Source organism: Micrococcus sp. EYE_212 (assembly GCF_023147585.1).
GTDB lineage: Bacteria > Actinomycetota > Actinomycetes > Actinomycetales > Micrococcaceae > Micrococcus.
Genome location: NZ_JAHXOZ010000003.1, coordinates 1 through 57,175 on the forward strand (window position 1 = coordinate 1; position 57,175 = coordinate 57,175).

The 57,175-nt window shown below is 73.9% G+C and carries 50 protein-coding genes and 1 tRNA gene (1 of these 51 cut by a window edge); 34 read left to right on the forward strand and 17 right to left on the reverse strand.

Annotation, left to right across the window (positions count from 1 at the left end; translation table 11 throughout):
* Positions 1-123 (reverse strand): leucine zipper domain-containing protein (locus KZX60_RS02795; protein ID WP_248115683.1); only part of this gene is annotated, 123 nt, incomplete at its 3' end.
* Between the two features lie 119 nt (positions 124-242).
* On the opposite strand from KZX60_RS02795, the gene KZX60_RS02800 reads away from it, so the two are divergent.
* Positions 243-1,316 (forward strand): biotin/lipoate A/B protein ligase family protein, encoded by a 1,074-nt coding sequence (locus KZX60_RS02800; protein WP_248115515.1) that lies wholly within the window; start codon positions 243-245, stop codon positions 1,314-1,316.
* Positions 1,317-1,344: 28 nt separating this feature from the next.
* Here KZX60_RS02800 and pepN read toward each other — a convergent pair whose 3' ends face one another.
* Both pepN and glgC read right to left on the reverse strand, forming a co-directional pair.
* Positions 1,345-4,005 (reverse strand): aminopeptidase N, encoded by a 2,661-nt coding sequence (pepN, locus tag KZX60_RS02805; protein ID WP_248115516.1) that lies wholly within the window; start codon positions 4,003-4,005, stop codon positions 1,345-1,347.
* Positions 4,006-4,067: 62 nt separating this feature from the next.
* A complete protein-coding gene (gene glgC / locus KZX60_RS02810) occupies positions 4,068-5,312 on the reverse strand; it encodes a glucose-1-phosphate adenylyltransferase (protein ID WP_248115517.1) in 1,245 nt (414 codons plus the stop codon).
* Between the two features lie 114 nt (positions 5,313-5,426).
* Here glgC and glgA point away from each other — a divergent pair, with 114 nt between their 5' ends.
* Positions 5,427-6,623 carry a glycogen synthase gene (gene glgA / locus KZX60_RS02815; protein ID WP_248115518.1) on the forward strand — a complete coding sequence of 399 codons (1,197 nt, stop codon included), beginning with the start codon at positions 5,427-5,429 and terminating at the stop codon, positions 6,621-6,623.
* Positions 6,624-6,781: 158 nt separating this feature from the next.
* Here glgA and KZX60_RS02820 read toward each other — a convergent pair whose 3' ends face one another.
* The gene (locus KZX60_RS02820; protein WP_248115519.1) at positions 6,782-8,935 is read right to left on the reverse strand and encodes an acyl-CoA dehydrogenase; all 2,154 of its coding nucleotides are present in this window, start codon (positions 8,933-8,935) and stop codon (positions 6,782-6,784) included.
* Complete coding sequence (locus tag KZX60_RS02825) at positions 8,932-9,618, reverse strand: TetR/AcrR family transcriptional regulator (protein WP_248115520.1); 687 nt, start codon at positions 9,616-9,618, stop codon at positions 8,932-8,934. The genes KZX60_RS02820 and KZX60_RS02825 overlap by 4 nt, the downstream gene beginning before the upstream one ends.
* Before the next feature lie 163 nt (positions 9,619-9,781).
* Between KZX60_RS02825 and KZX60_RS02830 the strand changes: the two genes are divergently transcribed.
* The 3 genes from KZX60_RS02830 to KZX60_RS02840 all read left to right on the forward strand — a co-directional run bounded on the left by KZX60_RS02830 (position 9,782) and on the right by KZX60_RS02840 (position 13,488).
* Positions 9,782-11,116 carry an acetyl-CoA C-acetyltransferase gene (locus tag KZX60_RS02830; protein ID WP_248115521.1) on the forward strand — a complete coding sequence of 445 codons (1,335 nt, stop codon included), beginning with the start codon at positions 9,782-9,784 and terminating at the stop codon, positions 11,114-11,116.
* Positions 11,117-11,236: 120 nt separating this feature from the next.
* Positions 11,237-12,595 (forward strand): 3-oxoacyl-ACP reductase, encoded by a 1,359-nt coding sequence (locus KZX60_RS02835; RefSeq protein ID WP_248115522.1) that lies wholly within the window; start codon positions 11,237-11,239, stop codon positions 12,593-12,595.
* Between the two features lie 2 nt (positions 12,596-12,597).
* Positions 12,598-13,488 (forward strand): MaoC/PaaZ C-terminal domain-containing protein, encoded by an 891-nt coding sequence (locus tag KZX60_RS02840; protein ID WP_248115523.1) that lies wholly within the window; start codon positions 12,598-12,600, stop codon positions 13,486-13,488.
* Positions 13,489-13,558: 70 nt separating this feature from the next.
* On the opposite strand, the gene malQ is transcribed toward KZX60_RS02840, so the two are convergent.
* Positions 13,559-16,978, reverse strand: coding sequence for a 4-alpha-glucanotransferase (gene malQ, locus KZX60_RS02845; RefSeq protein ID WP_248115524.1), 3,420 nt, complete (start codon positions 16,976-16,978; stop codon positions 13,559-13,561).
* Between the two features lie 137 nt (positions 16,979-17,115).
* Positions 17,116-17,199: transfer RNA gene (locus tag KZX60_RS02850), tRNA-Leu, on the reverse strand.
* 118 nt (positions 17,200-17,317) lie between these two features.
* Here KZX60_RS02850 and KZX60_RS02855 point away from each other — a divergent pair.
* Positions 17,318-18,658 carry a M20/M25/M40 family metallo-hydrolase gene (locus tag KZX60_RS02855; RefSeq protein WP_248115525.1) on the forward strand — a complete coding sequence of 447 codons (1,341 nt, stop codon included), beginning with the start codon at positions 17,318-17,320 and terminating at the stop codon, positions 18,656-18,658.
* 28 nt (positions 18,659-18,686) lie between these two features.
* Here the strand turns inward: KZX60_RS02855 and KZX60_RS02860 are convergent, their stop codons facing one another.
* Positions 18,687-18,926, reverse strand: coding sequence for a DUF5703 family protein (locus tag KZX60_RS02860; RefSeq protein ID WP_248115526.1), 240 nt, complete (start codon positions 18,924-18,926; stop codon positions 18,687-18,689).
* Positions 18,927-19,014: 88 nt separating this feature from the next.
* Between KZX60_RS02860 and KZX60_RS02865 the strand changes: the two genes are divergently transcribed.
* From KZX60_RS02865 to mshC, 3 genes are all read left to right on the forward strand, one after another.
* On the forward strand, positions 19,015-19,239 hold the full coding sequence (locus tag KZX60_RS02865; protein ID WP_248115527.1) for a hypothetical protein: 225 nt from the start codon (positions 19,015-19,017) through the stop codon (positions 19,237-19,239).
* Between the two features lie 80 nt (positions 19,240-19,319).
* The gene (locus tag KZX60_RS02870) at positions 19,320-20,153 is read left to right on the forward strand and encodes an undecaprenyl-diphosphate phosphatase (protein WP_248115528.1); all 834 of its coding nucleotides are present in this window, start codon (positions 19,320-19,322) and stop codon (positions 20,151-20,153) included.
* Between the two features lie 53 nt (positions 20,154-20,206).
* A complete protein-coding gene (mshC, locus tag KZX60_RS02875; RefSeq protein ID WP_248115529.1) occupies positions 20,207-21,490 on the forward strand; it encodes a cysteine--1-D-myo-inosityl 2-amino-2-deoxy-alpha-D-glucopyranoside ligase in 1,284 nt (427 codons plus the stop codon).
* 10 nt (positions 21,491-21,500) lie between these two features.
* Here the strand turns inward: mshC and KZX60_RS02880 are convergent, their stop codons facing one another.
* The gene (locus KZX60_RS02880) at positions 21,501-22,460 is read right to left on the reverse strand and encodes a PAC2 family protein (RefSeq protein WP_248115530.1); all 960 of its coding nucleotides are present in this window, start codon (positions 22,458-22,460) and stop codon (positions 21,501-21,503) included.
* Between the two features lie 116 nt (positions 22,461-22,576).
* On the opposite strand from KZX60_RS02880, the gene KZX60_RS02885 reads away from it, so the two are divergent.
* The 6 genes from KZX60_RS02885 (at position 22,577) to KZX60_RS02910 (ending at position 29,933) form a co-directional block, all read left to right on the forward strand.
* Entirely contained in the window at positions 22,577-23,287 is a 711-nt protein-coding gene (locus tag KZX60_RS02885; RefSeq protein ID WP_248115531.1) for an HAD family phosphatase, read from the forward strand.
* A complete protein-coding gene (locus tag KZX60_RS02890; protein ID WP_248115532.1) occupies positions 23,284-24,444 on the forward strand; it encodes a site-2 protease family protein in 1,161 nt (386 codons plus the stop codon). The genes KZX60_RS02885 and KZX60_RS02890 overlap by 4 nt, the downstream gene beginning before the upstream one ends.
* Positions 24,441-25,556 (forward strand): tRNA (adenine-N1)-methyltransferase, encoded by a 1,116-nt coding sequence (locus tag KZX60_RS02895; protein WP_248115533.1) that lies wholly within the window; start codon positions 24,441-24,443, stop codon positions 25,554-25,556. Before KZX60_RS02890 ends, KZX60_RS02895 begins: the two co-directional genes overlap by 4 nt.
* The gene (arc, locus tag KZX60_RS02900) at positions 25,553-27,313 is read left to right on the forward strand and encodes a proteasome ATPase (RefSeq protein WP_248115534.1); all 1,761 of its coding nucleotides are present in this window, start codon (positions 25,553-25,555) and stop codon (positions 27,311-27,313) included. Before KZX60_RS02895 ends, arc begins: the two co-directional genes overlap by 4 nt.
* The gene (gene dop, locus KZX60_RS02905; protein ID WP_248115535.1) at positions 27,310-29,040 is read left to right on the forward strand and encodes a depupylase/deamidase Dop; all 1,731 of its coding nucleotides are present in this window, start codon (positions 27,310-27,312) and stop codon (positions 29,038-29,040) included. The genes arc and dop overlap by 4 nt, the downstream gene beginning before the upstream one ends.
* A 149-nt stretch (positions 29,041-29,189) precedes the next feature.
* Positions 29,190-29,933, forward strand: a complete 744-nt coding sequence (locus tag KZX60_RS02910; protein ID WP_248115536.1) for an MBL fold metallo-hydrolase — start codon at positions 29,190-29,192, stop codon at positions 29,931-29,933.
* A 12-nt stretch (positions 29,934-29,945) separates the two neighbouring features.
* On the opposite strand, the gene KZX60_RS02915 is transcribed toward KZX60_RS02910, so the two are convergent.
* Both KZX60_RS02915 and KZX60_RS02920 read right to left on the reverse strand, forming a co-directional pair.
* Positions 29,946-30,539 (reverse strand): cyclodeaminase/cyclohydrolase family protein, encoded by a 594-nt coding sequence (locus KZX60_RS02915; protein WP_248115537.1) that lies wholly within the window; start codon positions 30,537-30,539, stop codon positions 29,946-29,948.
* A gap of 27 nt (positions 30,540-30,566) precedes the next feature.
* Positions 30,567-31,007, reverse strand: coding sequence for a pyrimidine dimer DNA glycosylase/endonuclease V (locus KZX60_RS02920; RefSeq protein WP_248115538.1), 441 nt, complete (start codon positions 31,005-31,007; stop codon positions 30,567-30,569).
* 110 nt (positions 31,008-31,117) lie between these two features.
* Here KZX60_RS02920 and KZX60_RS02925 point away from each other — a divergent pair, with 110 nt between their 5' ends.
* The 10 genes from KZX60_RS02925 to KZX60_RS02970 all read left to right on the forward strand — a co-directional run bounded on the left by KZX60_RS02925 (position 31,118) and on the right by KZX60_RS02970 (position 42,677).
* The gene (locus tag KZX60_RS02925) at positions 31,118-31,318 is read left to right on the forward strand and encodes a ubiquitin-like protein Pup (RefSeq protein WP_248115539.1); all 201 of its coding nucleotides are present in this window, start codon (positions 31,118-31,120) and stop codon (positions 31,316-31,318) included.
* Positions 31,318-32,733 (forward strand): Pup--protein ligase, encoded by a 1,416-nt coding sequence (pafA, locus tag KZX60_RS02930; RefSeq protein ID WP_248115684.1) that lies wholly within the window; start codon positions 31,318-31,320, stop codon positions 32,731-32,733. Before KZX60_RS02925 ends, pafA begins: the two co-directional genes overlap by 1 nt.
* Before the next feature lie 36 nt (positions 32,734-32,769).
* A complete protein-coding gene (locus KZX60_RS02935; protein WP_248115540.1) occupies positions 32,770-33,888 on the forward strand; it encodes an FKBP-type peptidyl-prolyl cis-trans isomerase in 1,119 nt (372 codons plus the stop codon).
* Positions 33,889-33,920: 32 nt separating this feature from the next.
* Positions 33,921-34,316 (forward strand): FKBP-type peptidyl-prolyl cis-trans isomerase, encoded by a 396-nt coding sequence (locus KZX60_RS02940; RefSeq protein WP_248115541.1) that lies wholly within the window; start codon positions 33,921-33,923, stop codon positions 34,314-34,316.
* A gap of 15 nt (positions 34,317-34,331) precedes the next feature.
* A complete protein-coding gene (locus KZX60_RS02945; RefSeq protein ID WP_248115542.1) occupies positions 34,332-36,440 on the forward strand; it encodes a WYL domain-containing protein in 2,109 nt (702 codons plus the stop codon).
* A gap of 31 nt (positions 36,441-36,471) precedes the next feature.
* Positions 36,472-36,723: a twin-arginine translocase TatA/TatE family subunit gene (locus tag KZX60_RS02950; RefSeq protein ID WP_248115543.1), complete on the forward strand. Its 252-nt coding sequence runs from the start codon at positions 36,472-36,474 to the stop codon at positions 36,721-36,723.
* A gap of 21 nt (positions 36,724-36,744) precedes the next feature.
* Positions 36,745-37,608 (forward strand): twin-arginine translocase subunit TatC, encoded by an 864-nt coding sequence (gene tatC, locus KZX60_RS02955; RefSeq protein WP_248115544.1) that lies wholly within the window; start codon positions 36,745-36,747, stop codon positions 37,606-37,608.
* Positions 37,609-37,707: 99 nt separating this feature from the next.
* Complete coding sequence (locus tag KZX60_RS02960) at positions 37,708-40,716, forward strand: DEAD/DEAH box helicase (protein WP_248115545.1); 3,009 nt, start codon at positions 37,708-37,710, stop codon at positions 40,714-40,716.
* Positions 40,717-40,721: 5 nt separating this feature from the next.
* Complete coding sequence (locus KZX60_RS02965; protein ID WP_248115546.1) at positions 40,722-41,822, forward strand: hypothetical protein; 1,101 nt, start codon at positions 40,722-40,724, stop codon at positions 41,820-41,822.
* Between the two features lie 123 nt (positions 41,823-41,945).
* Positions 41,946-42,677 (forward strand): polyprenol monophosphomannose synthase, encoded by a 732-nt coding sequence (locus KZX60_RS02970; RefSeq protein WP_248115547.1) that lies wholly within the window; start codon positions 41,946-41,948, stop codon positions 42,675-42,677.
* 71 nt (positions 42,678-42,748) lie between these two features.
* On the opposite strand, the gene KZX60_RS02975 is transcribed toward KZX60_RS02970, so the two are convergent.
* From KZX60_RS02975 to KZX60_RS02985, 3 genes are all read right to left on the reverse strand, one after another.
* Positions 42,749-43,096, reverse strand: a complete 348-nt coding sequence (locus KZX60_RS02975) for an RNA polymerase-binding protein RbpA (protein WP_248115548.1) — start codon at positions 43,094-43,096, stop codon at positions 42,749-42,751.
* 154 nt (positions 43,097-43,250) lie between these two features.
* Positions 43,251-44,429 (reverse strand): SPFH domain-containing protein, encoded by a 1,179-nt coding sequence (locus KZX60_RS02980; protein ID WP_248115549.1) that lies wholly within the window; start codon positions 44,427-44,429, stop codon positions 43,251-43,253.
* A 67-nt stretch (positions 44,430-44,496) separates the two neighbouring features.
* Positions 44,497-44,973, reverse strand: a complete 477-nt coding sequence (locus KZX60_RS02985; RefSeq protein ID WP_248115550.1) for an NfeD family protein — start codon at positions 44,971-44,973, stop codon at positions 44,497-44,499.
* 204 nt (positions 44,974-45,177) lie between these two features.
* Between KZX60_RS02985 and KZX60_RS02990 the strand changes: the two genes are divergently transcribed.
* Together KZX60_RS02990 and KZX60_RS02995 are read left to right on the forward strand one after the other, a co-directional pair.
* On the forward strand, positions 45,178-47,307 hold the full coding sequence (locus KZX60_RS02990) for an NADPH-dependent 2,4-dienoyl-CoA reductase (protein WP_248115551.1): 2,130 nt from the start codon (positions 45,178-45,180) through the stop codon (positions 47,305-47,307).
* Positions 47,308-47,403: 96 nt separating this feature from the next.
* Positions 47,404-49,857 (forward strand): excinuclease ABC subunit UvrA, encoded by a 2,454-nt coding sequence (locus KZX60_RS02995; RefSeq protein ID WP_248115552.1) that lies wholly within the window; start codon positions 47,404-47,406, stop codon positions 49,855-49,857.
* Between the two features lie 72 nt (positions 49,858-49,929).
* On the opposite strand, the gene KZX60_RS03000 is transcribed toward KZX60_RS02995, so the two are convergent.
* The gene (locus KZX60_RS03000) at positions 49,930-50,169 is read right to left on the reverse strand and encodes a superinfection immunity protein (RefSeq protein ID WP_248115553.1); all 240 of its coding nucleotides are present in this window, start codon (positions 50,167-50,169) and stop codon (positions 49,930-49,932) included.
* A gap of 121 nt (positions 50,170-50,290) precedes the next feature.
* Here KZX60_RS03000 and KZX60_RS03005 point away from each other — a divergent pair, with 121 nt between their 5' ends.
* Positions 50,291-50,740 (forward strand): glutamate synthase-related protein, encoded by a 450-nt coding sequence (locus KZX60_RS03005; protein ID WP_282442546.1) that lies wholly within the window; start codon positions 50,291-50,293, stop codon positions 50,738-50,740.
* A gap of 100 nt (positions 50,741-50,840) precedes the next feature.
* Here KZX60_RS03005 and KZX60_RS03010 read toward each other — a convergent pair whose 3' ends face one another.
* The gene (locus tag KZX60_RS03010) at positions 50,841-51,485 is read right to left on the reverse strand and encodes a hypothetical protein (RefSeq protein ID WP_248115554.1); all 645 of its coding nucleotides are present in this window, start codon (positions 51,483-51,485) and stop codon (positions 50,841-50,843) included.
* Positions 51,486-51,565: 80 nt separating this feature from the next.
* On the opposite strand from KZX60_RS03010, the gene KZX60_RS03015 reads away from it, so the two are divergent.
* Both KZX60_RS03015 and KZX60_RS03020 read left to right on the forward strand, forming a co-directional pair.
* The gene (locus KZX60_RS03015) at positions 51,566-51,964 is read left to right on the forward strand and encodes a DUF3054 domain-containing protein (protein ID WP_248115555.1); all 399 of its coding nucleotides are present in this window, start codon (positions 51,566-51,568) and stop codon (positions 51,962-51,964) included.
* Positions 51,965-52,071: 107 nt separating this feature from the next.
* Entirely contained in the window at positions 52,072-52,353 is a 282-nt protein-coding gene (locus KZX60_RS03020; protein ID WP_248115556.1) for an Lrp/AsnC ligand binding domain-containing protein, read from the forward strand.
* A 173-nt stretch (positions 52,354-52,526) separates the two neighbouring features.
* Here KZX60_RS03020 and trpD read toward each other — a convergent pair whose 3' ends face one another.
* A complete protein-coding gene (gene trpD, locus KZX60_RS03025; protein ID WP_248115557.1) occupies positions 52,527-53,582 on the reverse strand; it encodes an anthranilate phosphoribosyltransferase in 1,056 nt (351 codons plus the stop codon).
* A 278-nt stretch (positions 53,583-53,860) separates the two neighbouring features.
* Here trpD and KZX60_RS03030 point away from each other — a divergent pair, with 278 nt between their 5' ends.
* From KZX60_RS03030 to KZX60_RS03045, 4 genes are all read left to right on the forward strand, one after another.
* Positions 53,861-54,439, forward strand: coding sequence for a heme-copper oxidase subunit III (locus tag KZX60_RS03030; protein ID WP_248115686.1), 579 nt, complete (start codon positions 53,861-53,863; stop codon positions 54,437-54,439).
* An 85-nt stretch (positions 54,440-54,524) separates the two neighbouring features.
* The gene (locus KZX60_RS03035) at positions 54,525-55,331 is read left to right on the forward strand and encodes a cytochrome c (protein ID WP_248115558.1); all 807 of its coding nucleotides are present in this window, start codon (positions 54,525-54,527) and stop codon (positions 55,329-55,331) included.
* A gap of 69 nt (positions 55,332-55,400) precedes the next feature.
* Positions 55,401-56,477: a Rieske 2Fe-2S domain-containing protein gene (locus tag KZX60_RS03040; RefSeq protein ID WP_248115559.1), complete on the forward strand. Its 1,077-nt coding sequence runs from the start codon at positions 55,401-55,403 to the stop codon at positions 56,475-56,477.
* A 5-nt stretch (positions 56,478-56,482) separates the two neighbouring features.
* Positions 56,483-57,175, forward strand: partial view of a cytochrome bc complex cytochrome b subunit gene (locus KZX60_RS03045; protein ID WP_248115560.1) — the 5' portion only. 1,005 nt of this gene lie beyond the right edge of the window; 693 of the gene's 1,698 nt are visible here — the first part of the coding sequence; its start codon is at positions 56,483-56,485; its stop codon lies beyond the right edge, outside the window.

The window sequence follows — 57,175 nt, forward strand, 5'->3', positions numbered from 1 at the left end:
CTTCACGCATTTTCGTGAGACCCCCATCGCGGCGGCGATGTGGGCTTGAGCCCATCCGGCTTGGTGGCGTTGGACGATGAGTCGACGACCGTGAACGGTCAGGCGGGCGCTACCGTGGGACATGAGAACCTCTGGGTTTGTGATGTGGGCCTTAGACAAGCCACATCCCACCCGGAGGTTCTCCTTTGTTCAAGCTCCCTCGTGCCACCAACGTCCTGACCGGGTACACCTAGGCTGGCGGCATGACCACGAACCAGGACAGCGCCCACCACGGGGAGTACAAGGTGATCGGCGGCAAGCTGGTGGCCGCAGACCTCACCCTCCACGACGGCCGCATCGCCACGGCCAGCATCAACGGCGACTTCTTCCTCGAGCCCGACGAGGCGCTCGAGGACCTCAACGCGGCCGTGGCCGGGCTCTCGGCCGACGTGGAGCACCGCGCCATCCGGGCGGCGGTGGAGCAGGGCCTGCGGCCCGAGGCCGAGCTGTTCGGCGTCGACGCCTTCGCGATCGCCTCCGCGGTGCGCCGCGCCCTCGGCAAGTCGACCACGTGGGAGGACCACCAGTGGGAGATCATCCCGCCGGAGCCGCTGCCGATCGCGCTGACGGTCGCCCTCGACGAGGTCCTCACCCGCCAGGTGGCCGAGGGACGGCGGAACCCGACCATGCGGCTGTGGCAGTGGAATGAGCCCGCCGTCGTGATCGGGGCCTTCCAGTCGCTCGCCAACGAGGTCGACCCGGAGGGCGTGGAGCGGCACGCGATCAACGTGGTGCGGCGGATCTCCGGCGGCGGCGCGATGTTCATGGAGGCGGACAACTGCGTCACGTACTCGCTGCACGTGCCGCAGTCCCTCGTGGACGGCCTCGAGACCGCTGAGACCTACCCGTTCCTCGACGAGTGGACCATGGACGCGCTCGGCCGCCTCGGCGTGGAGGCGTTCTACCAGCCGCTCAACGACATCGCCACGCCCCAGGGAAAGATCGGCGGGGCCGCCCAGAAGCGCGTGGGGGAGTCCGGCCTCCTGCACCACGTCACCATGAGCTACGACATCGACGCGGTCAAGATGCTCGAGGTCCTGCGGATCGGCCGCGAGAAGCTGCGCGGCAAGGGCGTCGCCTCGGCGAAGAAGCGGGTGGACCCGCTGCGCCGTCAGACCGGCGTCCCCCGCGTTGAGATCTGGGAGACCATGATGGCCACCTTCGAGGAGCGGTACGGGGCGCGGCGCGTCGACCTCGACGCCGAGACCCGCGCCGAGGCCGAGGAGCTGGCCCGCACGAAGTTCGCCACGCCGGAGTGGACCGCCCGCGTCCCGTGACCGGGCGGCTCACCCCTGCGCAGCCCGCCTACCCCTCGAGGTCGTGCTGGGCCGCCTGCACCCGCAGGGACCGGCGCAGCGCGTCCGTGTGCTCCACGACGAGGCGGCGCAGGGCGCCCGGGGCGTCCGGGTGGCCGTCGATCCAGCGCTGGGCGGCGGCGAGCGTGGGGTGGCGCTCCTGGTCCTCGGCACCGCCCGGCACCGCGTGCTGGTGCCCCGGGAACAGCCCGCCGATCGCGCGGCTGGCCAGCCCGTTCGACCGGCTCGCCCACACCAGCTCCAGCCGCGGCCAGAACCCGTCCTCGTGGGCGGCGAGCAGCTCCACGGAGCCCGCGGCGAAGCCGGCGGCCGTGGCGGAGAGCAGGTCGTTGGACAGCTCGACGCCGTCGGCGGTGCGCCCGGCCATGACGGCCTCCCACGCTGCGGCCTTCACGCCGGGCTCGGGGCGCGCGGCGAGGGCGAGGCGGTGCCACGTGACCGTCTGCGCGGTGCGCTTCGCCTCGAGCTCGGCGTCCAGGCGGGCCGCATCGGCCTGGCCGGTCGCGGCGAGGGCCTGGAGCACGAGCCAGCGCACCTCGGCGTCCACGGCGAGCCCGGGGGCCGCCGTGCCGGGCGAGACCAGCAGGGCCTCGGCCAGAGAGCCCGCCAGCGCCGCGTCGGCGCGCGCCACGAGCGCCCACGTGCGGGCCGCCGTGCGCTGGCGGTCGGAGCCGGCCTCGAGCGTGCGGGTCTGCTCGGCCAGCTCGGTGCCGAGCCGCGAGCGCAGGGCGGCGCGGTCCTCGGCCCGGGCGTACTGGGACACCGCGGCGGCGGCCTGGGCGAGCACCTGGGTGTGGACGCCGACGGTCTCGATCCCGGCGGAGAGCTGCCCCACCGCGGTCACGAAGCGCTCCACGGGCAGCGCGCCGTCGCGCGTCATCGACCACAGGGCTGCCCACACGGTGGCCTCGGCCAGCGGATCCGCGATCGGGTGAGCGAGCACCGCCTCGAGCGAGGCGTCGTCCACCTCCACGGCCGCGTACGTGAGGTCCTCGTCGTTGGGCAGCACGAGCCGGACGCCCTCCGGCACCTCGAGCCCGGCCAGCGGCACCGCGGCGCCCTCGGCACCGCCCGGCACGTCGACGGTGGCCTGGCCGGTGCGCACGAGCACACCGTCCTCGTCGGGCGTGAACACGCCCACCTTCACCACGTGGGGGCGCAGCACCTGGCGGCCCGTGACGGGATCCCGGCCCTCCTGGTGCAGGAGGACGGCGCCGTCGTCCCCCGCCTCCACCCGCAGGCGCGGCACGCCCGAGGTGTGCAGCCACGCGTCCGCCCACGCGCCCATGTCCCGCCCCGAGGCGGCCTCGAGGGCCGCCATGAAGTCGGCGAGCTCCGCGTTGCCCCACGCGTGGGCGCGGAAGTAGCGGCGTGCGGCGTCGAGGAACGCGTCCCGGCCGACGAACGCCACGAGCTGCTTGAGCACCGAGGCGCCCTTGGCGTACGTGATGCCGTCGAAGTTCTGCCGCGCGGCCTCGAGGTCCACGATGTCCGCGACGATCGGGTGTGTGGTCGGCAGCTGGTCCTGCACGTAGGCCCACGCCTTGCGGCGCGAGGCGAAGGTGACCCACGCGTCGGAGAACTCCGTGGCCTCCGCGGCGCCGAGCGAGCCCATGAAGTCCGCGAACGACTCCTTGAGCCACAGGTCGTCCCACCAGCGCATCGTCACGAGGTCGCCGAACCACATGTGCGCCATCTCGTGGAGGATCACGGTGGCCCTGCCCTCGTACTGCACGGCGGTGGCCCGCGAGGTGAACACGAAGTCCTCCGTGAAGGTCACCAGCCCCGGGTTCTCCATGGCTCCGAGGTTGTACTCGGGCACGAACGCCTGGTCGTACTTGCCCCACTCGTAGGGCACGCCGAAGAGCCCGTGGAAGAAGTCCAGCCCGCGCTTCGTCACCGCGAACACGGCCTCCGGGTCGAACGCGTCGGCCATCGTCTGCCGCGTGAACAGGCGCAGCGGCACGGGCGCGGCACCGGTGGCCGCATCGCCGTCCCAGCGGTCCTCCCAGCTCGCGTAGGGGCCGGCCAGCAGCGTCGTGATGTAGGTGGACTGGGCGAGCGTGGGCTCGAAGTCCACGCGCACGACGCCGTCGCCTGCCTCCGTGCGCGACGCCTCGGGCCGGTTGGAGGCCAGCACCCAGTCGGCCGGGCCGGTGAGGGCGAAGGTGAAGGCGCCCTTGAGGTCCGGCTGCTCGAAGTCCGGGAAGACGCGGCGCGCGTCCGCGGGCTCGTACTGCGTGTAGAGGTACACCTGGCCGTCGGCCGGGTCCGCGAAGCGGTGCAGCCCCTCGCCCGAGCGCGAGTAGCGCGAGGCGCCCTTCAGGACCACGTCGTTCTCGGCCGCCAGGCCGGGCAGCAGGACGCGGGCCTCGCCGACCACCTCGGCGAGGTCCAGGGCTGCGCCGTTGAGCTCCACCGCATCCACCCCGGCGTGGATCCAGTCCAGGTGCGTGCTCGCGCCGGGCTCCGCGCACGCGAAGCGGATCCGCGCCTCCACCGGGTAGGTGTCCTGCTCGAGGTCGCGGGCGGCCGAGAGGTCCACGTGGACGTCGTACGCGCTCACGGTGAGCAGCCGGGAGCGCTCGAAGGCCTCGGCACGGGTCACGTTGGTCTGGTCGAGGTCGGGCGCGGGCACGACGTCGGGCACGGGTGTTCTCCGGTCTGTGGGGTGGGAGCGGGCGGGGGAGCGAGACGGGGGACCGGTGCGGGTCAGCGCGGCGCCGGCACGGACTGGCCCTTCGAGAGCACGGTCAGGCCCGAGTCCGTCACGGTGTAGCCGTTGGCCTCGTCCTCCGCTCGGTCGAAGCCGATGCGCGCGCCGGGCGGGACCACCACGTTCTTGTCGAGGATGGCGTTGCGGACGTGGGCGCCCTCCCCCACGACGACGGAGTCCAGGAGCACGGACTGCTCGACCCACGCCTCGTTCGCGACGCGGACGTCCGTGGACAGCACGGACTGGGCCACCGTGCCGCCCGAGACGACGACGCCCTGCGAGAGGATCGAGTCGTTCGCGCTGCCGGGGCGGCGCGAGGCCGAGCGCACCAGCTTCGCCGGCGGGGAGACGGACTGCCGCGTGTACAGCGGCCACTCGCGGTTGTAGAGGTTGAACTCCGGCCACGGCTGCACGAGGTCCATGTGCGCGTCGTAGTAGGAGTCCAGCGTGCCCACGTCCCGCCAGTAGTGCTTGCCGGGGGTGCCGCCGGGGACCTCGTTGGCGGTGAAGTCGTAGACGCCGGCCTCGCCGCGGTCCACGAAGTAGGGGACGATGTCCCCGCCCATGTCGTTGTTGGAGTGCGGGTTGGCGTCGTCCGCGTTGAGCGCCTCCACGAGGGCGTCCGTGTCGAACACGTAGTTGCCCATGGAGGCCAGGAACTGGGACGGGTCGTCCGGCAGGCCCGGGGTGGTGGCGGGCTTCTCCACGAACGCCTTGATGCGCTCGGGGGAGGACGGGTCGGTCTCGATGACGCCGAACTGGTCCGCGAGGTCCAGCGGCTGGCGCACGGCGGCCACGGTGGCCTTCGCGCCGGAGGCGATGTGCTGGTCCACCATCTGCTGGAAGTCCATGTGGTAGACGTGGTCCGCGCCGATCACCACGACGATGTCCGGGCGCGCGTCAGCGATGAGGTTCATGGACTGGTAGATGGCGTTCGCCGAGCCCGTGAACCAGTCCTTGCCGCGGCGCTGCTGCGCCGGGACGGTGGCCACGTAGTTGTTGAGCATGGTGGACATGCGCCACGTCTCGGAGATGTGCCGGTCCAGCGAGTGCGACTTGTACTGCGTCAGCACCACGATCTCGCGGTAGCGCGAGTTCACCAGGTTGGAGAGCGCGAAGTCGATCAGCCGGTACGTGCCGCCGAAGGGGACGGCCGGCTTGGCCCGGTCGGCGGTGAGGGGCATGAGACGCTTGCCCTCGCCGCCCGCCAGCACCACGGACAGGACCTTCTTCTGCACCATCGGGGACCACTCCTCATTCCGGGGACGCGCCTCGTCGCCGAGCCCGCTCGGGCCCGGCCTCTGTCGGTCCCGTCAGGCTATCCGGCCCGAGGGGCGCTCGACTAGGTTGGAGGCGTGCGCATCGACATCGTGAGCAAAGAGTTCCCCCCGTCCATCTACGGCGGCGCCGGAGTCCACGTCGCGGAGCTGACGCGTGTGCTCGCGTCCCGCGCCGACCTCGTCGTCCACGCGTTCGGGGAGCCCCGCGAGCGGGACTACCACGGCGCCGCCGTGCACTCCTACCCGAATCCCCAGGGGTTCGAGGCGGAGAACGGCGCCGTCCAGACCCTGGCCACCGACCTCACCATGGTCGGCGCCTTCGAGGGCGCGGACGTGATCCACTCCCACACGTGGTACGCCAACATGGCCGGCCACCTCGGCAAGCTCATGCACGGCGTCCCGCACGTGCTCTCCGCCCACTCCCTCGAGCCCCTGCGCCCGTGGAAGGCCGAGCAGCTCGGCGGCGGCTACGCGATCTCCAGCTGGGCCGAGTCCACCGCGTACCACGGCGCCGACGCCGTCATCGCGGTCTCGGACGGCATGCGCCGGGACATCCTGGCCTGCTACCCGGACGTCGACCCCGCCAAGGTGCACACCGTGCACAACGGGATCGACACCCAGGTGTGGACCCCGCAGACCGGCACCGGCGCCCTCGAGAAGTACGGGATCGACCCGGGCAAGCCCTCGGTCGCGTTCGTCGGGCGCATCACCCGCCAGAAGGGCGTCCCGCACCTGCTGCGCGCCGCTCTGCAGCTGCCCCCGGAGGTCCAGCTCGTGCTGTGCGTCGGCGCCCCGGACACCCCGGAGCTCGCGTCGGAGGTCAACGGCCTCATCGCGCAGCTGCGCGGGCAGCGCGAGGGCGTCGTCGTGATCGAGGGCATGATCCCGCGCCACGAGGTCATGGAGATCCTCACCTCCGCCACCGTGTTCGCCTGCCCCTCCGTCTACGAGCCCCTGGGCATCGTCAACCTCGAGGCCATGGCGTGCGGCACCGCGGTCGTCGCCTCCGCCGTGGGCGGCATCCCCGAGGTCGTCGAGGACGGCGCCACCGGCCTGCTCGTGCACGTCGAGCAGGTGGCCGACGGCACCGGCACGCCGGTGGACGAGGACGGCTTCGCGGCCGACTTCGCCGCCGCCCTCACGCGCGTGCTGGAGGACCCGGAGCAGGCCCGCCGCATGGGCGAGGCCGGCCGGAGGCGCGCGGTCGAGCACTTCTCCTGGGACACCATCGCCGAGCGCACGCTCGAGGTGTACCGCTCCGTCCTCGACTGAGGCCGGCCAGCTCCGCGACGGCGCGGACAGGGCTGTGCCGCCCGGCCGAGGCGGAGCGCGCCGCCGTCCCCGAACGCCCGAGGGCCCGGAGACCCCCCTGGGGGATCTCCGGGCCCTCGGTCCGTCCGCGCCGGGCGACCGGCGCGGACGGGTGTGGGTCAGGACCGGCGCAGCCGGGAGGCCTTGGACTTGGCCTCCTTGCGCTGGCGCTCCCGGAGGACCTTCTCGTCCTCGGGGGCGGTGCCGGAGGCGCGCAGCTGCTCGAAGTAGCGGTGGGCCTCCTCCTGGCGCTCGGCCTCGACGTCGGTGGCGACCTCCATGCGCAGGTGCTTCTGCTCGAGGCCGTAGGCCTCCACGAGCTCCAGCGCGAAGGGGCGCAGGCGCTCGGCCAGGCGGTTGACGTAGCCGCGCAGGGCGCGGGCGCGCTGGCTGGAGACGCGGCCATGGGCCACGAACCAGCCCAGGTCGTCCTCGATGAGGCGCAGCGCGAAGAGGTCGCGCAGCCAGGTGAGCACGGTGGCGGTGGCCTCGTCCTCGATCGCGTCCACGGCCCGGGTGAACGCCTCCCACTGGAGGAGCTCGGCGTGGTTGCGCGCCGCCTCGACCAGCTCGTGCTGGCGCGTGTTGAACGCCTCGGCCTGGGCCTGCTGGCCCTTGCCTCGGGCGCCCGAGAGGGTGCCCGCGATGTCCGCCGTCTTGGCGCGCACGCGGTCCTCGAGCAGCTCCCGCTGGACCGCGGGATCCTTGAACCAGTTCGCGGAGCGGCGCTCGGAGCCCGCGTCCGCCACGGTCTGGACCACCTTGGGCAGGCCGGTGCGGTGCAGGGCGTCGGAGGCCTGGAGGACCACGTAGCGGGACACGGCGCCGACCTCGAGGCGGCCGAACTCCTTGGAGTAGTCGGTCAGGAGGCGCTTGCCGACGAGCTGGAGCAGGACGGTGTTGTCGCCCTCGAAGGTGACGTAGACGTCCAGGTCGGCGCGCAGCTGGGTGACGCGGTTCTTGGCCATGAACCCGGTGCCGCCGCAGGCCTCGCGGGCCTCCTGGAGGGTGTCCAGGGCGTTCCAGGTGGTCAGGGGCTTGACGGCGGCCGCGAGGGTCTCCAGCTCCTGGCGGTCCACGTCGGTGTCCGCGCGGCCCGAGAACACGTCGTCGAACTTGACGGCGAGCTCGTTGGAGGAGAACGCGTCCGCGTAGGCGCGGGCCAGGCGGTCGATGAGGCGGCGCTGATGGTTCTGGTAGTCCAGCAGCACCTCCTCGCGCTCCGGGCTGGAGGCGTTGAACTGGCGGCGCTGTTCGCCGTAGGCGATGGCGCCGTGCAGGCCGAGGAAGGAGGCCGTCGTCGCGGCGATGGACAGGGACACGCGGCCCTGCACGAGGGTGCCGAGCATGGTGAAGAAGCGGCGCCCGGGGGAGTCGATCGGCGAGGTGTAGGTGCCGTCCTCGGCGACGTCGCCGTAGCGGTTCAGCAGGTTCGTGCGGGGCACCCGGACGTGGGTGAAGTGCAGGCGGCCGTTGTCGATGCCGTTGAGGCCGCCCTTGAGGCCGTCGTCCTCGCCGCCGACGCCGGGCAGGAACGCCCCGGACTCGTCGCGGATCGGCACGTAGAAGCAGTGCACGCCGTGGTTGACGCCCTGGGTGATGAGCTGGGCGAAGACCGTGGCGGCCTTGCCGTGCAGGGCGGCGTTGCCGAGGTAGTCCTTCCACGCGCCCTTGAACGGCGTGTGGATGACGAACTCCTGGGTGGCCTCGTCGTAGGTGGCCGTGGTGGCGATCGAGGCGACGTCGGAGCCGTGGCCGATCTCCGTCATGGCGAAGGCGCCGGGGATGGACAGGTCCATCGCGCCCGGCAGCCACCGGCGGTGGTGATCGGCGGTGCCGAGGTGGAGGATCGCGGAGCTGAAGAGGCCCCACTGCACGCCGGCCTTGATCTGGAGCGAGGGGTCGGCCACCACGAGGTCGCCGAACGCGGAGATGTTGCCGCCGTGGTTGTCGTCGCCGCCGAACTCGGCCGGGAAGGCGCGGTGGACGGCGCGGCTGTCCACGAGGATGCCGAGCTGGCCGAACACGCGCTGGCGGTGCTCGTCCATGCCCAGCAGCGGGTCGCGGTGCAGGGCCGGGTCCTTGGCGAGTTCGCGGGACTCACGGCGCTCCGCGGCCCAGCGGCCCAGGAGCGCCTCCTGGATCACGGCCGAGTCGAGGGACCCCGGGCGCGGGTGCTCGGGGGCGATCTCGGCGACGTCGTGGGGCAGGTCGGTGGGGGACGGGGGGACGTCGGTGACGGCGTCGAGGCTGTGGTCGCGGGTGGTGGTCATCGGACCGCTCCTTCGTGGGCGTGGATCGGGACGGGGGATGTCGGGGCGCCGAGCAGGCCGTGGAGCAGCCAGCCGGTGATGGAGGCCGCCAGCTCGGCGGCGTCGGGGCGCGCGTCCTCGGGGGAGCGCAGCCAGGTCTCGGCCGTGGCCCGCACCAGTCCGACGGCGGCGCGCGGCCACAGGCCGAGGGGGGAGCCGACGGGCGGGACGCCGTCCGCCCCGAGGTGCTGGGCGAGCCCCTCCGCGAGGAGGGCGTGGACGCGGTCGAAGAAGGCGTCCAGGACGCCCGCCGCGGCGCCGGAGGAGTCCGGGGCGGACACGGCGAAGGCGTAGACGTTCGGGGACGTGGCGGCCACACTGAGGTAGACCTCGACCATCCGATGCAGGGTGGCGGCGGCGTCGGAGTGGTCGACCGCCGCCTCGAGCAGTCGCCGCTCCATGTGGGCGGTCACCCGCTCGGCGACGGCGACGCGCAGGCCGGCGCGGTCGCCGAAGTACCGGTAGTAGACCGACTTGGAGGTGCCGGCGTGCGTGGCGATGTCCTCCATGGAGGCCTCGGGCCCCAGCTCGTGGACCGCGGCCCGCGCGGCGCGGAGCAGCTCGCGGCGGCGGTCCAGCCGGTGCTGGTCCCACCGGGAGCTGCGACCGTCGCGGAGGACGGGGGGAGGCGTGAGTGACTTCACAGGACGGACTGTATCAGGTACCGTTCGTCTCAGTCACCCCGATCCCGGCCGCGCCGCTCCACCATCACCCCAGTTCCATCGACACCACCAGCGCCCGGATCACCCCCCGACCTCTCGCCGCGCACCCCGCGGGTGAGGCCACACCGTCCAGGAGGACCCCGACGTGACCACCCCCCCGAACACCCCCACCGCCCGCCCCGCCGTCGCGGGCGGCACCCTGCGCCCCGCCGTCGTCGTGGGCGGCAACCGCATCCCCTTCGCCCGCGCCAACACGGCCTACGCCACAGCCTCCAACCAGGAGATGCTCACCGCCGCGCTCGACGGCCTCGTGGCCCGCTTCGGCCTGCAGGGCGAGCGCATCGGCCAGGTCTCCGCTGGCGCCGTGCTCAAGCACCCCAAGAACTTCAACCTCACCCGCGAGTCCGTTCTCGGCTCCGCTCTGGCGTCCGACACCCCGGCCGCAGACATCCAGGTCGCCTGCGCCACCGGCATGGAGGCCCTGGGCACCCTCGCCTCCAAGATCCGCCTCGGTCAGATCGAGTCGGCCATCGGCGGCGGCGTGGACTCCATCTCCGACTCGCCCGTGAGCGTCTCCGACGGCGCCCGCCGCGTGCTGATGCAGCTCAACGCCGCGAAGACCCTGAAGGACCGCCTCAAGGCCGTCTCCCAGCTGCGCCCCAACCAGCTCGTCCCCGAGCCGGCCGGCGCCAGCGAGCCCCGCACCGGCATGTCCATGGGCGAGCACCAGGCCCTCACCACCCACCAGTGGGGCATCACCCGCGAGGCGCAGGACGAGCTGGCCGTGGCCAGCCACCGCAACCTCGCCGCCGCGTACGACTCCGGCTTCATGGACGACCTCGTGACCCCGTTCCGCGGCCTGACCCGCGACAACAACCTCCGCCCGGACTCCTCCATGGAGAAGCTGGCCAAGCTCAAGCCCGCCTTCGGCCGCCAGCTCGGCGACGAGGCGACCATGACCGCCGCCAACTCCACGCCCCTCACCGACGGCGCCTCCGCGGTGCTGCTCGCCTCCGAGGACTGGGCCGCCGAGCGCGGCCTGCCCATGCTCGCCGAGTTCGTGGACGCCGAGAACGGTGCCGTGGACTTCGTGGACGGCAAGGAGGGCCTGCTCATGGCCCCCGCGTACGCCGTGCCCCGCCTCCTGGCCCGCCACGGCCTGACCCTGGACGACCTGGACTTCATCGAGATCCACGAGGCCTTCGCCGGCACCGTGCTCGCCACGATGAAGGCCTGGGAGAGCGAGGAGTTCGGGCGCGAGCGCCTCGGCCTCGACGGCGCCTTCGGCACCGTGGACCGCTCCAAGCTCAACGTGCACGGCTCCTCGCTGGCCGCCGGCCACCCGTTCGCCGCCACCGGCGGCCGCATCGTGGCCCTGCTGGCCAAGGCGCTGCACCAGAAGGGCGAGGGCTCCCTCGGCCTCATCTCCGTGTGCGCCGCCGGCGGCCAGGGCATCGTCGCCCTCCTGCGCGGCCGCTGAGCCACCCGGCACCACCCGCAGCACCCGCCCCGCCGTCGGCCCGTCCGACGGCGGGGCGCCGGTCCCCGCCGCACCGACCCCGCCGCACTCCAGCACACCCCTGACCTGAGAGGTCCCCCCGTGAACGACCCGTACGGCTCCTTCGTCTCCTCCGCCCTGGGCAAGCGCGTCACCGGCGCCCTGGGCCTGCCCCAGCCCGTCGAGCTGCGCCGGTACGAGCCCGGCCAGCCGCTGATCACCGGCACCGTCCTGGTGCTCGGCGCCACCCCCGCCGCCGACGCGGCCCGCGGGCTGCTCACCGCCGCCGGCGTCCAGGTCGTCTCCGAGCGCGCCGAGGGCGCCCGCCTGGCCGGTGTCGTCGCGTGCTTCGACGGGGTGCGTGCCCCGTCCGAGCTCTCCGCCGTGGCCCTCGAGCTCGGCCCCGCCCTGCGCCAGTTCGGCTCCAGCGCCCGCGTGGTCACCGTGTTCGAGGATCCGGAGGACCCCTCCGTGGCCGCCGACCCCGCGGCGCGCGCCGCCCGCCAGGGCGTGGTGGGCCTGACCCGCTCGCTCGGCAAGGAGATGCGCCGCGGCGGCACCGCCAACGGCCTCATCCTGGGCTCCGGCGTCCCGCTCACCGCCCCCGGCGCGGCCGGCGCCCTGCGCTTCCTGCTCTCGGGCCGCTCCGCGTTCGTCTCCGGCCAGTTCCTGCCCGTCACCACCGCGGACGGCTCGACCCCCGCGGACCTGGCCCGCCCGCTCGAGGGCAAGGTCGCAGTCGTCACCGGTGCCGCCCGCGGCATCGGCGCGGCGATCATCGCCACCCTGGCCCGCGACGGCGCCCGCGTGGTGGGCGTGGACGTGCCCGCCGCCGGGGACGCCCTGGCCGGTGTAGTCAACAAGCTCGGGGGCACCGCCCTCGCGCTGGACATCACCGCCCCCGACGCCGGCGCCCGGATCCTCGAGCACTGCCGCACCCGCCACGGGCGCATGGACATCGTGGTGCACAACGCGGGCATCACGCGGGACAAGCTGCTCGCCAACATGGACGCGGCGCGCTGGGACTCGGTCCTCGCCGTGAACACGTCCTCGCAGCTGGCCATGAACGCGGCCTTCCTCGCCGAGGACGCCCGCGACGTCGCGGGCGAGGGCCTGCGCATCGTCGGCCTGGCTTCCACCTCCGGCATCGCCGGCAACCGCGGCCAGACCAACTACGCGGCGTCCAAGGCGGGCGTCATGGGCCTCACGTCGGCCACCGCGCCGATGCTGGCCGAGCGCGGGGGCACGATCAACGCCGTCGCCCCGGGCTTCATCGAGACCGAGATGACCGCCAAGATCCCGCTCGCGACCCGCGAGCTGGGCCGCCGCCTCAACTCGCTGCAGCAGGGCGGCCGTCCCCAGGACGTCGCCGAGGCCATCGCCTACCTCGTCTCGGACGGGGCCGGCGGCACCAACGGCGCCACCCTGCGGGTGTGCGGCCAGGCGATCATGGGGGCCTGAGCATGGAGACCCGGACGCTCACGCAGGCCCCCGCCCTCGGCTCCCTGTACGCCCGCGCCGCGGCGCAGGCCGCGCAGGACGCCCTCACCCGCCGACGCCGGCCGACGACCCTGCCCGAGCGCCGCATCGAGGTGGAGGGCCTGACGATCGACCCCGCCGTCGTCGGCCGCTGGCGCGAGGTGGTGGGCCCCGCGGACCCGACGCACCTGCCCTCCGTACTCGTGCACACCCAGGTGTTCGGGACGGCGATGGCGCTCATGGCCGCCCCTGACTTCCCGCTGCCCCTGCCGGGCATGGTCCACCTCTCCAACTCGGTCCAGCACCACCGGCCCGTCCCCGCGGGCAAGCCGCTGACGGTCGCGGCCGAGGCCCTGGGCCTCGTGCCCCACCACGCGGGCACCGCCGTGGACGTCGCGGTGCGCGTGGAGCGCGCGGCGGGCGCCGGCGCGGAGGCCGCGCTGCTGTGGGAGGGCTCCTCCCGGTACCTGGCCAAGGGCGTGTGGCTGACGGGCGAACGCCCCGAGCGGCCCGAGCGCGAGGAGTTCGTCCCCGCGGCCCCCACCGCGCAGTGGACGTTCGGGGCGGGGGCCGGCCGCGCCTACGCGGGCGTCTCGGGGGACTGGAACCCCATCCACCTCTCCGGGCCGAGCGCGACGCTGTTCGGCATGAAGGGTGCGATCGCCCACGGCATGCTCCTCGCCGCGCGCATGCTGGACGGCCGGGAGCCCGCCGAGGCCGGCGTCGGCTGGGACATCGAGTTCGAGGCGCCCGTGGTGCTGCCCGCCCGCGTGGCCGTCCGGTACGAGCGCGACCCCGCGGTCACGCAGGTGACGGGCTGGGACGCCACGCGTGGACGCCGCCACTTCCGGGGCGGGATCCGGCCCCTCACCTGAGGGGAGGACCGACGACGGCGGCCCGGGGGCGTGATGCTCCCGGGCCGCCGTCGTCGTCAAGGCAGCGGGATCAGCCCTCCGCGGCCGCCGCGGCGTCCAGGAGGCCGTCCGCGTACGCGTCCCAGGAGTGGCTCTGCGCGTGGCGCACGGCCGCGGTGGACATCGCGGCCCACGCGCCGCGGTCCCCGAGGATCCCCTCGAGCGCGTCCGCCCACGCCTCCGCGGTGTTCGGGGCCACGAGCCGGCCGGTCCGCCCGTCCTGCACCGCGTGGACGAGCCCGCCCACGCGGTGGGCCAGCACCGGGGTGCCGCACGCCTGCGCCTCGAGGGCCACGAGGCCGTAGGTCTCCGAACGGCTCGGCATCGCGACGACGTCCGCCGCGCGGAGCTGCTCGGCCAGCGCGGGCGCGGGCACCGGATCGGACACGGTGACGAGGTCCGCGACGTCGTGCCGGCGGGCCAGGGCGGCGAGGTCCAGGCCCTCTCCGCCGGAGGCGGCCCCGTTGAGGTGCAGCCGGATCCCGGGATCCGCACCGGCGCCGCCGCGCCGGCCCCGCAGGATGGCGAGGGCCTCGACGAGGATCTGCGGGCCCTTGTGCGCCTGCACGCGCCCCGCGAAGAGCACGCGCAGGGGAGCGGCCGCGTCGGCGCCGGCCGTGGCCCCGGACGACCCGGGCCAGCAGGACGCTCCCTCGGGCGTGAACGTCGCGGTGTCCACAGCGGGGGAGAGGACGCGCGTGCGCCGGCGGTCCACGCCGAGGACCTCACGCAGGTCGGCGGCCTCGGCGGGGGAGTTCACCACGAGGAGGTCGGCCTCCTCCACCACGCGCGCCTCGGCGGCGATCCGTTCGGCGGGCTCCTCGTGGCCCTCGTCCTGCAGCATCTTCACGGCCGCGGTGGTGTGCATGGTCTGCAGGTGAGGGGCATCCATCTCCTGCGCCAGGGCGTGGGCCGTGGGCGCGGAGAGCCAGTAGTGCCCGTGGACGAACCGCACGCGCTCGGCCTCCGCGAGCCCCTCGGCCTCGCGTGCTCCCCGCAGCCAGGCCAGCGCGGCCGCGGTGAACGCGTCCGTGTGCGCGGCGAGCTCGGCCTTGTCCAGGGGTCGGGCGGGGCCGGCGGCCAGCTCGACCACGAGGACGTCCGGTGTCGGTCCGCCCGCGGGCAGACGCGTGATCCGTGCGCCGCCGTCCACCGGCTCCTCCGCGCGGGTGAACAGGAGCATCCGCATCCCCTGCCGCGCGAGCGCGAGGGCGGCCTGCCGCACGTACACGTTCATGCCGCCGGCGTCCCCGCGGCCCGGCTGGGCCAGCGGCGAGGTGTGGTAGGCCACGCCGATCCCCACGGGCACAGAGGCCGTGAGCTCACGGTCCACCGCGTCGAAGAGGCGGGCCACCGACGGCAGGCCGGGCAGGTCCTCCGCGTGGAGCATCGCGCCCTCGGCGTCCCCGAGCGGCACGGTCCAGTTCGGGTACTGGTCCTGCATGGTCCCCGGCTGGTTCTGGATGCGGCGCTCCCCGACGGCGTCCACGAGGGCCACGCTCTGCAGCGCCGACGGCGCCTGGGCGAGCAGCCGGTGCAGGGCGATGACCTGGGCCTGCCGCTCGCCCACGCCCGGGACCTCCTCGAGGAGGCCGCGGTCTCGTGCGGCCCGGAGGAATGCCTCCACCTCGGCGGCCGAGCGCTCCCGCTCCGCGGCCACGTCCCCCGTGAACAGGCCGAGCTCCTCGCGCAGGTCCAGGTGGACGCCCTCGAGGTAGCCGGCGGTCGGGGGGAGGTCGTGGGTGTTCACGGCGGCCAGGCACAGGCGCCGGTAGCGCTCCGGGGGGACCGGCACGCCGTCCTCCTGCTCGAACCAGAGGATGTTCGTGCCGAGCACGCCCGCCTCCGCGAGGCGCTTCTGCACCCACGGCTCGAACGTGCCGAGGTCCTCGCCGATCACCACGGCGCCGGCCCGCTGCGCCTCGAGGGTGAGGACGGCGAGCATGGCCTCGTGGTCGTACTCCACGTACGCGCCCTGCGTGGGGCCGGCGCCCTCCGGCACCCACCACAGGCGGAAGAGGCCGAGCACGTGGTCGATCCGCACGCCGCCGGCGTGGGCCATCACGGTGCGGAGCATGTCCCGGAACGCGGCGTAGCCGGTCTCGGCGAGCCGCCGGGGGTGCCACGGGTGCTGGGACCAGTCCTGGCCCAGCTGGTTGAAGACCTCCGGCGGGGCGCCCACGGACATCCCGGGCACGAGCACGTCCCCGAGCATCCACGCGTCCGCCGAGCCGCGCGTGGCGCCCACGGCCAGGTCCACCATCACGCCCATGCGCATGCCCGCGCCGAGCGCGCGGCGCTGGACGGCGGCCAGCTGCTCGTCCGCGATCCACTGGACCCAGCGGTGCAGGTCCAGCTCGTCCGCGTGCGTGCTGCGGAACGCGGCGGCGCGCTCGCCCTCCGGAGTCCAGTCGGCGTCCTGCGGGTCCGGGCCGGTCACGTCCGAGAGGCGCAGGGCGGACCAGAGGGCGAAGTCGTCCAGCCCCGCCCCCATCCGCGCGCGGAACGCGGCGAACGCCGCCTCCCGCTCGGCGGTGCGGGGCACGGAGTGCACGCGGCGCAGGGCGGGCCACAGGACCTCGGCGACGGCGGAACGATCGATGCGCCCCGTCTCCTCCAGTCGCTCCTGGACCCGACGGCCGGCGGCGCGCAGCTGCTCCTGCTCCGCGGCGGGCAGCCCGGCGAACTCCGGGATGTCCACCACGCGGATCAGCAGCGCGGTGAGGAAGCGGCGGGAGACGGGGGAGTAGGGGGAGTCCGCGGGCGTGGTGCCGGGGTCGACCGCGTGCAGCGGATGCAGGAGCAGGAAGTCGGCGCCGTGCTCGGCGGCCGTCTCCGCCACGGATGCGGCGTCCTCGATGTCCCCGATGCCCCACGAGTGCTCCGAGGTCACGGAGTAGCCCTGGGCGGCCACGCCCCAGCCGCGCCGGGCCAGGAAGGGTGCGGCCGTGGTGAGGCGGTCCGGCGCGCAGACGAGGGTGGCCTCGGCGTGGTGGCCGGTGGCGCTGTCGAGCTCGAGGCGATGCCAGCCGAGGGGCAGGTCTGCGGGGACCTCCACGTGGCACCGCACGAGGTCCACGCCGTCCACGCGGCGGGGCTCGCCCAGCGGCCGGGTGACGGCGACGGGCACGGGCGCGCCCGCCTCCGTGACGACTCGGGCGCTCAGCCCCTCGACCACCGAGACGTGGGCGGGCACGGAGAGCCGGTGCCCCGCCCGCGTGACCACGGTGGGAGGCAGGACGTCCCGCCACGGTGCGAGCTCGGCGTCGTCGAGCGCCTCGGTGAGGGCGGCGACGGCGTCCGGGCGGACCGCCACCCCGAGGGCCGCGAGCACCTTCACGAGGGCGTCGTCCGGCACGGTCTGGTCCGAGCCGTCCTGTCCCGTGTATCGCCACTGCACCCCGTGGGCGCGGGCGAGTCGGAGCAGCAGCGTGCGGGCATCGTCGGCCATCGGAACCTCCGTGTCGTCCCTGTCAGGTGAGCGACGACGGCGGCGGGCCGTCGCGCACCTTCACTGTAGGGGGAAGGAGGGACGGGATGGCACGAAGGGCCCCGGTCTGTGACCGGGGCCCTTCGTCCGATGAGCTGTGCGCGAGGGGGGACTTGAACCCCCACGTCCTTTCGAACACAGCGACCTCAACGCTGCGCGTCTACCAATTCCGCCACTCGCGCTCATCCCGATCCGCCGGAGCGGACCGTTTCCTTCGCGTTCGGCCAGTCCCGGTTTTCACCGTTCCTCGCCGAAGCAACCCGAGAAGCGTACCACACCCCCGGAGGTAGGCTCAACTCCATGGTCGATTCCCCCGCTGAGAAGCCCACCGCCCCCCGCACCGAGTCCCCCGCGGCCGACGTCGTCGAGATCTGCCGCGGCCTGATCCGCATCGACACCACCAACTGCGGCGGCAACGTGTCCGTGGGCGAGCCGGAGGCCGCCGCCTTCTGCGGGAGGCTCATGGAGCAGGCGGGGATGACCCCGCGGTTCTTCGAGTCCGCACCCGGGCGCGTCTCCGTCGTCGGGCACCTGCCGGGCTGGGACGCGGACGCCCCCGGCCTCGTGCTCCACGGCCACACCGACGTGGTGCCGGCCGAGGCCGCCGAGTGGAGCGTGGATCCCTTCGGCGCGGAGCTGAAGGACGGGATGGTCTGGGGCCGAGGCGCGGTGGACATGAAGGGGATGGACGCGATGATCCTCTCCGTCCTCCTGCACCTCGCCCGCACCGGCCGCCGCCCGCGCCGCCCGCTCACCGTCGCGTTCTTCGCGGACGAGGAGGCCGGCGGCGTGTACGGCGCGACGTGGGTGGTGGAGCACCACCCGGAGGTCTTCGCGGGGTGCACGGACGCGATCAGCGAGGTGGGGGGCTTCTCCACCGAGGTGGCCGGCACCCGCGCCTACCTCGTGCAGACCGCGGAGAAGGGCCTGATGTGGCTCAACCTGCGGTCGGCCGGCGCTCCGGGCCACGGATCCGCCCCGCACGAGGACAACGCGGTCACCCACCTGGCCGGCGCGCTCGAGCGGATCGGCCGCCACGAGTGGCCGCTGACCTACACGAAGACCACCCGTCAGCTGCTGGAGCAGGTGGCCGAGATCATGGGCGTCCCGTTCGACGAGACGGACCCCGCCCCGCAGCTCGAGGCCCTCGGCCAGGCCCGCACGTGGGTCACCGGCACGCTGCGCACCTCGTCCAACCCCACCGGCATGACCGCCGGGTACAAGCACAACGTGATCCCGTCCACGGCGACGGGCACGGTGGACGTGCGCCCCCTGCCGGGAGAGGAGGAGCAGACGCTCGCGACCCTCGCCGAGCTCGCCGGACCCCACGTGGAGTTCGAGCCGGAGCACCGGGACATCGGCCTCGAGGTCCCGTTCTCGGGCGACCTCGTGGAGCTCATGGTCGAGGCGCTGCGGCACGAGGACCCCGAGGCCGAGGTGCTGCCCTTCATGCTGGGCGGGGGCACGGACAACAAGTCGCTCTCCCGCCTGGGCATCACCGGCTACGGGTTCTCCCCGCTGCGCCTGCCCCCGGACCTCGCGTTCACCTCGCTCTTCCACGGCATCGACGAGCGCGTGCCGGTGGACGCGCTCGAGTTCGGCTGCCGCGTCCTCGCGCGCATGCTGGAGCCGTGCCCCTGACGGCGCGCCGTCCCGCGGACCGGGCCGCTCAGGCGAGGGCGAGCGTGGAGGCCACCCGGATGACGCGTCGGCGCAGCCAGTAGCGCCGGGCCCCGCCGCGGTAGTGCACCGCTCGCTGCAGCTCCCAGCGGCCGTACTCGGCGTGCTCCACGAGGCGGCGCCGCGCGTCGCCGAGGGACTCCTCGGGGGCCACGGTGAGGACGAGGTACTCCCACTTCTGGCCCTGGGCGACGGAGTCCAGGGTCGAGGACATCAGCTGCTCACGCACCCGGTCATCCTCGCAGACCGCCGCGGCCCCGCCGCGCGGGTGCGCGCACCTCTGGTCGCACCGCCCGTCCTCGGGTTACCGTTCAGCCATGAGCTCTGACGCCCGCCTGGCCCTGGAGGCCCTGACCACCGCCCTGAACGAACACCTCGTGGCCGCCCAGAACAAGCGCGGCGAGGACGACCCCACCGTGGAGGCGGCCTTCTTCGCCGTGGCGGACGCCTTCGAGAACTACGAGGACGCCCTCTACGCGGACACCGAGGAGGTCACCCCGCTGGACCTCTTCGACGACGACGAGGACGACGACCAGGACTGAGTCCTGGCGGCCCCTCACCGCCGCGAACCCCTGCACCGCCCCGGGAGACCTCCCTGGGCGGTGCAGTACAGTGACCCACCGTGACGTGGATCGAAGCAATCATTCTGGGCCTGGTGCAGGGCCTGACGGAGTTCCTGCCCATCTCCTCCTCGGCGCACATCCGCATCGTGGGGGAGTTCCTGCCCTCGGCGTCGGACCCCGGCGCGGCCTTCACCGCCATCACCCAGCTGGGCACCGAGCTGGCCGTGCTGATCTACTTCTGGAAGGACATCGTCCGGATCATCGGACGATGGTTCGGCTCGCTGACCGGCCGCGTGCCCCGCAGCGACCCGGATGCCCGCATGGGCTGGCTCATTATCCTCGGCTCGCTGCCCATCGCGATCCTCGGACTGCTCCTGGAGAGCTGGATCGACACGGAGTTCCGCTCGCTGTGGATCACCGCCACCATGCTGATCGTGTTCGGCGTGCTGCTGGCGCTGGCCGACCGCCTCGGCCGTCAGTCCACGCCCATCGAGCGGCTCACCGTCAAGGACGGCATCCTCTTCGGCTTCGCCCAGGCGCTCGCCCTCATCCCCGGCGTCTCGCGCTCGGGCGGCACCATCACCGCGGGCCTGGCCATGGGCTACACCCGCGAGGCCGCCACCCGCTACGCGTTCCTGCTGGCCGTCCCGGCCGTGTTCGCCTCCGGCCTCTACAAGCTGTTCTCCGCGCTCACGGAGCCCGGCCAGTCCGGTCCCTACGGCGGCGGGGAGACGCTGGTGGCCACCGTGATCGCGTTCGTGGTGGGCTACTCGGTGATCGCCTGGCTCATGAAGTTCATCTCCACCAACTCGTACATGCCGTTCGTGTGGTACCGCGTGGCCCTCGGCCTCGCCCTCTACGCGATGCTCGGCACCGGGCTGATCTCCGCCTGAGCCGCGCGCCCGCCCCGCGCACCCGCCCGTCGTCGCCGTCCCCGAGGAGCACCGTGAAGTCCTGGAGCACCCCCGCGCCGCCCGCCCTGCCCGCCCAGCCGGACCGACTGCGGGTCCTCGACACGGCCACGCAGGGCCTGCACCACCCCGGCAACGACGCCGGGCACGCCTCCCTGTACGTGTGCGGCATCACCCCCTACGACGCCACGCACCTGGGCCACGCCACCACCTACGTCGCCTTCGACCTGCTGCAGCGGTACTGGCGCGCGTGCGGGATCGAGGTGGCCTACACGCAGAACGTGACCGACGTGGACGATCCGCTCCTCGAGCGCGCCGCCGCCACGGGCGTCGACTGGCGGGACCTCGCCCGTGAGCAGACGGACCTGTTCCGCGCGGACATGGCCGCGCTCAACGTCCTCGCGCCGGACCACTACGTGGGCGCCACCGAGGCGATCGACCTCGTGGTCGACGGCGTGACGGCCCTGCTCGACGCCGGCGTCGCCTACCGCGTTCCCGGGGTCGACGGCGGCCCGGACGGGGACGTGTACTTCGACGTCGAGGCGGCGCAGGCCGCGGGGGGCTGGACGCTGGGCTCCGTGAGCGCGATGACGCGGGCGCAGATGGACGAGGTCTTCCCCGAGCGCGGCGGCGACCCGGCCCGTCCCGGCAAGCGCCATCCCCTCGACCCCCTGCTGTGGCGTGTGCACCGCGCGGGCGAGCCCTCGTGGGAGGCCGGCGCGCTCGGGGCCGGCCGGCCCGGCTGGCACATCGAGTGCTCCGTCATCGCGCGCGCCCACCTGCCCGCCCCGTTCACGGTCCAGGGCGGCGGCTCCGACCTGCGCTTCCCGCACCATGAGTTCTCCGCGGCCCACGCGACGGCGGCGGACGGCCAGCCCCTGGCGCACACCTACGTGCACTCGGGCATGGTGGCCCTCGACGGGCAGAAGATGTCCAAGTCCCTCGGCAACCTCGAGCTCGTCTCTCGACTGCGCGCCCGGGGGGTGGAGCCGGTCGCGATCCGCGCGGCGATCCTCTCGCAGCACTACCGCAGCGACTGGGAGTGGTCCGAGGACCTGCTCTCCGCCGCTCAGGAGCGCGTGGCCGCGTGGCGCGCCGCCCTCGACGGCCCCCACGCCGCGGCCGGGGCGGCGGTGCTGCAGGCCGCCCACGCCGCGCTGTCCGAGGACCTCGACGCGCCCGCCGCGCTCCGCGTGCTCGACGCGTGGGCGGACGGCTCCCTGCCCGGGCTCCGCGACGCCGGCGCCGCAGAGGACGCCCCCGCACCCCTCGACGTCGCCACGGTGGCCGACGCGCTCCTGGGCCTGCGCCTGCGTTGAGCCGCCGCGCTCAGCGGCCGTGTCGGCCGCGCAGGTAGCGCTCGAACTCCCGGGCGATCGCCTCGCCGGAGGCCTCCGGCAGCTCCTGGGCGTCCTGCGCCTGCTCGAGCTGGCGCACGTAGGCGGCGACGTCGGGGTCCTCGGCGGCGAGCTCGTCCACGCCGCGCTGCCACGCGTGGGCGTCGTCCTCCAGCTCGTGGGTGGACACGGTGACGTGGAGCAGGTCCTCGACGGCCTCCACGAGGCCCAGCAGCGTCTTGGGGGAGGGCGCCTGGGCCACGTAGTGCGGCACGGCGCCCCACAGCGCGAGGCTCGGCAACCCGCGGCGGGCCGCCTCGTCGCCGATCACGCCGACGATCCCCGTGGGCCCCTCATAGGTGGGCCGCTCCGCGCCGACGGCCACGCGCACGTCCACGAGCGGAGAGGTCGGGCGCGCCCGGAGCGGGCGCGTGTGGGGCACGTCCGCCAGCAGGGCGCCCAGGGTCACCACGGCGTCCACGCGCTCCCGCGCCGCCCACGCGAACAGCTCGGCCGTGAAGGCCCGCCAGCCCACGTTCGGCTCGACGCCGCTGGCCAGCAGGACGCGCACCCCGTCCGCGGGGGCCTCCTCCTCGGCCACGGGGCGCCCCGCGGCGTCGAGAGCCGCGACGTGCAGCCGGATCGCGGGCCACTCCAGGGTGCCGAGCCCGTCGGCGTCGCGCCGCACGTGGGGACGGGCCACCTGGTAGTCGTAGTACTCGCCCTCGCACACGCGTCCCAGCTCAGCGGCGTCCCACTGCTCCCGCAGCGCCTCCAGCGTGCCCGTCGCCGCCTCCCCGGCGTCGTTCCACCCCTGGAACGCCAGGAGCAGGACGGTGGGGGCGCGGCGCCCGGCCTCGAGCTCCTCCACCGTGGCGGTCAGGTGCGTGCGCAGGGCGCCGAGCGCGTCGTCCGGCTGGTCCTCGGCGGGGGCGGCGGGGGATTCGGTCATGACCGTCACCCTACGCACGGGAGCCGAGGGGGGTCACGGTTCGCCGCGCAGCGGCCCGAGGGGCGGCGCACGGCCCGTGCCCGCGGCCCGTCGACGCCCTCCAATAGGATGGACGCATGCCCGACGCCGCCCCCCTGCCTCCCCGCGAGACGCCCGCCGCCGTGCTGTGGGACATGGACGGCACCCTCGTGGACACCGAGCACCTGTGGAACGCCGCCCAGCGCCGCCTCATGACGGAGCACGGCGGCACGTGGTCGAACGAGCTCGCCGCCTCCCTCGTGGGCCGGCCCCTGGACGTGGGCGCCCGCCACCTGCAGGAGGCCGGGATCCGCCTCGGGGTCCCCGAGATCATCGAGCGGACCATGGCGGAGGTGGCGCGCGGCGTCGTCGAGCGGGTGCCGTGGCGGCCCGGCGCCCTCGAGCTGCTGCGCGAGCAGGCGGCCGCCGGCGTGCCCGGGGCGCTCGTGACCATGTCCCACGCGCCGCTGGCCCGCGTGCTGGCCGAGCGCGCTCCGGGCGGGGCGCTGGCCGTGGTGGTCGCCGGCGACCAGGTGACGCGGGGCAAGCCCGATCCCGAGGCCTACGCCCTGGCCCTCGCCCGCCTCGGGGAGCTGCGGCCCGGCCTCGTGGCCGCCGACTGCGTGGCGGTGGAGGACTCGCCCGTGGGCGTGGGAGCGGCCATGGCCGCCGGCCTGCCCACGGTGGGCGTGCCCAGCGTGCTCCCGCTGCCCCCCGGCGCCGCGACCGTGCAGTGGGACACCCTGGCCGGGCGGACGCTCGCCGACCTCGCGGCCGTCCGGTCCGCGCGTCCGGGCGGAGCCGGATGACCCGCCGGCCCGGCCTGCCCATCGGCCGCGCGGCGGGCGCCCCGGTCTACCTCTCCTGGACGTGGGCCCTCGTGGCCGCGTTCGTGGTCCTCACCTTCGGGCCGCAGATCCAGCGCGCCCTGCCCCACCTCGGGGCGGGCGCCTACGCGGTGGCCCTCGGCTACGCCGTGCTGCTCGCACTCTCCGTGCTGGCGCACGAGATCGCCCACGCCGTCGTCGGGCGGGCCTTCGGGGACCGCGCGGAGGAGATCGTGCTCACGCTGTGGGGCGGGCACACCCAGTTCCGCGGCCCGCAGGCCGGGCCGTGGGGGACGGTGGCCACCGCGATGGCCGGGCCCCTGGCCAACCTGGCGGTGGCCGGCCTCGCGTGGCTCGCCACACTGACGCTGCCCACGGCCTCCGTGGCCGGGCTCCTCCTGGACATCACCGTGTGGGCCAACCTCCTGCTGGCCGCGTTCAACGCGCTGCCGGGCATGCCCCTGGACGGCGGCCGACTCGTCGAGTCCGCCGTGTGGGCCTCCACCGGCTCCCGGGACCGCGGCCTCGTGGCGGCGGGCTGGTCCGGGCGCGCGATCGCCGTCCTGCTGGTGGGCGCCGCGCTCGCGGGCCCGCTGCTGCGCGGGCAGCGGTCCGACCTGCTGATGTCCCTCCTGCTCGCGTGGGTGGGCGTGATCCTGTGGCGGGGGGCCGGCGCGTCCGTCGAGCGCGGGCGGTGGGGCGGCCGCCTCGCCGTGCTCACGCTGGCCTCCCTCGAGATCCCCGCGGTGGCCGTCCCCGCCGAGGGCTCGGTGGCGCACGCGCTCCGGCTGGCCGACGGCGGCCGCCGCGCCGCCGTCGCCGTGGACGCCACCGGCACGCCCCGCGGCGTGCTCGACCTGACGGCCGTGGTGCACCGCCCGGCCGACGAACTCGAGCGCACCCCCGTGAGCGCGGCATGCACCGCGCTCGCGCCCGGCGCCGTGGTGCGCCGCGCCGATCTCCCCGCCTCCGGCGCCGACCTCGTGGCCCGCCTCGGCGAGCCCGACCTCCCCGTGCGCGTGCTCACGGACGCCCGCGACGGCGTGGCCTCCGTGCTCCCGCGCGACACCCTCCTGGCCGCCGTCCACGCGACGCGGCACTCCACGGACGACCCCTCTGCGAAGGAGAACCGAGCATGACCGAACCCACCGGCGTGAGCAGTCGACGAGGCCCCCTGCGGGCCGGAGAGCGCGTGCAGATCAAGGACGCCAAGGGCCGCCTGAACACCATCACCCTGCTTCCGGGCGGGGAGTTCCACAGCTACCAGGGCGTGCTGCGGCACGACGAGCTGATCGGCGGCTCCGAGGGCGTGGTGGTGCCGAACTCCGCGGGGCAGGAGTACCAGGTGCTGCGCCCCCTCCTCAACGACTTCGTGCTCTCCATGCCGCGCGGGGCCACCGTGGTCTACCCCAAGGACGCCGGCCAGATCGTGCAGCAGGCGGACATCTTCCCGGGCGCGGTGGTGGTGGAGGCCGGCGTCGGCTCGGGCGCCCTCTCGTGCTCGCTGCTGCGCGCCGTCGGCGACGGCGGCCGGCTCCACTCCTATGAGCGGCGCGAGGAGTTCGCGGACATCGCGCGCGCCAACGTGGAGTCCTTCTTCGGCGCCGAGCATCCCGCGTGGTCGATCCACCTCGGCGACGCCCAGGAGGAGATGCTGCACGTCCACGAGCCCGGCTCGGTGGACCGCGTGGTCCTGGACATGCTCGCCCCGTGGGAGTGCCTCGACGCCGTGGCCACCGTGCTCGCCCCCGGCGGCGTGTGGCTGAACTACGTGGCCACCGCCACCCAGCTCTCCCGCGTGGCCGAGGCCATCCGCGACTCCGGGAAGTTCACCGAGGTGCAGGCCAACGAGACCCTCGTGCGCGGCTGGCACCTGGACGGGCTCGCCGTGCGCCCGGACCACCGCATGGTGGCCCACACGGGCTTCCTCCTCACCGCCCGTCGCCTCGCGACCGGGGAGGAGGCTCTCCTGCTGAAGAAGCGCTCCAAGGTGTCCGAGTTCAAGGCGGTGGACGTCGAGGCGTGGCAGCCCTCGGACGAGTCGCGCTGGACCCCGCAGGCCCTCGGCGAGCGGCCCGTGACGGACAAGAAGGCCCGCAAGGCCGCGAAGGAGGCGCGGCTCATGGCCCGCCGCGCCAAGGAGGCCCAGACCCCGGGCAGCGACCCGGACGCGTTCCCGGACCTGTCCACGGGGCAGATGGCGCCGCCCGCGTCCACGCCGGCGCCGGACGCGGGAGGGCCGGAGGCGTGAGCGCGCTCTCCGCGGCCGACGACGGCCGCCGCCTCGCGGAGGCCCAGGAGCTGCTGCGCCAGTCCCAGGCCGAGGCGGAGCGCCTGCGGCACCAGCTGGACTCGGCGCAGCGCCACGCCGCGCAGCTGAGCGAGCGCCGCCGCGCCGCCCAGGCGCAGACCGACGCCGCGGCGCGCAACAACCGCCGCATGGTCGAGCTGCTCGAGGCCACGCGTGCGGAGATCACCACGCTCAAGGAGACCCTGGACGCCACGACGCACGCGCCCTTCACGTTCGCCACCCTCGAGGCCGTGCACGCCCCGCGCCCGCCACACGCCGGCGTGGAGACCGGCGCGATCGTGCGCGGCGGCGCCGACGTGGTGCAGAACGGCCGCCGCCTGCGCGTCGCCGTCTCCCCGCTCCTGGACCCGGAGAGCCTGACGCCCGGCTCCACCGTGCTGCTCGACGACTCCAGCACCGTGGTGGGCATCGGGCCGACCACGCACGCGGGCCAGCTGCTGCGCGTGAAGGAGGCGCTGCCGGACGGCGGGCTCGTGCTCGCCGGCGCGGCCGACGAGGAGCGCGTCGTCCGGCGCGCCCCCGCGCTCGAGGGCGTCGAGCTGCGCCACGGCGACGCCGTCGCCGTGGACGCCCGCCTCGAGTGGGCCCTGCGCGTGGTGACGCTCTCCGACGTGGACGAGGTCCTGCTCGAGGAGGTGCCGGACACCTCGTTCGAAGACATCGGCGGCCTGGGCCCGCAGATCGAGCGGATCCGCGAGGCCGTGGAGATCCCGTTCCTGCACCCCGACCTCTACCGCGAGCACGGCCTGCGCGCGCCCAAGGGCATCCTGCTCTACGGCCCGCCCGGCACGGGCAAGACCATGTTGGCCAAGGCGGTCGCGCGCGCCCTCTCGGCACGCTCGGCGGACGGGGAGCGCTCCTACTTCCTCAACATCAAGGGGCCCGAGCTGCTGAACAAGTACGTGGGCGAGACCGAGCGGCAGATCCGCGTGATCTTCGACCGCGCCCGCCAGAAGGCGGCGGCGGGCTTCCCCGTGGTCGTGTTCTTCGACGAGATGGAGTCCCTGTTCCGCACGCGCGGCGCGGGCGTCTCCTCGGACGTGGAGACCACGATCGTCCCCCAGCTGCTCGCCGAGATCGACGGCGTGGAGTCCCTGGACAACGTGATCGTGATCGGCGCGTCCAACCGCGAGGACATGATCGACCCCGCCGTCCTGCGTCCCGGACGCCTCGACGTGAAGATCCGCGTCGACCGCCCGGACGCGCGCGGCGCCGTCGACATCATGGCGCGCCACCTCACGGACGACGTGCCGCTGCACCCGGAGGAGACGGCCGCCGCCGGGGACGCGGAGTCCGCCCGCGAGGAGCTCATCTCCGCCGCCGTCACGGCCCTCTACGAGCGCGGCCCCCGCACCGCGCTGGCCGAGCTCACGGACGCCTCTGGCGCGGTCACCGTGCTGCACCTGGCGGACCTGGTCTCGGGCGCCGTGGTCGCGGACGTGGTGGACCGCGCCAAGCGCCACGCGGTGCGGGACCTGCTGGCCGCGGACCAGGACCCCTCCGCGCGCGGCCTGCGCGCCGCACACCTGCTCGAGGCCGTCGACGGCGTGCTCGAGGACCAGACCGACCTGCTCTCCACGGCCGCGCCCGCCGAGTGGGCGCGCACCTCTGGCTGGCGGGGCCCGGCGCTGACCCGCCTGAGGATGCTGCGGGGGCCCGGGCGTGGGGCCGGCCCGGCGGGGGAGGCCGGGGCGTGAGCGGGCGGCAGGGACCGGCGGGCCCCTCGACGTCGGCCGCGCCCGCGTTCGCGGGTCAGCGGCGGCTGTTCCCGGCGGACCTGGCGGCGCCCCCGCACCGCCGCGACGCCGCCGGGTGGGGCGTGCACCGCGTGATGGGCACGGAGACCGAGTTCGGCATCCACGCGCCGGCCAACCCCGGTGCGCACCACAGCGTGCTCTCCACCGAGCTGGTCAACGCGTACGCGGACCTGGCGACGCGGACGGGCTCGGCCGTGGCCGGCACGGAGTGGGACTACACGGGCGAATCGCCCCTGGTGGACGCGCGCGGCTGGCGCATGCCCCGCTCCGCCGCCCACCCCTCCCAGCTCACCGACCAGGCGCTCGTGGGCCCGGACGGCGAGCCCGTGCACCTGCTGCTCTCCACCGTTCTCACCAACGGCGCGCGGTGGTACGTGGACCACGCGCACCCCGAGTACTCCTCGCCCGAGACCACCTCGCCGCGCGCCGCCATGGTGTGGGACGCCGCGGGCGACCGGATCGCCCAGGCCGCCGCCGAGCACATCGGTGCCGGGGAGGGCCACCCCGAGGTGCTCGTGTACAAGAACAACGTGGACGGCAAGGGCCGCTCCTACGGCGCCCACGAGAACTACCTCGTGGCCCGGGCCCTGGACTTCGACGAGCTCGCCGCCGTGCTCCTCCCGTTCTTCGCCGCGCGCCAGGTGCTCGTGGGCGCCGGCCGCGTGGGCCTGGGGGAGGCGGGGGAGCAGCCCGGGTTCCAGCTCTCCCAGCGCGCGGACTACTTCGAGGAGCAGGTCGGGCTGGAGACCACCATCCACCGGCCCGTCGTCAACACGCGCGACGAGCCGCACGCCGTCCGCGACGCGTACCGGCGCCTGCACGTGATCATCGGCGACGCGACCCTGAGCCAGCACGCCACGTGGCTGCGGATGGGCATGACCGCCCTCGTGCTCGCGACGGCCGAGGCCGGGACCGCGCCGCGGCTCGTCCTCGACGACCCCGTGGCCGCGCTGCAGACCATCAGCCACGACCCCACGCTGACGGCCACCGTGCCGCTGCGGGAGTGGGCGGGGGACGGGGCCGTCGACGGCGGCGCGTGGGTCCGGCACGCGTGGACCGGCCTGCAGATCCTCGGGGCCTATCACCGCGCCGCGGAGGCGCACTGCGCCCGCTTCGGGGTGGACGACGCCGAGACCGCCGCGGTGCTCACCGCGTGGGGCGAGGACCTGAGCGACGCCGCGGCCGACCCGCTCTCCCTGGCCGACCGTGCCGACTGGGCCGCCAAGCTGCGCCTCCTGGAGGGCATGCGCGCCCGCTCCCACGCCGACTGGACCGACCCGCGCCTGGCCATGGTGGACCTGCAGTACGCCGACCTGCGCCCCGCCAAGTCCCTGCACCGGCGCCTCGTCGCCGCCGGCGCACTGCGGGAGCTGGCCGACGAGGCGGAGGTGGCGGCCGCCGTCGTCGCCCCGCCGCGGAGCACCCGGGCGTGGACGCGCGGGAACCTGGTGCGCCACCACGCCACGCAGCTGGCCGGCGCGGCCTGGGACTCGGTGCTGGTCCGAGCGGCCGCGGACGAGCGGGTCCACCGCCTGCGCCTCGAGGAGCCGCTCGTGGGCGCCGCGGAGGACCTGCCGGGATGGTGGGAGGACGCGGGATCGGGCGCGGCGCGCCTGCCCACCCCGGACGAGCTGGTCACGACGCTGGTGCCGCTCTTCGGGGAGTGAAGGACGCGCGGCCGCCCGTCACCGATTGACCTGACGGGGCGCCGCGAACACGCTGGAGCGCGTCCCGTCCCGTCCCGGGCGGACGGGCGACGGAGGTTCGCCGCCCGCCGCCGCACCGCCCCGGACCACCCGCGCCTCAGGAGGCCCCCATGTTCATCCCCCGCGTCGCCGACGGCGTGCACCTGCTCACCCACGCGAACGTCAACCTCTACCTCCTCGAGGACGAGGACGGGGTCACCGTGGTCGACGCCGGGCTGCCCAGCATGTGGCCCATGCTCCAGGACGCGCTCGAACAGCTCGGGCGCCGACCGGACGAGGTCCGAGCGCTCGTGCTCACCCACGGGCACTTCGACCACGTCGGCTTCGCCCGCCGCGCGCAGCGCGCCTGGGGGCTGCCCGTGCTGGTGCACGAGGGGGACCGGCGCCTGGCCGCCCACCCGTACCGCTACAAGCCCCAGAGCAGCCGCGTCCTCTACCCGCTCCTGCATCCCCGGTCCCTGCCGCTGATCGGCGGCATGGCGCTGGCCGGGGCCCTCCAGGTCCGGGGGGTGAAGGAGACCCGGACCCTCGCGGCCGGCGCCCCGGCCCCCGTGCCCGGGCGGCCGCACGTGATCCACACCCCCGGCCACACGGACGGCCACGTGATCCTGCACCTGCCCGACCGGGACGCCGTCATCAGTGCCGACGCCCTCGTGACACTGGACCCGTACACCGGGCGCACCGGACCGCAGATCGTCGCCTCGGCGGCCACGAAGGACACCGCCCAGGCGATGGCCTCCCTCGACGCGATCGCCTCCACGGGGGCGCGCACGGTACTGCCCGGCCACGGCGGCCCGTGGCAGGGCGGGGCGGAGGCGGCCGTCGCCCACGCCCGCCGGGTCGGCGAGCACTGAGCCGCACCCGGCTCAGCCCGCGATCGACTCCCGGACCCGCGCCAGCATCTCGTCGGCACGCTCGGTGAGCCGGTCCGCCCGGTCGATCTCGGCGCGCAGCTCGTCCGCGAGCGTCTCGTCCTTCAACGGGGACAGGTCCGTCAGCAGGGTGACCACCGCGGCGGTGAGCCCGGCGCGGGCGCACCCCAGCGCGGTGCCGACGTCGGAGAGGACGTGGGGGTTCGCGTCCGCGAGGACGCGCTCGGCGAGGTCGAGCGCGGCCGCGACGGCGTCGACGATGTCCCACGGGGGACGGACGGCCTCGGCGAGCGCGTCCTGGACGGCGGCCGAGCGGTGCTCCTTCTGCTCGGGCGTGTCCTGGGGGAGCCCGTAGGCGTCGGCGACGGCCGCGAAGCCGCGCTCGTCCGCGTCCGAGAGGCGCAGGCAGGCGCCGATGACCTTCTCGCCCTCCGCCGCGAGATCCTCCCGCTCGGAGAAGCGGGCGGCCATGCAGATCAGTCCGACGCCCTCGGCGACGGCGAGCGCCCCGGTGGCGCCGCCGCCGGGGGTGGGCTCCCCGGAGGCCAGGCGGGTCAGGTAGTCCTCGATGCTCTCGTGGCGGATCATGCGGACATCCTCCCAGCCCGAGGGCGTTCAGCCCAGGGGTCGCTCCCACCCCTCGAGGGGGCCCGGGCGGACCGTGAAGAGCGGGTGGACGTCGGGGACCGCCACGTCCTCCCAGCGGGCGAGCCACTCGGGGCTGCGGGCGGCGAGCTTGGCCCGCAGGTGCTCCCACTCGTAGTCCCGCTGGCCGGCGGTCACGGGGACGGGCTCCACGGCGTCCGTCCCCGGATGGTCGATCCGGGAGCGGTCGAAGCGGTAGCCGCGCGCGGTGGCCTCGTCCGCGAGGCCGGTGAGATACGCCCCGACGGCGCGGTGCGGGTCGGGATGCGCGCGGAACCGCTCGAGCTGGGGATGGTGCTGGTAGCCCTTCGTCCGTCCGGCCAGCACGGCCTGGGCGAGAAGGGCCTCGCGCCAGCCTCCGGTGAGGCCCTGGCGGTCCAGGTATTTCGGGTGGGGCGTCCACAGTCGCATGGGGACATCCTGGCACCGGCCGCCGTCGCGCCCCACCGCCCCGCGGCGTAGGGTCGAGGGCGACGCCCGATCGCAGGCGCCCCCGCACCGCCGCAGAAGGAGCACCGACCATGGCCCAGGACAAGGCCCAGCACCAGACCGGCCCCCGCCCCGCCGGCGACGACGACGCGGCCGCCTCGGCCGGCCAGGCGCAGGCCCGCCCCGCGTCCCAGGACGCCGGCCTGGACAGCCTCCTCGACGAGATCGACGCCGTCCTCGAGTCCAACGCCGAGGAGTTCGTCAAGGGCTTCGTCCAGAAGGGCGGCCAGTGATCGGCGTCGCTCCCGCGGACGCGGAGCGCTCCCGCCGCATCTTCGGCCTCGAGACCGAGTACGGCGTGCAGCACTGGAACCCCGGCGCCCGGCCCCTGAGCGCGGAGGAGGTGGTCCGCTACCTCTTCCGCCCCGTGGTGGAGTGGGGCCGGTCCTCGAACGTCTTCGTCCGCAACGGCTCCCGCCTCTACCTCGACGTCGGCTCGCACCCCGAGTACGCCACCGCGGAGTGCTCCACGCTCGAGGAGCTGATCGCCTCCGACGCCGCGGGTGACCTGATCCTCCAGGACCTCATCGCCCAGGCTGAAGACCACATGGCCGCGGACGGCATCGGCGGGCGCATCTACCTGTACCGCAACAACGCCGACTCCTCGGGCAGCTCCTACGGCAGCCACGAGAACTACCTGCTCCGCCGGCGCACCGAGTACCGCCGCCTCACCGAGGCGCTCGTGCCCTTCCTCGTCTCCCGCCAGATCCTGGTGGGCGCCGGCCGTGTGGTCCCCGCCGGCACGTGGCCGGAGGGCTCGGGCACGGCGCACTTCGCCTTCTCCCAGCGCGCCGACTTCGTGCAGGACGGGGTCTCCTCCTCCACCACCCGCTCCCGTCCCATCATCAACACCCGGGACGAGCCGCACGCCGACGCCTCCGAGTACCGCCGCCTCCACGTGATCGTGGGGGACACCAGCCTCTCCGAGCACACCCACCTGCTGCGCTTCGGCGCCACGGACCTCCTGCTGCGGATGATCGAGGCCGGCTTCCCGCTGGGGGACAGGGTGGTGGCCCAGCCCACGAGGGCGGTCCGCCAGATCTCACACGACCTCACGGGCACCGCGCGCATCGCTCTGCGCGAGGGCGACGCCTCGGCCCTCGAGCTGCAGGAGCACTACCTCGGGCGCGCCCGGGCGTTCGTGGACCGCGAGGGCGCCCACCACGAGCGGGTGGAGGAGATCCTCGAGCTGTGGGGCGCGGTGCTCGAGGCCGTGCGCAGCCAGGACTTCACCCCCATCGAGGACCGCATCGACTGGGCGATCAAGCGGCGCGTGCTCGAGGACTACCGCGCCCGGCACGACCTCGCGTGGGACTCCCCGCGCGTGGCCCAGCTGGACCTGGCCTTCCACGACATCACGGAGGGCCGCGGCCTGTTCCGCATCCTGCGCGAGCGCGGCACGGTGCGTCGCCTGCTGCCCGAGGACGCCGCGCGCGACGCCGTCGGCGCCGCCCCGCCGACCACGCGTGCCCGCGTGCGCGCGGACTTCATCGCGCGTGCCCGCGAGCGCGGCATGGACTACGCCGTGGACTGGACCACGCTGAAGCTCACCGACCACCCGCTGCACGCCATCTCGGCGAAGGACCCGTTCGAGACCTCCTCGGCCGCGGTCGACCGGCTCTTCGAGCGGGTGGGGGCGGCGGGCTGACCGGATTCCCCAGCCACCGCCGCTAGGGTGGCCCGCATGACCACCCACGAGAACCCCATCCCGGGCGCGTCCCGTCGTCGGCGTCCGCTGACCCTGCTGTCCCTCGGCCTCGCCTCCCTCCTGCTCGCCACAGGGTGTGCCGGCGGGCAGGACGCCGGCGAGGAGCCCGAGCCCTCGGCGCAGTCCTCGCAGAGCACCACGCAGCAGGCAGGCGAGTCCGAGGCGCCGCGCAAGGCCGCCGGCGAGGGCCAGGGCGAGCCCGGCGCGCTCGAGGGCGTGCACGTCACCGAGGCGGAGAACGGCGAGCCCGAGGTGAGGATCGAGACGCCGATCGAGACCGACCAGCCGAGCACGCGGGTCCTCACGGCCGGTGAGGGCGAGCTGGCCCGGTCGGGCGACGTCGTGAAGTTCTCCACGGTGATCGTGGACCCGGCCACGGGCGAGGTGGAGGCCGAGAACTTCTCCTCGGAGCCACAGACCGCGCCGCTGGACGACCGGGTCCAGCAGATGTTCCCCGAGATGTTCGAGCTGTTCGCCACCAACGGCGTGGGCAGCGTCGTCGCGGCCTACTCGCCCGAGCGTCAGGAGCCCACCGGCCCGGCCCCGTCCGCGTCCTCATCCGCGTCTTCCTCCCCGTCCGCCTCGCCCTCCACGACCACGGTGCCGGCCCAGCTGTTCGTCTACAAGATCGACGCGATCGTGCCGCGCACGGCCCAGGGGGCCGAGGTCACGGAGCGCGACGATCGCCTGCCCGAGGTCAGCGTGGGCGAGGACGGCACGCCCACGATCGCCAAGCCCGAGGGCAGCCCTCCGGCGGAGATGGTGGTCCAGCCCCTCATCCAGGGCGAGGGCGCCGAGGTCGGGGAGGACGACACGGTCACCGTGCAGTACAGCGGCGTGACGTGGTCCGACGGGGAGACCTTCGACTCCTCGTGGGAGAGTGGCGCGTCGGCCACGTTCAGCCTCAACGGCGTGATCCCGGGTTGGAAGGAGGGCCTGGCCGGGCAGAAGGTCGGCTCGCGCGTCCTGCTGTCCATCCCTGCGGACAAGGCCTACGGTGAGCAGGGCAGTCCGCCGAAGATCGGCCCGAACGAGCCGCTGCTCTTCGTGGTGGACATCCTCGACGCCCAGGCTCCGGCCGCCCCGCAGAACTGACCCCCCCCATCCCCGACCCCAAGGAGAACGCCGTGTCCTTCGGCCAGCGTGACTACGACCGCGACCGCCCCGAGATCGAGTTCCCGGGCGACATCCCGCCCACCGAGCTCGTGGTGGAGGACCTCATCCCCGGCTCCGGCCCCGCGGTGGAGCGCGGATGCCGCGTCCAGGTGCACTACGTGGGCGTGGCCTGGTCCACCGGCGAGGAGTTCGACGCCTCGTGGAACCGCGGCACTCCGCTGCCGCTGACCGTGGGTGTCGGCCAGGTCATCGCCGGGTGGGACCAGGGCCTGCTCGGCATGCAGGTGGGCGGTCGCCGTCGCCTCGAGATCCCGCCGCACCTGGCCTACGGGTCCCAGGGGGCCGGGGGCGCCATCGGCCCGGACGAGACCCTCATCTTCGTGTGCGACCTGGTCTCGATCGACTGACCCGACCCTGACGCCGTGGCCGCCTCCCTCGCCCGCCGCTCCACCGCCGAGCCCGCCGAGCGGATCATCTCCCTGCTGTGGCTGCTCCTCCACGAGCCCCGCGGCTACACGCGGGAGCAGATCCGTCGCCTCGTGGTCGGCTACGAGGACCTGGGCGAGGGGGCGTTCGCCAAGCTGTTCCAGCGGGACCGCCGCGTGCTGCGCGCCGTGGGGGTCCCGCTGCTGCGTGCCGCCCGGGCCGACGACGGCGGCGAGGACGCGGAGGAGGGATCGCGGTACCGCGTGGACCGCGAGGCGCTCCTGCTGCGCGACCTCGACCTGACGGTGGACGAGCGCCGGGCGCTCGTGCGGGCCCGCCGGCTGTGGGCGGACTCCCCGCTGCGCGCGGACGTGGTGCGCGCCGTCGGGCTGCTCTTCCATCCGGCCGACCTGGCCGACGACGACGCCCTCGCCGGCTACCACACCGTGATGCCGCGGTCGGATCCGCGGCTCGAGGTGCTCACCGAGGCCGCGGCCGAGCAGAGCACGGTGCGCTTCGCGTACCGCGACGCCGCGGGGGCGCTGCGAGAGCGGACCGTGCGCGTCTGGTTCCTCACCCTCGTGCGGGGGCGCTGGTACGCCACGGGATGGGACCTGGACCGCGGCGCCGAGCGCAGCTTCCGCCTCACCCGCATGGAGACCGATCCGGTGCTCGCCGAGCACGCCCCCGAGGCCCCCGCGCGTCCCGAGGGCTATGACGCCGCCGGCCTGCGCGTGCGCCTGGCCGGGCAGGCCGACGCCGAGCGCGTGCGGGTGTGGCTCGCGCCGGGACGCGGCCAGGCGGTGCGGGCGGCCGGGCGCGCCGTGGACCCGCGGGCGGACGACGGCCCACCGCCGGCGGCGGGGTGGGAGCTGTGGGAGGCCGCCGGCGGCGCTCGTGAGGACGGGCTCGGCGCCGAGGTGGCCGCCCTCCTGGGGGAGGCTCTCTTCTCCCCGGCCCATGCGGGCCTCGTCCACCGTCTCGCCGAGGACCTCGAGGCCGCCGCCGCCGTGCACGCCCCAGAGCCGGATCCCGCGTGGGAGTCCCTGTCGCTGGCCCCGCCCGTGCGCCGCCGCGCCCGACACTCGAGCGAGGACCTCGTGGGCCGGCTCCTGGACATCGTGGGGCTGGCCAACCGCGCCGGAGGCGTGGAGCGTGCCGAGCTGCTGGACCGCCTCGGCGTCACGTCCCGGGAGCTGGACCGCGACCTCGCGCTCCTCGCGTACTGCGGCATGCCCGAGCGCGAGTTCCCCGGCTTCCAGTTCGACGTGGAGGAGGAGGGCGGCCGGATCCGCGTCCACCAGGCGGCCGAGCTCGCCGCCCCGGTGCGGCTCACCCTGCCGGAGGCGCACACCCTCGTGGCCACCCTCCAGACCGTGGCGGACATGACCGTGCTGCCCGCCGCGGACCGGGAGGCCGCCCGCTCGGCGCAGCGCCGGATCCGCGAACGGCTGATCGCCGCGGGGGAGCCCCTGGCCGAGGACCCGGAGAGCGCCGCCCTCCTCGACGCCCCCACACCGGGCGCGGCGGGCCCGGCCGCCGTCGTCGCGCACTGGGACGTGGCGGTGGACCCGGAGACGGTGCGCACGCTCCTGGACGCGATCGCGGAGCACCGCGTGCTGCGGCTGCGCTACCACGCGGTGCGCTCGGACACCCAGTCCGAGCGGGACGTGGAGCCGCTCGCCGTGGTCCAGGACCGCACCCGGCTCTACCTGCACGCGTGGTGCCGCGAGGCCGGCGACCACCGGGTCTTCCGCGTGGACCGCGTGAGCGAGATCCGGGAGACCGGCGAGAGGTTCCGGCCCCGCCCGCGCCCCGCTGCCTCCCACGCTCCCTCCGACGCCGGCGACGAGGGGCTCGTCGCGGTGGTGCGGTGGTCCCACCGCGTGCGCGACGCCGCGGACGGCTACCACCCCCTCGCGCAGGCCCACCTGCCCGGCGGGGACCGTGTCACCCGGCTCGCGCTGACCGGCGCGGACGTCGCCGCGGCGCTCGTGGCCCGGCACGGCGGCGACGTCGAGGTGCTCGCCCCGGCGGCGCTGCGCGCGGAGGTCGCGGAGCGGGCCGGGAGGGCCGCTCGACGGGCCCGCACCGGGGTAGCCTAGGCGCAGGAACCGATCGAAAGGACCCTCCACCATGGCCGGACTCCAGGGATGGCAGCTCGTCATCATCATCCTGATCGCGCTGCTGCTGTTCGCTGCGCCCAAGCTCCCCACGATGGCCCGCAACCTGGGCCAGTCCATGCGCATCTTCTCCTCCGAGGTGAAGCAGATGCGCACCGAGGGCAAGGAGGAGGAGCCGAACAACGGCTCCACCGCCGCGGACCCCACGGAGCCGGTCGAGGGCCGCGTCGTGGACCCGGACCCCCGCCCGCGCGACGACCGCTGATCCGCGAGAGGCACCGCATCCATGACCTCCGTCGAGGGTGAGGAACGCGCCGCCGGGCGGCGCCGCACGAAGGCCCGGAAGCAGAAGAACCCCCACGGGGAGATGCCCCTGCGCGAGCACCTCACGGAGCTGCGCAACCGCATCCTGATCTCGGCCGTGGCCATCGCGCTCGGCTCCATCGTGGGATTCCTCCTCTACGAGCCGATCTTCACCGCGCTGGTGGCCCCCGTGGTCGAGGCCGGCAAGGGCCGGCTCTCCGCCGTGACCTTCGACTCCGTGGGTGCGCCGTTCGACATCATGCTCCAGGTGTCGATGTTCATCGGGCTGCTCGTCTCGAGCCCGGTGTGGCTCTACCAGATCTGGGCGTTCGTGATGCCGGGCCTGAAGAAGAACGAGAAGCGCTACGCACTCGGGTTCCTCGGCGCCGCCATCCCGCTGTTCCTCGCCGGCGTCGGCCTGGGCTGGCTCGTGATGCCCCAGGCCGTGCAGTTCTTCATCCAGTTCTCGCCGGCCAACATGCCCAACCTGATCCCCGCCCAGTCGTACATCCCGTTCGTCCTGCGCCTGTTCCTGGCCTTCGGGGCCTCCCTGGTGCTGCCGGTGTTCCTGGTCGGGCTGAACATGATCGGCGTGCTCCCCGGGCGCACCATCGTCCAGCACTGGCGCATCACCGTGTTCGGCGTGGCCCTGGTCGCCGCGCTGGCCGCCCCCGGCAGCGACGCCGTCTCGATGTTCTACCTCGCGGTCCCGCTGGTGCTGCTCTTCGGCGCCTCCATCGTGCTCTGCCTTCTGAACGACCGGCGTCGCGCGCGTCGCGCCGTCCACCGCGAGCAGGACGTCGAGGCGGAGATCGCCGCCGGCCCCCGCTCGCTCGACGAGATCTGACCCCGGCCCCGCAGGGTCGACCGGCGCCCGTCTCCGCCCACGGCGGAGACGGGCGCCGCGCTTCCTCTGCCGCCAGAACCGGCCGCTAGGGTGGCGGTCATGGTCCCCGTCATCCCGAACGAGCCGAGGGGCAATGACGCCCTGCCCCACGACGAGCCGCAGCTCAGCCCGGCCGAGCGCTACGCCCGCGCCCGGGCGTCCCGCACCCACGCCGGATCCCAGCTCGGCCTGTTCGCCGCGGGCCTGGGCTTCCCCCTGGACGACTTCCAGGTGCGTGCGTGCGGCGAGGTGGAGGACGGCCACGGCGTGCTCGTGGCGGCGCCCACCGGAGCGGGCAAGACGGTGGTCGGGGAGTTCGCCGTCCACCTCGCCCTGGCCCGGGGGACCAAGGCGTTCTACACCACGCCCATCAAGGCGCTGAGCAACCAGAAGTACACGGACCTGGTGCGCGCCCACGGCGCCGAGCGAGTGGGCCTGCTCACCGGTGACACCTCCATCAACCCGGACGCGCAGGTCGTGGTGATGACCACGGAGGTGCTGCGCAACATGCTCTACGCGGACTCCGACGCCCTCACCGACCTCGGGTTCGTGGTGATGGACGAGGTGCACTACCTCGCGGACCGCTTCCGCGGCCCCGTGTGGGAGGAGGTGATCATCCACCTGCCCGAGCACGTGCAGCTGATCTCCCTCTCCGCCACCGTGTCCAACGCGGAGGAGTTCGGCGCGTGGCTGGACACCGTGCGCGGCGCCACCACCGTCGTCGTCTCCGAGCACCGCCCCGTGCCCCTGTGGCAGCACGTCATGGCGGGCAGCCACCTCTACGACCTCTTCGCGGAGGACGTCGCGTTCGAGGACACCGCGGACCGGGACGGCGCCGCCCTTCTCAACCCCGAGCTCAAGCGCCTGGCCGTCGAGGCCGAGCGCGGGGCGCAGCGCCCCGACTGGGGCCGGCCCGGCCGCCGCCAGGACAAGGGCGGCCGCGGCGGCGGGCCCAAGGGCCGCACCAGGGGCGGCCGCGGCGGTCGGGACGATCGTCCTGACCGTTCCGGCCGTCCGGCGGCGTCGGGTTGGGACCGGGACCGGGGCGCCGCCGCGCGCACCGGCCACGGCGAGGACGCCCCGCGCCGCCGCAGCATGACCACCTCCCGCCCGGAGATGATCCGCGTGCTGGACCGCGAGGGCCTGCTGCCCTGCATCACCTTCATCTTCTCGCGAGCCGGGTGCGACGGCGCCGTGGAGCAGTGCCTGCGCGCAGGGCTGGACCTCACCACGCCGCGCGAGAAGGCCCTCGTCGCCGAGCGCGTCGAGGAGGTCGCGCGCCTCCTGCCGCCCGAGGACCTCGAGGTGCTCGGCTTCTGGGCGTGGCGCGACAGCCTCTCCCGGGGCTTCGCCGCCCACCACGCCGGCATGCTGCCCCCGTTCAAGGAGGCCGTGGAGGACCTGTTCGCCGGCGGCGCCCTGAAGGCCGTCTTCGCCACGGAGACCCTGGCGCTCGGCATCAACATGCCCGCCCGCTCCGTGGTGATCGAGAAGCTCGTGAAGTTCAACGGCGAGTCCCACGTGGACATCACGGCGGGGGAGTACACCCAGCTCACGGGCCGCGCCGGCCGCCGCGGGATCGACGTGGAGGGCCACGCCGTGGTGATGTGGCGTCCCGGCCTGGACCCGGCCGCCGTCGCCGGCCTGGCCTCGCGCCGCACCTATCCGCTGCGCTCCTCGTTCCGCCCCACCTACAACATGTCGGTGAACCTGCTGTCCCAGGTGGGCGCGGACCGTGCCCGCGGCATCCTCGAGTCCTCGTTCGCACAGTTCCAGGCGGACCGCTCCGTGGTGGGCCTCGCGCGCGAGGTCCGGTCCAAGGAGAGCAGCCTCGAGAAGTACGCCGCGGCCATGGAGTGCCACCTGGGCGACGTCGGCGAGTACCTCGGGCTGCGCAAGGAGCTCGCCTCCGTGCAGAAGTCCGGCTCGCAGGGGCGCCGGCGCGCCCAGATCGCGGCGGTGAAGGAGTCGCTGTCGGACCTCGCGCCGGGCGACGTCATCCAGCTCGACGACGGGCGCCAGCTCGGCCGCGCCGTCGTGGTCCTCCCCGCGGGCAACCCGCAGAACCCGCGCGTGGGCGTCGTGACGGACAAGGCGCAGCTGCGCCGCATCACGGTCGACGACGTCACGGGCCCCGTGGACCCGATCGCGGGAGCCGTCCTGCCGCAGCTGCTGCAGGTGAAGACCCCCGCGCAGCGCAAGGACATCGCCGCCGCGATGCGGGAGGCCGTGCGGATCCACCGCCCGCCCACGGGGGGACGACGCCGCTCCACGGGCTTCCGCCTGCAGGAGGACACCGTGTCCCCCCGCGCCGAGGAGCTGCGCCGCGCCCTCGAGCGCCACCCGTGCCACGGGTGCCAGGACCGGGAGGAGCACCTGCGCTGGGGCGAGCGCTGGTGGGGGATGAAGCGTGAGCTCTCGGTGCTGCGCGAGCGGATCGCGGGTCGCACCAACACGATCGCCCGCACGTTCGATCGCGTGGTGGGCCTGCTGAACTCCTACGGCTACGTCCGCGACGACGTCGCCGACCCGGCCGACGCCCTCACCGACAAGGGCCAGACCCTGCGGCGCATCTACGGCGAGCGCGACCTCTTCGCCTCGCTCGTGCTGCACGACCCGGCCACGGCCTCGCTGACGCCCGAGGAGTGGGCGTGCGTGGCGGCGCTGCTCGTGTACCAGGGCAAGGGCGAGACCCGCGGCGTGGTGCCGATGCCCACGGCGCGGCTGGCCCGCGTGGCGGAGGCCGCGGAGGCGATCGAGGCGGACCTCGCCGCCGCCGAGCAGGCCGCCCGCCTGGACCCGACCCCGCCCACCGATCCCGGGCTCGTGGGGCCGGTGCACCGCTGGGTGCGCGGCAAGTCCCTGCGGGACACCCTGCAGGGCGCGGACCTCGCGGCGGGCGACTTCGTGCGCTGGGCCCGCCAGGTGATCGACGTGCTCGACCAGCTGGCCCAGGTGCCCGGCGACGCGCACCGCTCCCGGGCGTGCCGACGCGCGGCGGGCCTGGTGGCCCGCGGAGTGGTGGCCACCTCCCTTCCCGGCGCCGCCCAGCCCGGGGCGCTAGGGTGAGCCGCGTGAGAGCGCACCTGTTGACGAACGGCATCATCCACTCCGCCTCGGATCCCTACGCCACCGCGGCCCTCGTGGCCGACGGCGTGGTGGCGTGGCTGGGGTCCGACGACTCCGCCGCGCTCGTGGCCGGCCCGGAGGTGCCGCGCCAGGACCTGGACGGGGCGGTCGTGGCCCCCGCCTTCGTGGCCCCGTGGGGCACGGCCGCCGACGCGCGGGACGCCCTTCTCCGCGGCACCGCCGTGGTCACCGTGCTCGAGGGCTGGGACGCGCGGTCGCAGGGCCAGGCCGACGCCGCTCCGCCCGCGCCGTCCTCCCGACCGGCCGCCCGGACCGTGGTCTACCGGGCCCCCGAGACCGTGGACGCCGCGGCCGCGGGCGTGTGGCTGCCCACGGACGACGGGCTCGACGCGTCCTCCCTCGCGGGGCTGGTGGCCGCGTCGACGCAGGCGGGGGAGCAGGCCTACCTCGTGCCGGCCCACCGGGACCACACCGGGGATCCCGACGCCGGCGCCCGCGCCCAGTCCGCCGCCGTCGCCGCCCTGCGCTCCGTCGCGGGGGAGCTCGGCGCCCCGGCGCTGGGGCGCGTCCGCCACCGGCTGGCGGTGACCGGGCCCCTGGACGCCGCGGACCGCGGTTTCCTGGCCGGGATCGGCGTGTCCGTGACGGTCGCCCCGGACGCCGAGGGCGTCCTGCGCGCCCCCGTGGCCTCCCTCCTGGCGGACGCCGTGCCGCTCGCCCTCGCGGCGGGCCCCGACGGCGACCCGTGGGCGGCCGTCCGCGCCGCGCTGACGCACCCGGAGGAGGACGAGCGGATCTCCGCACGCTCCGCGTTCACCGCCGCCACCCGCACCGGCCTGCGCGTCCTGCCGGACGTGCCGGCCGCCCGCGTGGAGGCCACCCCGCGCCTCGTGGTCTCCGCCGCGGCCACCTTCGCCGTGTGGGACGCCGACGCCGTGACGGTGCAGTCCCCGGACGGCCGCGTGGCCGCGTGGAGCACCGACACCCGCGCCGGCACGCCCCTGCTGCCCGCCCTGGACGCCGAGACCGCGCTGCCGCGCTGGCGCGCCACGTGGCTGGGCGGCGCGGTGGCCGCCCAGGCGTGAGACCCGCCGCGCGCGCCGCTGGACGGCGCGCGCCCGAGCGGTTCCTATACTCGAACGGATGACCACGGCCCGCCGACCGGCGCACGGCCGAACCGAACGGCCCGAGGAAGGCGTGAGAGACGCATGCGCGTGCTGACCATCATCCCCACCTACAACGAGATCGAGTCGCTGCCGCTGACCCTCGGTCGGCTCCGCGAGGCCGTCCCCGAGGTGGACGTGCTCGTGGTGGACGACTCCTCCCCGGACGGCACCGGCGAGTGGGCCGACCGCCGCGCCGCCGAGGACGCGGGGGTCCACGTGCTGCACCGCGCCGAGAAGAACGGCCTGGGCGGGGCGTACATCGCGGGCTTCCGCTGGGGGCTCGAGCGCGGCTACGACGTGCTCGTGGAGATGGACGCCGACGGCTCGCACCAGCCCGAGCAGCTGCCCCGACTCCTGGAGGCCGTCCGCACCGCGGACCTCGTGATCGGCTCCCGCCGCGTGCCCGGCGGCAAGATGGTCAACTGGCCGATGTCCCGCAAGCTCATCTCCTTCGGCGGCTCGCTCTACCCCCGCATCATGCTCGGCCTCAACCTCACGGACATCACCGCGGGCTACCGCGCCTACCGCGCGGACGTGCTGCGCGAGATCGACCTCGACGACGTGCAGTCCAAGGGCTACGGCTTCCAGGTGGACATGACGTTCCGCACCGCCCGCCTGGGCAAGCGGATCGTGGAGGTCCCCATCACCTTCGTCGAGCGCGAGCTCGGCGAGTCCAAGATGAGCGGCGGCATCATCGGCGAGGCCGTGGTCAACGTGACCCGCTGGGGCCTGGCCGCCCGCGCCGAGCAGCTGGGCAAGCTGTTCGGCCGCTGACCGGCGCACCGTCCGCAGACGACGAGGGCCCGACCACGTGGTCGGGCCCTCATGGCGTGCGGGGGAGCGGATCAGGCGTCGACGGCCTCGCCGCGGCTGGCGCGCAGCTTCTTCAGCTGGATCTCGAGGGTCTCCTCGAGCTCAGGGATGGAGCGGCGCTCGAGCAGCATGTCCCAGTGGCTGCGGACCGGCTTGCCCTCGGGCTCCGTCGGCTTCTCGCCGCTGACCAGGAAGGCCTCCTTGCCCGTCTTGGACGTCCAGGTGGCAGGCACGTCGGCCTCCACCGCGAAGGTGACGAACACCTGCTCGCCGTCCTCGGTGCGGTACTCCACACGCTGGCGGGCGGCGGGCTCGACGCCGGCCTCCGACTCCAGGGACTGGGCCCCCAGGCGCATGCCGCGCAGGCTGCGATCGCTCACGTTTCCTCCTCGTCAGGCCGCGCGGACTCCGCCCGTCTCGCGGGCGGAGGCGGCTGCGCGCGGCGGTCGTCTCTCCGATGGTGCAACCACCCAGTCTCCCACGACATTCCCGGGCGGGCGGGCGGGGTCCGCCCGCCCGGGAGGCGGTGGGTGCTCAGCGCGGCGGCTGGGTCGTCCCGGCGGGGGCGGTGCCGGGCACGGGGCCGGGCTCGGTCGGCTCGTCGAGTCCCTGCGGCGTCGCCAGCGCCTCGTCGAGGGAGGTCTGGGGCATGTCGTCGGCCGTGACCGCGCCGCCGGTCATGGCCTCGAGCACGCCGCTCGAGCGCAGTGCCTCCACCGTGGTGGGGCGGGAGCCGCGCAGGGCGCGGCGGGTGCCGAGCGCCGCGTCCTCGCGCCCCGCCGCGGAGTCCGACGCGGGAGAGCCGCCCTCGTCTGCACCGGCCCCGTCCTGCCCGCCGGAGCGCCGCGCGCCGGGGCCGAACGCCTCCCCGAGGCCCTCGAGGGCGCGGGTCAGCTCGGCGGGGACGACGAACATGGTGTTCGACTGGCCCTCGGCGATCTTCGGCAGCTGCTGGAGGTACTGGTAGGCGAGCACCTCCGAGTCCGCCTGACCGCCGTGGATGGCGTCGAAGACCACCTCGATGGCCTCGGCCTCCGCGTTGGCCCGGAGCACGCGGGCCTGGGCGTCGCCCTCGGCGGCGAGGATCTGCGCCTGGCGCTCGCCCTCGGCCGTGAGGATCTGGGCCTGCTTGGTGCCCTCGGCCGTGAGGATGGCCGCGCGGCGATCCCGTTCGGCGCGCATCTGCTTCTCCATGGAGTCCTGGATGGACAGGGGCGGATCGATCGCCTTGAGCTCCACGCGGGAGACACGCAGACCCCAGCGGGTCGTGGCGTCGTCGAGGACGAGGCGCAGCTGCGAGTTGATCGAGTCGCGCGAGGTGAGCGCCTCCTCGAGGTTCATGCCGCCCACCACGTTGCGCAGCGTCGTGGTGGTCAGCTGCTCGACGGCCTGGATGTAGTTGGCGATCTCGTAGGTGGCGGCCTTCGCGTCGGTGACCTGGAAGTAGACCACCGTGTCGATCGAGACCACGAGGTTGTCCTCGGTGATCACGGGCTGCGGCGGGAAGGAGACCACCTGCTCGCGCATGTCCACCTGGGGGAGCATGCGGTCGATGAACGGGATGATGAGCGTCAGCCCGGCGCCTGCGGTGCGCTGGTACTTGCCGAGCCGCTCGATGTTGGCCGTGCGGGCCTGGGGGATGATCTTGACCGAGCTGGCCAGGATCACCACCACGACGGCCGCAAGCACGACCAGGACGATCAGGATTTCCATGGGGTCTTCCTCTGCGGTGGATGGTCGGGGGTGGTTCGGGAGGGCCGGCCGGGCGGAGCCGTGGCGGTCAGTCTCGGGCGGCGTCCCAGTCGATGCGCGGGACGGGGGCGACGATGAGCGTCGCTCCGTCCACGCGGAGGATCCGCACGTCCGTGCCGGGCTCGGCGTCCGGGGCGCCGGCGTCCACGCGCGCGGACCAGGTGTCGCCGTCCACGCCGATCAGCCCGGACTCGCGCGTGATGGCGGCGTCGGCGGTGAGGCGCCGGCCGGGGAGCGTGTCGAGGTAGGAGGCGGAGGCGGCGTCGTCGCCGTGCAGGCGGCGCAGCGCCGCGGGGCGGACGGCGGTCAGCATCAGGAGGGAGACGACGGCGAACAGCACGATCTGGACCCAGAGATCGGCGCCGGCGAGGGCGGCCACGCCCCCCGCGGCGGCGCCGGCGGCCAGCATGAGGAACAGCAGGTCCAGGGTGAGCACCTCGACGCCCGCCAGGACGAGGGCGAGCACGAGCCACAGCCATCCGGCGTTGGCCTCGATCCACTCCATCCGACACCTCCGTGCTCGGGGGGTGATCGGGCCGTGCCGGCCCGACGCTCTCCGTCGCGCGTGGCCTGCGCCACAGCGTCCCCTGCGCTCCATCCTGCCCGATGGAGGTCCGAATTCCCACCGACGCCGCCGGAGACCGGGGGAGAGTCGCACGGCCGGGCGCGGGAGAGGAGCCCGGGTCGACCGTCCGGTACTGTGACCCGCATGACAGTCGCCGCCCCCGCGCCCCCTCCCTCCCTCCTGCTCGAGCCGCTCACGGTCCGCGGAACGGCGCTGCCGAACCGCGTGGTGATGGGCTCGATGCACCTGGGCCTGGAGGACCGCCACGAGGACCTGCCGCGGCTCGCGGCGTTCTACGCGGAGCGGGCACGCGGCGGCGTCGGGCTCATCGTCACCGGAGGAGTGGCGCCGGTGCCGGAGGGCGCCGTCACGTCCGGAGGCGGGGCCCTCGCCTCCGACGCGGACGCGGCCGCCCACCGCGTCGTCACGGACGCCGTGCACGCCGCGGGCGGGCGGATCCTCGTCCAGCTCCTGCACGCGGGCCGCTACGCCCCGACCTCGGAGCTCGTCTCGGCCTCCGCCACGCGCGCCCCGATCTCCCGGCTGACCGCGCGGGAGATGACCGCGGAGGACATCGCGGAGACGGTCGCCGCGTTCGAGCGCTCCGCCCGCCTGGCGCTGGAGGCCGGCTACGACGGCGTGGAGGTCATGGCCTCCGAGGGCTACCTCCTCAACCAGTTCCTCGCCCCCGCCACGAACCGGCGCGAGGACGAGTACGGGGGATCCGCCCTCAACCGGCGCCGCTTCCCGGCCGCGGTCGTCGCCGCGGTGCGGGCCGGTCTGGGGGAGCGCGGGCTGCTGTCCGTGCGGACTTCGCTCATCGACCTCGTGGCACAGGGCCAGGACCTCGAGGAGGTCCGGGACACCGCTCGCGCATTCGAGGCGGCCGGGGCGGACCTGCTCATGACGGGCATCGGCTGGCACGAGTCGCGCGTGCCCACGATCGTCACCTCCGTGCCGCGCGCCGCGTTCGTCCCGACGACGGCGGCCGTCAGGGACGCCGTCTCCATCCCGGTGATCGCGGCGAACCGGATCACGACGCCGGCCGATGCCGAGCAGATCCTCGCCTCCGGCGCCGCAGACCTCGTCGCCCTCGCCCGCCCGCTGCTGGCCGACCCGGCATGGGTGAGGAGCATCGGCTCGGACGACCCCGCCGACCTCACCCCCTGCATCGCGTGCAACCAGGCGTGCCTGGACCACGTGTTCACGGGGGAGCCCGTCAGCTGCCTCATGAACCCCCGGGCCGGCAGGGAGACCGACCCGCGCTACGCCGTGCCGGTGCCGGTGGAGATCGGGCGGCGCCGCCGCGTCGCCGTGGTCGGCGCGGGGCCGGCGGGGCTGACGGCCGCGCACCGCGCGGCGCAGTTCGGCCATGAGGTCGTCCTCTACGACGCCCATGACGGCGTGGGCGGCCAGTTCCGCCTGGCGCGGCGGATCCCCGGCAAGGAGGAGTTCGCCCCGGCGCTCGAGCACCTCGCGGCACGGGCGCAGCAGGCGGGAGTCGAGATGCGTCTCGGCACACGGGTGAGTGGTACAACGCTCCTGACACCGGAGGGGGCGCCGGCCTTCGACGAGGTCCTGGTGACCACCGGCGTGCGGCCCCGGGAGATCGCTCTCCCGGGAGCGGGGCAGCCCGGTACCCCGTTCGTCCACCGCTACGAGGAGGTCATCGCGGGGCGCGTGGTCTGCGGGCCGCGGGTCGCGGTGATCGGCGCGGGAGGTGTCGGCGTGGACGTGGCCGAGTTCCTCGCCGCCGGGGGAGAACGGGCCGACGGCGAGCCCGAGTCCGTGGACCACTGGCGCGCGCGCTGGGGCGTGGCCGACGCGCCGGGAGTCCGCGGAGGGCTGGTGCGCCCGCGGCCGGAGGCGCCCGCCCGGGAGGTCGTGCTGCTCCAGCGCAGCCCCGGTCCCGTGGGTGCACGGCTGCGGCCGACCACCGGCTGGGTGCATCGCGCGGAGCTGCGCCGCCTCGGCGTCGAGGCGGTCAGCGGGGCGACCTACGAGCGTGTCGACGCGGAGGGGCTGCACGTCACGCTGCCGGCGTCCGAGCCGGGCCCGGGGGCCGAGGGCGTCGGGGGACGCGTGGCCCGCGTCCTGGACGTGACCGACGTCGTGGTGTGCGCGGGGCAGGAGCCCGTGGCCGAGCTGGCCGCCGAGCTCGTCGCCGCCGGCTACCCGGAGGCCGCGGTGCGCGTGGTGGGCGGCGCCCACGACGCGCGGGAGATCGACGCCTACCGCGCGATGGACCACGCCACGCGCGCCGTGCAGGGCTGATGCCGGCGCCTCCCGCGCCTCGACCCTCCGGCCTGGCCTGCCGCGCGGCTCTGAGGTGACGGGCCCGCGGCGGGGGCTCTCGCCTACGATGCCCCTGTGACCACCGCGCCCGCACCCGCCGCCGAGACCCATCCCGCCGACGTCCACAGCACGATCCGCGTGGTCGGCGCGCGGCAGAACAACCTGAAGGACGTCGACGTGGAGATCCCGAAGCGGCGCCTGACCGTGTTCACGGGCGTCTCGGGCTCGGGGAAGTCCTCCCTGGTGTTCGCGACCATCGCGGCCGAGTCCCAGCGCATGATCAACGAGACCTACCCGGCGTTCGTGCAGGGCTTCATGCCCGCACTGCCGCGCCCGGACGTGGACCACATGGAGGGCCTCACCCCGGCGATCATCGTGGACCAGGAGCGCCTGGGCGGGAACGTGCGCTCGACCGTCGGCACCGTGACGGACGCGAACGCCCTGCTGCGCATCCTGTTCTCCAGGATCGCCGAGCCCGCGCTCGACTCGCCCAAGGCCTACTCCTTCAACGTGGCCTCGATCAGCGGCTCCGGCGCCGTCACCCTCACCACGGGCAAGGACAAGGGGAAGAAGGAGCGGCGCTCGTTCCACGTCCAGGGCGGCATGTGTCCCGAGTGCGAGGGCACCGGGGCGAAGCAGGACCTGGACCCGGCCGAGCTGTTCGACGAGGCCAAGTCCCTGAACGAGGGGCCCTTCACCATCCCGGGCTACACGGCGGACGGCTGGGCCGTGAGGAAGTTCCTCGAGTCCGGCTTCTTCGACCCGGACAAGCCGATCAGGGACTACTCCGAGCGGGAGATGCACGACCTTCTGCACAAGGAGCCGGTGAAGATCGACATGTCCGGCATCTCCATGACCTACACGGGCCTCTACGCGAGCATCGAGAGCGCGTTCCTGCAGAAGGACCGCGAGGCCATGCAGCCGCACGTCCGCGCGTTCGTGGACCGCGCGGTGACCACCATTCCCTGCCCGGCCTGTGCGGGCACGCGCCTGAACGAGCAGGCGCGCTCGTCCCGGATCCGCGGCACGTCCATCGCCGACCTCTGCGCGATGCAGATCACCGACCTCGCCGCGTGGTGTGCCGAGCTCGACGACGCGCGGGTGGGCGGCCTGGTCGGATCGATCCGCCAGCTGCTGGACGGCTTCGTGATGATCGGGCTCGGCTACCTCTCCCTCGACCGCGCCGCCGGCTCGCTGTCCGGGGGAGAGGCGCAGCGGACCAAGATGATCCGCCATCTGGGGTCCTCGCTCACGGACGTCACCTACGTGTTCGACGAGCCCACCACGGGCCTGCACCCGCACGACATCGCCAACATGAACACCCTGCTGCTGCGGCTGCGCGACAAGGGCAACACAGTGCTCGTGGTGGAGCACAAGCCGGAGACCATCGCGATCGCGGACCACGTCGTCGACCTCGGACCCGGCCCGGGCACCGCCGGGGGCGAGGTCACGTTCACCGGGACCGTGGCCGAGCTGACCGCGTCCGACACCCCGACGGGCCGCCACCTCCACGACCGCGCCCGCCTCAAGGAGGAGGCCGAGCTGCGCGCGGGCAACGGCGCGCTGCGGGTGCGCGGGGCCGCGGAGAACAACCTGAGGGACGTCGACGTCGACGTGCCCCTGGGCATGCTCGTGGCCGTCACCGGCGTGGCCGGCTCCGGCAAGTCCTCGCTGATGCGCGAGGCGATGCTCCAGACGCGCCGAGGGAGCGCCGCCGAGGATGTCCACCTTGTGGTCGTCGACCAGGCGCCGATCAAGGGCTCGCGGCGCTCCAATCCCGCGACCTACACGGGCCTGCTCGAGCCGGTGCGCAAGGCGTTCGCCAAGGCCAACGGCGTCAAGCCGGCCCTGTTCAGCCCGAACTCCGCGGGCGCGTGCCCCGAGTGCAAGGGCGCCGGGGTGATCTACGCGGACGCCGCGGCGGCGACGGACACGGCGGCCACCTGCGACGTGTGCGAGGGGCGGCGATTCATGGACGAGGTGCTGGAGTTCATGCTCGGCGGCAGGGACATCGCCGAGGTGCTGCAGATGCCGGTGGAGGAGGCGCGGGAGTTCTTCTCCGCGGGCGAGTCGCGCGTGCCGGCGGCGGCCGCCGCCCTCGAGCGGCTCGTGGACGTCGGCCTGGGCTACGTCCGGCTCGGTCAGCCGCTGACCACCCTGTCCGGGGGCGAGCGTCAGCGTCTCAAGCTGGCCACCCACCTGGGGGAGCGGGCGAAGGCCAAGGACGGCGCGCGGACCGTCGTCGTCCTGGACGAGCCGACCACGGGCCTGCACCTGCAGGACGTCGGGCGGATGCTGGCCATGCTGGACGGGCTGGTGGACGCCGGGGTCTCGGTGATCGCCGTCGAGCATCATCAGGCCGTCATGGCACACGCAGACTGGATCCTGGACGTCGGCCCGGGCGCCGGCGCCGAGGGCGGCACGGTGGTGTTCGAGGGGCGCCCGCACGACCTCGTGGCGGCCGCGCACAGCGGCGAGGGCACGACGACGGGCGAGCACTTGGCCGCATACGTGGCGGACTCCGCATGATGGGCGTGCGCGTTATGTCAACCACACGGGTCGGGAGTCCGACGCAGGGCCGAGGCGAGGTGAGCCCAGGCGTCAGCGCATGCCTGGGTACACGCTCACCCGGTGGCTCGTGAGCGAGAGGTAGAGGGCCCAGGCCCAGCCGATGACGGTCCAGCCCAGCAGCAGGTTCACCCAGAACACGAGCCAGTGGTTGGCACGTCCGCGAGCAGCGGCCACGGCCCACGGGGCCAGGTAGCCGGCGGTGAGGATGGCCAGCACGATGGCCACGGTGGCGACGAACGGGCGGTCACGCTGATCGGTCACGAGAGTCATGCGGGCAGTCTACGGACGCTCCGCGTCCTGGCGAGCGGCGACGCCGGGCGGATGCCACGAATGGCATACGCGGGCGGAGCCCCCGAAGAGCCGATAATGGACATTATGTCATGTAACGCTCCTGGCGGGGTCCCCGGCGTCCATCGCCGCTGTCGGGTTCACGGAGGTCTACCGCATCTTCGCCGAGCGCGGCCTGACCGACCGCGTGACGTGGATCGCCTCGGGCAAGGTCGGCCTCCCCGACAACGCGATCGTGGCGTTCGCCCTCGGCGCGGACATGGTGCACGTCGCCCGCGAGGCGATGCTCGCCGTCGGCTGCATCCAGGCGCAGAAATGCCACACGGACACGTGCCCCACCGGCGTCGCGACGCAGAACCCGTGGCTCGCCCGCGGCGTGGTGCCCGAGGAGAAGTCCGAGCGTCCGGCTCGCTCCGTGCAGACCCTGCGCCGCGACCTGCTCAAGGCCTCCGAGGCCGCCGGCGTCCCCGACCCGGGCCTCCTCTCCCCCGGCGACGTGGTGCAGCACGCACCCCTGCCCGCCACGGACGAGGACGACACGGTCCGCCAGTGAACGCAGGGCGGACATCCTCCTGACACCGCTCGGCGCCGCCCCTGATCCTGTGGCGTCTCGCCGGCAGGGTCCCGACGCGGTGTGAGTTGTCCGCCCCGGATCACGGGGCGGTGGTCCTCGAGGAGGGGGCCACGAGAGCGGCGACGGCGGCGGCCAGCGTCCGCGTCTCGTGCCAGAGCCCGTTCCTGAGCCGGGCGTGCACCGCCTGCTGGGTGACCTCCAGTGCGGCGGCCGCCTCCCGCTGGCTCGCGCCGGACTCGACCAGACGCCCGGCCTCCTGTTGGGGCTCGGATCGCCGCTGCTCCAGGACGCCGAGCAGCTGGAGCGCGGCCTCGGCGGCGTCCTGCCGGCGCCGCGCCGAGGCGTCGCCGGCAGCCCCGTCCAGCTCCAGCGCGCACCGGCCCGTCGAGGCCGCCGCGCGGTGCAGGACCCGCTCGAGGACAGCCGCCTCCACCTCCCCGGCGCCCACGCCGCGATCCGGGTCAGGAGCTCCCGTGGAGGCGACGAGCCCGGCGACCCACGCGCCCGTCCGGATCACGGCGAGAACGAGCCCGACGGCCTCCACGGGATCCTCGAGGAGGCCCTCGACGACGCAGGGCAGCACGTCGTCCCGGACGGTGAACCGCGCCGGGCCGCGCTCCCCCGCGTGGTCGAGATTGTCGGCAGCGGCCAGGACGGCACACAGGCGCGACACGTCTCCGCGGTCGCGCGCGGGGTCTGCGGTGCGGAGCAGAACGTGGATCACGACCCCACAGTATCCCTATGACAATCCTGACTCCTTGTTGCACGGCATCCGAGCCGAGCGTCGCGCGCGAGAATGGGTCCATGAGATCCGACCGGCATGCCCCCGCCCCCGCCCGACCGCTTCCCGCCGTGCTCGCCCTGGCCGCGGATGTCCTGCTGGTGAGCGTGTTCGCCGCGCTGGGTCAGGGTCAGCACGACACGGCGGCTGGACTCCCCCGCCTCCTGCAGACAGCCGGCCCGTTCCTGGTCGGCCTGATCGTGATGACGATCCTCACCGGCGGCCACCGCACGTGGGCCCGCACCTGGCCGCACGGCGTGCTGGTGTGGCTGGGAACGGTCGGCATCGGCATGGCGCTGCGGGTGCTGTGGGGCCTCGGTGGCGCCCCGCTGTCCTTCGTGATTGTCACCCTGCTCGTCCTCGGGGTGTTCCTGCTCGGCCGCCGCGCGCTCGCGCGGGTCCTCACCCGCCGCCGCCCCTGAACCGCAGCCGGGCGCCCAAACGGCCCCCGGGCACAGCTCAGCCGTAGGATCGGGGCACGACCCCGCGCTCTCGGCCCCGTCGGTCCGCCCCAAGGAAGGACGCCCCCATGGTCACCGCCATCGTCATGATCACCACCGACAAGTCCCGCATCCCCGAGACCGCCCAGGCGATCGCCGCCCTGGACGGCGTGAGCTCCGTCTACTCCGTGACCGGCGCGTGGGACCTCGTCGCCATGGTCAAGCTCAAGCGCTACGAGGACCTCGCGGACGTCATCGCCGATCAGCTCTCCAAGGTCGAGGGGATCACGGACACCGAGACCATGCTCGCGTTCCGGGCGTACTCCTCTGAGGATCTCGAGGAAGGGTGGGCGCTGGGGTTCGACGCCTGAGCGTCACGCCCATCTTCCTCCCGGCGCCGGTCGACGCCGCGTCCGCTGCCCGCAGGGTGGCCGCCCGCGCGGCGATCGCCGGCATGGTCCTGTTCATCACGGAGGAGGGCGCCGACGTCGGGATGTGCTCCCAGGCGCCCGGCGCCACCCTGGCCCAGGGCGACTGAGGCCGTTCAGGACCGCGAGAACTCGATCCAGCGATCCAGTACGTCGGCCGCGGCGCCGGAGTCGAGGGACTCAGCGGCGCGCCGCATGTTGGCCGCGAGGCGGTCCATCAGGGGAGCATCGGCCTCGGGGTCGGCCGCGGTGAGACCGGCGGCGGCATTGAGGAGCACGGCGTCGCGGATCGGCCCCTTCTCCCCAGCGAGGAGCGCGCGGACGAGCGTGGCGTTGTGGGCCCCGTCCTTGCCCGCCAGAGCCTCGACGGACGTCAGCTCGATGCCGAGCTCGCGCGGATCCAGCTCATGAGCGGTGACCTCCCCGCGCACCTCCATCACGGTGGAGGGCCCGGAGGTGGTGATCTTGTCCCTGCCGTCCGAGCCCCGGAAGACGAAGCCCCGCACGCCGCGGTCCGCGAGCACCTGCGCCAGCAGGGGGACCATGACCTCGCTCGAGCAGCCGAGCGCCTGCGCCGTGACCTGGGCCGGATTGCTGAGGGGGCCCAGGAAGTTGAAGACGGTCGGGACGCCCAGCTGCTTGCGGACCGGCGCCACGTGCTTCATGGAGGGGTGGTAGTGCTGGGCGAAGAGGAACGTGATGCCCACGGCCTCCGCGCACTCCTCCGCCTTGGCGCGCGGCATCGACAGGTCCACGCCGAGGGCCTCGATCACGTCCGCGGCACCCGCCGTGGAGGACGCGCCGCGATTCCCGTGCTTGACGATCCGCACGCCGCAGCCGGCGGCGACGAGCGAGGACATCGTGGAGAGGTTCACCGTGCCGAGGCGGTCACCGCCCGTGCCCACGATGTCCAGGGTCTCCCCCTCCACATGGACGGGGCGGGCATGGCGGACCATCACATCGGTGAGCCCGCGGAGCTCAGGCACGGTGACGCCCTTGGCGGCCAGCGCGAGCAGGAAGGCACCCACCTGCCCCTCGCTGGCGTCGCCGGACATCATCTCGCCCATCGCCCAGCCGGCCGCGTGGTCCTCCAGGTCCTGGCCGAGCATGAGCGCGCGGAACACCTCGGGCCACGTGGTCGTTCCGGTCTCCGGAGAAGTCGTCCCAGTCATCACGCGGACGACTCTAACGCCGGCCCGGCGGAGCCGATGCCGCACGCGACACCCGGAGACGCGCCGACCTGGCCCTCCGCAGGGGGCTCCGAACCTGAACGTTTCCTGGCCGCCACCCGCTGACTGGCCCCGAACCGGCCCGCACCCCGTCCGGCGGCGAGGGCGACACGATAGGTTCGGTTTACCCCCTTCACCGCCTTTGGGGCCATAATGACTGGGTGACCACTGCTACCCCCACTCTCCATCAGCCCACCACGGGCCTCCCGAGCCGGCCGAACATGGTCCAGGTCGGGACCATGGTGTGGCTCGCCAGCGAGCTCATGTTCTTCGGTGGGCTCTTCGCCATGTACTTCACCCTGCGCTCCACCTCCCCGGCGCTGTGGGCGGAGAACACCCAGCTCCTGAACGTCCCGCTCGCCGCGGTGAACACGGTGATCCTGGTGCTCTCCTCCGTCACCGCGCAGTTCGGCGTCCTCGCCGCCGAGCGCCTGCAGCCCCGCCGCACGGGCGGCCCCTTCGCTTTCGCGAAGTGGGGCATGGTGGAGTGGTTCATCCTGACGTTCATCATGGGCGCCGTCTTCGTCTCGGTGCAGGCGTACGAGTACGCCACCCTGGTGTCCCACGGGATCTCCATCGCCTCGAGCGCCTACGGCTCGGCCTTCTACATCACCACGGGCTTCCACGCCCTCCACGTGACCGGTGGCCTCGTCGCATTCCTCCTCATCATCGGCCGCGCCTACCTGGCCCGCCGCTTCGGCCATCACGAGGCCACCTCCGCGATCGTGGTGTCCTACTACTGGCACTTCGTGGACGTCGTCTGGATCGCCCTGTTCTTCATCGTCTACTTCCTCAAGTAAGACGCCCCCGTTCTCAAGCACCTGACAAGAGGTACGGGCCGGGGGGCATGAGACCCGGTCCGGAAGACACACGATAGGAAACCCCGTGAAGGCACTTTCGCAGAATCGACGCCACCCCCTGATGGGGCTGGCGCTCCTCCTGCTGGGACTCCTGGTGACCGGCGGACTGTACTCCGTCGCCAGCACCGTGAATCAGGCGCAGGCGGCCAAGCAGGTCACCGCGGCCGCCTCGGCTGACGATCTGTCCGAGGGCGAGAAGCTCTTCAACGCGAACTGTGCCTCCTGCCACGGCACCGGCGCCGCGGGCGGCCCCTCCGGCCCGTCGCTCGTCGGCGTCGGCGCCGCCTCCGTCGACTTCCAGGTGGGCACCGGCCGCATGCCGATGCAGATGAACGGCCCCCAGGCCATGGTGAAGCCGAACCAGTTCAACGAGGAGCAGACCGCGCAGCTCGCCGCGTACGTCGCCTCCCTCGGCACCGGCCCGGCCCTGCCCGAGGAGCAGTACCTCGACAAGGACCACGAGGACGTGAACATCGCCAAGGGCGGCGACCTGTTCCGCATCAACTGCGCCATGTGCCACAACGCGGCAGCCGCCGGCGGTGCCCTGACCCGCGGCAAGTACGCCCCGTCCCTCGAGGGCGTCTCCGAGAAGCACATCTACGAGGCCATGGAGACCGGCCCGCAGAACATGCCCGTGTTCTCCGACTCGAACCTGAAGCCCGAGGACAAGCGCGACATCATCGCCTACCTCAAGACCATCGAGAACAACGGCTCCCCCGGCGGCCTGCAGCTCGGCTCGCTCGGCCCGGTCGCCGAGGGCCTGTTCATCTGGACCGCTGGCCTGGCCCTCATCATCGGCTTCATGGTCTGGCTGACCAGCCGGTCCTCCTGATCCCGCCGGCGCCCTGCGCACCGGTCCTCCGTCATCGTCATTCATCACTCGAGTAAAGGAAACAGGCATATGGGCGAGAAAGGCTACGAAGGGACCGAGCGACACTCGGACTCCCTCGAGCACTCCGGGGCGGACGCGTCCCGGTACGCCATCGAGAACCCGGGCCTTCCCCCGCACCGTCCGCGTCTGGCCGATGAGGATCCGAAGGCCGCCAAGCGCGCTGAGCGCCAGGTCTCGATCATGTTCCTCATCTCCATCGTCGGCACGGTGCTGTTCTTCATCGGCTACTTCGGCGTCGGTCAGATCGGCAACAACGAGGCGTTCTCCACGATCTTCCTGCAGAACCTCCTGCTGGGCCTCGGCACCGCACTGGCGATGCTCGGCATCGGCATCGGCATCGTGCACTGGGCGAAGACGCTCATGCCCGACCACGAGACCGTTGAGGAGCGTCACGAGATCCGCACGGAGGCCGACCGCGTCGCCGCCACCGGCATGATCACGGACATCATCGACGAGTCCCAGATCAAGCGTCGTCCGCTGCTGCGCAACACGCTGATCGGTGCGATCCTCCTGGCCCCGCTGCCCTTCATCGCCGTGTTCCGCGACCTGGACAACACGGACAACTTCGCCGACAACGCGGCGGAGAACTTCGGCCCCGAGCGCCTGCGCCACACCATGTGGGCCGAGGGCGTCCGCCTCGTGCGTGACCCCACCGGCTCGCCGATCAAGGCGTCCGACGTCACCCTGGGCTCCGCCATGCACGTGATCCCCGAGGGCCTCAACGAGGTCGAGCACGGGAAGCTGAACGAGAAGGCCAAGGCCGTGGTGCTCGTCATGCGCCTCGACCCCTCGAAGGTGCAGATCTCCCCCGGTCGTGAGGACTGGAACGTGGACGGCATCTTCGCCTACTCCAAGGTCTGCACGCACGTGGGCTGCCCGATCGCCCTCTACGAGCAGCACACCCACCACCTGCTCTGCCCCTGCCACCAGTCGACCTTCGACCTGGCCCAGGAGTGCAAGCCGATCTTCGGCCCTGCCAGCCACGCGCTGCCGCAGCTGCCGATCTCCGTGGACGACGAGGGCTTCCTCGTCGCTCAGAGTGATTTCCATGAGCCCGTCGGGCCTGTCTACTGGGAGCGTGGCTGACACCTATGAGCACCGCAGTGAAAGAGTTCCAGCCGGCCACCTCGACCGGCCGAGTGGCGAACTTCGTGGACACCCGCATGGGCATGTCCCCCATCGTCAAGTTCTTCGGCCGCAAGATCTTCCCCGACCACTGGACGTTCATGTTCGGCGAAGTGGCGCTGTACAGCTTCGTCATCCTGCTGCTGTCCGGCGCGTTCCTGACGTTCTTCTTCGATCCGTCGATGTCGCATGTCACGTACGACGGCGCCTACGCCCCGATGCGCGGCATCGAGATGTCCGCGGCCTACGCCTCGGCCCTCGACATCTCCTTCGACATCCGCGGCGGCCTCTTCATGCGCCAGCTGCACCACTGGGCGGCCCTGCTGTTCGTGGCCTCCATGTCCGTGCACATGCTCCGCATCTTCTTCACCGGCGCGTTCCGTCGCCCGCGTGAGCTGAACTGGGTCGTCGGCTGCTTCCTGCTGATGGCCGGCTGGGCCGCCGGCTTCACCGGCTACTCCCTCCCCGACGACGTGCTCTCCGGCAACGGCCTGCGCATCATCGACGGCATCCTCAAGGCCCTCCCCCTGGTCGGCTCGTACCTCTCCGCCTTCCTCTTCGGCGGAGAGTTCCCGGGCTACTCGGTCATCGGCCGCCTGTACGCGCTGCACATCATGATCGTGCCGGCCGTCATCCTGCTGCTGATCGCCGTCCACCTG

Excerpts from the sequence above, each read along its gene's own strand:
- KZX60_RS02800 (WP_248115515.1), top strand. The coding sequence starts at position 243 with ATGACCACGAACCAGGACAGCGCCCACCACGGGGAGTACAAGGTGATC.
- glgC (WP_248115517.1), bottom strand. The coding sequence starts at position 5,312 with ATGGTGCAGAAGAAGGTCCTGTCCGTGGTGCTGGCGGGCGGCGAGGGC.
- KZX60_RS02820 (WP_248115519.1), bottom strand. The coding sequence starts at position 8,935 with ATGACCACCACCCGCGACCACAGCCTCGACGCCGTCACCGACGTCCCC.
- KZX60_RS02840 (WP_248115523.1), top strand. The coding sequence starts at position 12,598 with ATGGAGACCCGGACGCTCACGCAGGCCCCCGCCCTCGGCTCCCTGTAC.
- malQ (WP_248115524.1), bottom strand. The coding sequence starts at position 16,978 with ATGGCCGACGATGCCCGCACGCTGCTGCTCCGACTCGCCCGCGCCCAC.
- KZX60_RS02855 (WP_248115525.1), top strand. The coding sequence starts at position 17,318 with ATGGTCGATTCCCCCGCTGAGAAGCCCACCGCCCCCCGCACCGAGTCC.
- KZX60_RS02865 (WP_248115527.1), top strand. The coding sequence starts at position 19,015 with ATGAGCTCTGACGCCCGCCTGGCCCTGGAGGCCCTGACCACCGCCCTG.
- KZX60_RS02880 (WP_248115530.1), bottom strand. The coding sequence starts at position 22,460 with ATGACCGAATCCCCCGCCGCCCCCGCCGAGGACCAGCCGGACGACGCG.
- KZX60_RS02885 (WP_248115531.1), top strand. The coding sequence starts at position 22,577 with ATGCCCGACGCCGCCCCCCTGCCTCCCCGCGAGACGCCCGCCGCCGTG.
- KZX60_RS02890 (WP_248115532.1), top strand. The coding sequence starts at position 23,284 with ATGACCCGCCGGCCCGGCCTGCCCATCGGCCGCGCGGCGGGCGCCCCG.
- KZX60_RS02895 (WP_248115533.1), top strand. The coding sequence starts at position 24,441 with ATGACCGAACCCACCGGCGTGAGCAGTCGACGAGGCCCCCTGCGGGCC.
- KZX60_RS02910 (WP_248115536.1), top strand. The coding sequence starts at position 29,190 with ATGTTCATCCCCCGCGTCGCCGACGGCGTGCACCTGCTCACCCACGCG.
- KZX60_RS02915 (WP_248115537.1), bottom strand. The coding sequence starts at position 30,539 with ATGATCCGCCACGAGAGCATCGAGGACTACCTGACCCGCCTGGCCTCC.
- KZX60_RS02920 (WP_248115538.1), bottom strand. The coding sequence starts at position 31,007 with ATGCGACTGTGGACGCCCCACCCGAAATACCTGGACCGCCAGGGCCTC.
- KZX60_RS02925 (WP_248115539.1), top strand. The coding sequence starts at position 31,118 with ATGGCCCAGGACAAGGCCCAGCACCAGACCGGCCCCCGCCCCGCCGGC.
- KZX60_RS02935 (WP_248115540.1), top strand. The coding sequence starts at position 32,770 with ATGACCACCCACGAGAACCCCATCCCGGGCGCGTCCCGTCGTCGGCGT.
- KZX60_RS02950 (WP_248115543.1), top strand. The coding sequence starts at position 36,472 with ATGGCCGGACTCCAGGGATGGCAGCTCGTCATCATCATCCTGATCGCG.
- tatC (WP_248115544.1), top strand. The coding sequence starts at position 36,745 with ATGACCTCCGTCGAGGGTGAGGAACGCGCCGCCGGGCGGCGCCGCACG.
- KZX60_RS02960 (WP_248115545.1), top strand. The coding sequence starts at position 37,708 with ATGGTCCCCGTCATCCCGAACGAGCCGAGGGGCAATGACGCCCTGCCC.
- KZX60_RS02970 (WP_248115547.1), top strand. The coding sequence starts at position 41,946 with ATGCGCGTGCTGACCATCATCCCCACCTACAACGAGATCGAGTCGCTG.
- KZX60_RS02980 (WP_248115549.1), bottom strand. The coding sequence starts at position 44,429 with ATGGAAATCCTGATCGTCCTGGTCGTGCTTGCGGCCGTCGTGGTGGTG.
- KZX60_RS02985 (WP_248115550.1), bottom strand. The coding sequence starts at position 44,973 with ATGGAGTGGATCGAGGCCAACGCCGGATGGCTGTGGCTCGTGCTCGCC.
- KZX60_RS02990 (WP_248115551.1), top strand. The coding sequence starts at position 45,178 with ATGACAGTCGCCGCCCCCGCGCCCCCTCCCTCCCTCCTGCTCGAGCCG.
- KZX60_RS03000 (WP_248115553.1), bottom strand. The coding sequence starts at position 50,169 with ATGACTCTCGTGACCGATCAGCGTGACCGCCCGTTCGTCGCCACCGTG.
- KZX60_RS03015 (WP_248115555.1), top strand. The coding sequence starts at position 51,566 with ATGAGATCCGACCGGCATGCCCCCGCCCCCGCCCGACCGCTTCCCGCC.
- KZX60_RS03020 (WP_248115556.1), top strand. The coding sequence starts at position 52,072 with ATGGTCACCGCCATCGTCATGATCACCACCGACAAGTCCCGCATCCCC.
- trpD (WP_248115557.1), bottom strand. The coding sequence starts at position 53,582 with ATGACTGGGACGACTTCTCCGGAGACCGGAACGACCACGTGGCCCGAG.
- KZX60_RS03030 (WP_248115686.1), top strand. The coding sequence starts at position 53,861 with ATGGTCCAGGTCGGGACCATGGTGTGGCTCGCCAGCGAGCTCATGTTC.
- KZX60_RS03040 (WP_248115559.1), top strand. The coding sequence starts at position 55,401 with ATGGGCGAGAAAGGCTACGAAGGGACCGAGCGACACTCGGACTCCCTC.